Genomic DNA, 57,671 nt, shown 5'->3' on the forward strand with positions numbered 1-57,671 from the left:
CCAAACCAAGAGGCTTGCCTCTTGGGGTTGTAGGACACTCTATACGGAGTTACAAAGAAATAGGATAGGCGAAGCGATCTGGAAAGGTCCGCGACACAAGGTAACAGCCCTGTAGTCGAAATTCTATTTCCTCCTGAGTGGATCCTGAGTACGGCGGGACACGTGAAACCCCGTCGGAATCCGGGAGGACCATCTCCCAAGGCTAAATACTCCCTAGTGACCGATAGTGAACCAGTACCGTGAGGGAAAGGTGAAAAGCACCCCGGAAGGGGAGTGAAACAGATCCTGAAACCGTGTGCCTACAACTAGTTGGAGCCCGTTAATGGGTGACAGCGTGCCTTTTGTAGAATGAACCGGCGAGTTACGATGTCGTGCAAGGTTAAGCTGATAAGGCGGAGCCGTAGCGAAAGCGAGTCTGAATAGGGCGAATGAGTACGCCGTCGTAGACCCGAAACCGTGTGATCTACCCATGTCCAGGGTGAAGTTCAGGTAACACTGAATGGAGGCCCGAACCCACGCATGTTGAAAAATGCGGGGATGAGGTGTGGGTAGGGGTGAAATGCCAATCGAACTCGGAAATAGCTGGTTCTCCCCGAAATAGCTTTAGGGCTAGCCTCGAGGTTGAGAGTTTTGGAGGTAGAGCACTGATTGGACTAGGGGTCCCCACAGGATTACCGAATTCAGTCAAACTCCGAATGCCAAAAACTTTTACTCGGGAGTCAGACTGCGAGTGCTAAGATCCGTAGTCAAGAGGGAAACAGCCCAGACCATCAGCTAAGGTCCCAAAGTATACGTTAAGTGGAAAAGGATGTGGAGTTGCCCAGACAACCAGGATGTTGGCTTAGAAGCAGCCACCATTTAAAGAGTGCGTAATAGCTCACTGGTCGAGTGACTCTGCGCCGAAAATGTACCGGGGCTAAACGTATCACCGAAGCTATGGATTGACACCTTAGGTGTCAGTGGTAGGGGAGCGTTCTAAGTGCAGCGAAGTCAGATCGTGAGGACTGGTGGAGCGCTTAGAAGTGAGAATGCCGGTATGAGTAGCGAAAAGAGGGGTGAGAATCCCCTCCGTCGAAAGCCCAAGGTTTCCTGAGGAAGGCTCGTCCGCTCAGGGTAAGTCGGGACCTAAGCCGAGGCTGAAAAGCGTAGGCGATGGACAACAGGTTGAAATTCCTGTACCACCTCCTCACCGTTTGAGTAATGGGGGGACGCAGTAAGGTAGGGTAAGCGCACTGATGGATATGTGCGTCCAAGCAATTAGGCTGAGAAGTAGGCAAATCCGCTTCTCGTGAAGGCTGAGTTGTGATGGCGAGGGAAATTTAGTACCGAAGTTCCTGATCCTCCACTGCCAAGAAAAGCCTCTAGCGAGGTGAGAGGTGCCCGTACCGCAAACCGACACAGGTAGGCGAGAAGAGAATTCTAAGACGCTCGGGAGAACTCTCGTTAAGGAACTCGGCAAAATGACCCCGTAACTTCGGGAGAAGGGGTGCTCTGGTAGGGTGTATGCCCGAGAGAGCCGCAGTGAAAAGATCCAAGCGACTGTTTAGCAAAAACACAGGTCTCTGCGAAGCCGCAAGGCGAAGTATAGGGGCTGACACCTGCCCGGTGCTGGAAGGTTAAGAGGAGGGGTTATCCCTTACGGGAGAAGCTCTGAATTGAAGCCCCAGTAAACGGCGGCCGTAACTATAACGGTCCTAAGGTAGCGAAATTCCTTGTCGGGTAAGTTCCGACCCGCACGAATGGTGTAACGACTTGGATACTGTCTCAACGAGAGACCCGGTGAAATTATAGTACCTGTGAAGATGCAGGTTACCCGCGACAGGACGGAAAGACCCCATGGAGCTTTACTGTAGCTTGATATTGGATGTTGGTACAGTTTGTACAGGATAGGTAGGAGCCTTGGAAGTCGGAGCGCCAGCTTCGATGGAGGCGTCGGTGGGATACTACCCTGACTGTGCTGACATTCTAACCTCGAGCCGTGATCCGGTTCAGGGACAGTGTCAGGTGGGCAGTTTGACTGGGGCGGTCGCCTCCTAAACAGTAACGGAGGCGCCCAAAGGTTCCCTCAGAATGGTTGGAAATCATTCGTAGAGTGCAAAGGCAAAAGGGAGCTTGACTGCGAGACCTACAAGTCGAGCAGGGACGAAAGTCGGGCTTAGTGATCCGGTGGTTCCGCATGGAAGGGCCATCGCTCAACGGATAAAAGCTACCCTGGGGATAACAGGCTTATCTCCCCCAAGAGTCCACATCGACGGGGAGGTTTGGCACCTCGATGTCGGCTCATCGCATCCTGGGGCTGAAGTAGGTCCCAAGGGTTGGGCTGTTCGCCCATTAAAGCGGTACGCGAGCTGGGTTCAGAACGTCGTGAGACAGTTCGGTCCCTATCCGTCGCGGGCGTAGGAAATTTGAGAGGAGCTGTCCTTAGTACGAGAGGACCGGGATGGACACACCGCTGGTGTACCAGTTGTTCCGCCAGGAGCATCGCTGGGTAGCTACGTGTGGACGGGATAAGTGCTGAAAGCATCTAAGCATGAAGCCCCCCTCAAGATGAGATTTCCCATGGAGTTAATCCAGTAAGACCCCTTAGAGATGATGAGGTTGATAGGTCTGGTGTGGAAGCATGGCGACATGTGGAGCTGACAGATACTAATCGGTCGAGGACTTATCCAAATTATTCTTGACATATGTTTACACATTATCTAGTTTTGAGAGAACCATCTCAAACATTCACTGTAAAGTGAATCATAGTCTGGTGGCGATAGCAAAGAGGTCACACCCGTTCCCATGCCGAACACGGTCGTTAAGCTCTTTTGCGCCGATGGTAGTTGGGGGCTTCCCCCTGTGAGAGTAGGACGTTGCCAGGCGATAAAGCACAATCCAATCGGGTTGTGCTTTTTTTCTATTAATATAATGATTTAAGTTTGACCATGGAACTGGAGCAATAATGAATAAAGTAGATACAATGGTTGCACACAATGACGCATTTCCCTCCTGAACTGACGCAATCAGTTGACATTGGTGCAATTGGCGTCTCGAGTGACGCGATCATGAAAGGAATAGACGCAATTAAGGAGTCTATCAACGCAATAGTCCCTCGAACTGACGCAATTAGTGTCCGCTGGTGGATTTTAGAGATGGTTATATCGAAGTAAAAACATAGATAAAGTACCTAGCTGCTATGAAACTTGTAAAAATGAAAAGAATTTCTATGAAAAGTGTTGACGATTGTCAAAATAGCTGGTAAAGTAGTCTCTGTTGCCAACGAAAGACAAGCGGCATCGAAAAACAATTTAAAAAAGTTATTGACTTTCAATTCTTGATTTGATAAGATAATAAAGTCGCTAACAACGACAAACAAAAAAGTTCTTTGAAAACTGAACAAAAGCCAAGCGAAATAGAGATACATGATATCTCGTCAATTATTAACACAAGATGATTTTTCATCTGTGTAAGTGAGCTTAATCAAACACTTTTATGGAGAGTTTGATCCTGGCTCAGGACGAACGCTGGCGGCGTGCCTAATACATGCAAGTCGAGCGGACTGATGGGAGCTTGCTCCCTGATGTTAGCGGCGGACGGGTGAGTAACACGTGGGCAACCTGCCTGTAAGACTGGGATAACTCCGGGAAACCGGGGCTAATACCGGATAATCCGTTCCACCTCATGGTGGAACGGTAAAAGATGGCCTCTGGCTATCACTTACAGATGGGCCCGCGGCGCATTAGCTAGTTGGTAAGGTAACGGCTTACCAAGGCGACGATGCGTAGCCGACCTGAGAGGGTGATCGGCCACACTGGGACTGAGACACGGCCCAGACTCCTACGGGAGGCAGCAGTAGGGAATCTTCCGCAATGGACGAAAGTCTGACGGAGCAACGCCGCGTGAGTGATGAAGGTTTTCGGATCGTAAAGCTCTGTTGTTAGGGAAGAACAAGTGCCGTTTGAATAAGGCGGCACCTTGACGGTACCTAACCAGAAAGCCACGGCTAACTACGTGCCAGCAGCCGCGGTAATACGTAGGTGGCAAGCGTTGTCCGGAATTATTGGGCGTAAAGCGCGCGCAGGCGGTCTCTTAAGTCTGATGTGAAAGCCCACGGCTCAACCGTGGAGGGTCATTGGAAACTGGGAGACTTGAGTACAGAAGAGGAGAGTGGAATTCCACGTGTAGCGGTGAAATGCGTAGATATGTGGAGGAACACCAGTGGCGAAGGCGACTCTCTGGTCTGTAACTGACGCTGAGGCGCGAAAGCGTGGGGAGCAAACAGGATTAGATACCCTGGTAGTCCACGCCGTAAACGATGAGTGCTAGGTGTTAGGGGTTTCGATGCCCTTAGTGCCGAAGTTAACACATTAAGCACTCCGCCTGGGGAGTACGACCGCAAGGTTGAAACTCAAAGGAATTGACGGGGGCCCGCACAAGCAGTGGAGCATGTGGTTTAATTCGAAGCAACGCGAAGAACCTTACCAGGTCTTGACATCCTTTGACCACTCTAGAGATAGAGCTTTCCCCTTCGGGGGACAAAGTGACAGGTGGTGCATGGTTGTCGTCAGCTCGTGTCGTGAGATGTTGGGTTAAGTCCCGCAACGAGCGCAACCCTTGATCTTAGTTGCCAGCATTCAGTTGGGCACTCTAAGGTGACTGCCGGTGACAAACCGGAGGAAGGTGGGGATGACGTCAAATCATCATGCCCCTTATGACCTGGGCTACACACGTGCTACAATGGATGGTACAAAGGGCTGCAAAACCGCGAGGTTGAGCGAATCCCATAAAGCCATTCTCAGTTCGGATTGTAGGCTGCAACTCGCCTACATGAAGCCGGAATTGCTAGTAATCGCGGATCAGCATGCCGCGGTGAATACGTTCCCGGGCCTTGTACACACCGCCCGTCACACCACGAGAGTTTGTAACACCCGAAGTCGGTGAGGTAACCTTTTGGAGCCAGCCGCCTAAGGTGGGACAGATGATTGGGGTGAAGTCGTAACAAGGTAGCCGTATCGGAAGGTGCGGCTGGATCACCTCCTTTCTATGGAGTATTTAACTCTAGTCGATGTATGATCTTACGATCATATACGCTTTGGATCTTTTGTTCAGTTTTGAGAGGACTTACTCTCTATTCTCTATCTAATAAGATAGGGGCCTGTAGCTCAGCTGGTTAGAGCGCACGCCTGATAAGCGTGAGGTCGGTGGTTCGAGTCCACTCAGGCCCACCATATATATCTTATAAGTGGGGCCTTAGCTCAGCTGGGAGAGCGCCTGCCTTGCACGCAGGAGGTCAGCGGTTCGATCCCGCTAGGCTCCACCAATGGTTCTTTGAAAACTAGATAATGAAAACGGACAAAGAGAAACAAGAAGATCGAGGATACGATCAAGCGAGTGCTCGGAGCGTATATCAGTACGTGAGAACGCGAGTTGTGAAGTAGACGAAGATATTCGAAGTTTATCTGAAGTCCATGTAAACATATTTGTTCATCGGTATCTTTTAATAGAGAAGATTGAACGAGCATGTCAAGAATTCAACAACCTTTTTTAAATTTTGGTTAAGTTAGAAAGGGCGCACGGTGAATGCCTTGGCACTAGGAGCCGAAGAAGGACGCGACGAACGGCGAAACGCCTCGGGGAGCTGTAAGTGAGCTTTGATCCGAGGATATCCGAATGGGGGAACCCACTATTCGTAATGGAATAGTACCCATACCTGAATACATAGGGTATGAGGAGGCAGACCTGGGGAACTGAAACATCTAAGTACCCAGAGGAAGAGAAAGCAAATGCGATTACCTGAGTAGCGGCGAGCGAAACGGTATCAGCCCAAACCAAGAGGCTTGCCTCTTGGGGTTGTAGGACACTCTATACGGAGTTACAAAGAAATAGGATAGGCGAAGCGATCTGGAAAGGTCCGCGACACAAGGTAACAGCCCTGTAGTCGAAATTCTATTTCCTCCTGAGTGGATCCTGAGTACGGCGGGACACGTGAAACCCCGTCGGAATCCGGGAGGACCATCTCCCAAGGCTAAATACTCCCTAGTGACCGATAGTGAACCAGTACCGTGAGGGAAAGGTGAAAAGCACCCCGGAAGGGGAGTGAAACAGATCCTGAAACCGTGTGCCTACAACTAGTTGGAGCCCGTTAATGGGTGACAGCGTGCCTTTTGTAGAATGAACCGGCGAGTTACGATGTCGTGCAAGGTTAAGCTGATAAGGCGGAGCCGTAGCGAAAGCGAGTCTGAATAGGGCGAATGAGTACGCCGTCGTAGACCCGAAACCGTGTGATCTACCCATGTCCAGGGTGAAGTTCAGGTAACACTGAATGGAGGCCCGAACCCACGCATGTTGAAAAATGCGGGGATGAGGTGTGGGTAGGGGTGAAATGCCAATCGAACTCGGAAATAGCTGGTTCTCCCCGAAATAGCTTTAGGGCTAGCCTCGAGGTTGAGAGTTTTGGAGGTAGAGCACTGATTGGACTAGGGGTCCCCACAGGATTACCGAATTCAGTCAAACTCCGAATGCCAAAAACTTTTACTCGGGAGTCAGACTGCGAGTGCTAAGATCCGTAGTCAAGAGGGAAACAGCCCAGACCATCAGCTAAGGTCCCAAAGTATACGTTAAGTGGAAAAGGATGTGGAGTTGCCCAGACAACCAGGATGTTGGCTTAGAAGCAGCCACCATTTAAAGAGTGCGTAATAGCTCACTGGTCGAGTGACTCTGCGCCGAAAATGTACCGGGGCTAAACGTATCACCGAAGCTATGGATTGACACCTTAGGTGTCAGTGGTAGGGGAGCGTTCTAAGTGCAGCGAAGTCAGATCGTGAGGACTGGTGGAGCGCTTAGAAGTGAGAATGCCGGTATGAGTAGCGAAAAGAGGGGTGAGAATCCCCTCCGTCGAAAGCCCAAGGTTTCCTGAGGAAGGCTCGTCCGCTCAGGGTAAGTCGGGACCTAAGCCGAGGCTGAAAAGCGTAGGCGATGGACAACAGGTTGAAATTCCTGTACCACCTCCTCACCGTTTGAGTAATGGGGGGACGCAGTAAGGTAGGGTAAGCGCACTGATGGATATGTGCGTCCAAGCAATTAGGCTGAGAAGTAGGCAAATCCGCTTCTCGTGAAGGCTGAGTTGTGATGGCGAGGGAAATTTAGTACCGAAGTTCCTGATCCTCCACTGCCAAGAAAAGCCTCTAGCGAGGTGAGAGGTGCCCGTACCGCAAACCGACACAGGTAGGCGAGAAGAGAATTCTAAGACGCTCGGGAGAACTCTCGTTAAGGAACTCGGCAAAATGACCCCGTAACTTCGGGAGAAGGGGTGCTCTGGTAGGGTGTATGCCCGAGAGAGCCGCAGTGAAAAGATCCAAGCGACTGTTTAGCAAAAACACAGGTCTCTGCGAAGCCGCAAGGCGAAGTATAGGGGCTGACACCTGCCCGGTGCTGGAAGGTTAAGAGGAGGGGTTATCCCTTACGGGAGAAGCTCTGAATTGAAGCCCCAGTAAACGGCGGCCGTAACTATAACGGTCCTAAGGTAGCGAAATTCCTTGTCGGGTAAGTTCCGACCCGCACGAATGGTGTAACGACTTGGATACTGTCTCAACGAGAGACCCGGTGAAATTATAGTACCTGTGAAGATGCAGGTTACCCGCGACAGGACGGAAAGACCCCATGGAGCTTTACTGTAGCTTGATATTGGATGTTGGTACAGTTTGTACAGGATAGGTAGGAGCCTTGGAAGTCGGAGCGCCAGCTTCGATGGAGGCGTCGGTGGGATACTACCCTGACTGTGCTGACATTCTAACCTCGAGCCGTGATCCGGTTCAGGGACAGTGTCAGGTGGGCAGTTTGACTGGGGCGGTCGCCTCCTAAACAGTAACGGAGGCGCCCAAAGGTTCCCTCAGAATGGTTGGAAATCATTCGTAGAGTGCAAAGGCAAAAGGGAGCTTGACTGCGAGACCTACAAGTCGAGCAGGGACGAAAGTCGGGCTTAGTGATCCGGTGGTTCCGCATGGAAGGGCCATCGCTCAACGGATAAAAGCTACCCTGGGGATAACAGGCTTATCTCCCCCAAGAGTCCACATCGACGGGGAGGTTTGGCACCTCGATGTCGGCTCATCGCATCCTGGGGCTGAAGTAGGTCCCAAGGGTTGGGCTGTTCGCCCATTAAAGCGGTACGCGAGCTGGGTTCAGAACGTCGTGAGACAGTTCGGTCCCTATCCGTCGCGGGCGTAGGAAATTTGAGAGGAGCTGTCCTTAGTACGAGAGGACCGGGATGGACACACCGCTGGTGTACCAGTTGTTCCGCCAGGAGCATCGCTGGGTAGCTACGTGTGGACGGGATAAGTGCTGAAAGCATCTAAGCATGAAGCCCCCCTCAAGATGAGATTTCCCATGGAGTTAATCCAGTAAGACCCCTTAGAGATGATGAGGTTGATAGGTCTGGTGTGGAAGCATGGCGACATGTGGAGCTGACAGATACTAATCGGTCGAGGACTTATCCAAATTATTCTTGACATATGTTTACACATTATCTAGTTTTGAGAGAACCATCTCAAACATTCACTGTAAAGTGAATCATAGTCTGGTGGCGATAGCAAAGAGGTCACACCCGTTCCCATGCCGAACACGGTCGTTAAGCTCTTTTGCGCCGATGGTAGTTGGGGGCTTCCCCCTGTGAGAGTAGGACGTTGCCAGGCGATAAAGCACAATCCAATCGGGTTGTGCTTTTTACTTTCATATTAGATTAATGATTGAGCTTGACCATTGAAACGGAGCAATCATTAATAAAGTAGATGCGATAGGTCCACAATAACGCATATCGCTCTTAAATGAACACAATTAGCCTGCATTGACGTAATTAGTATGCGCATTCGTTACGTCTTCATATTTCCAAACACGTACTTAACCCCCTACGCACCTTGCCATTAGTTTCTATGACCTCTCACCGATAATTAATTCAGAGTTATGCCTGTCCCAATACATTGGAGTTCGTTCTGGGTAATCAAAAAGATATTTAAAGTACCATGTATACAGTAAGTTATGTTGCTTTTCTAGTGTGCTGACTTCATGTGTATATTGACGTAATTCGCTCGTTACGGAATCTCCTGCTTCATGCTTCTCTATAATTTCTCCTTTAAGCATTTCTACTCTTTCCGTCTTTATTTCAATCATTTGATAGCCTAAATAGGTCATAACACTAAAACAAACGACTAAAAAGAGAGTGAAGAAGATAAAGATTGGTTTAAGTTCATTAAGCATTATCATTTCCTCCTTTCAAATAGTTACTTTTAAAACCCGTCGTTCATTGCCCGTCCGAATAATATGCAGAAGAACGAAACTGCAGGTCTTGCCATATACTATGTAACTCAGAGTTGCGGTGTCCCAAAATTAAGGTAGATTGTAAGAGAACATGATTCATTTAGTTTGTTGAGTAGATAAACTGACAGAGCAATAGTGTAGCCAAGCTGTAATACGTTAAGATCTTAATAAGGAAAATAATAGAAGGAAGGGTTGATATATGTGCTTACACATTATTTAGAAGATCATTTTGGGATTTATAAGGAAGATGAGATTATTTCACCTAAGACAAATAAGAAAGTTCCTGTGCACCGAATCATTCATATGCTAGAGGAAAAAGGGATGCTTCAGCAGGTCTCACATACGATAAAAGCTATTCAGTCTTTAGGGAGAAAAGGGGTAATCACCTATCTGTCTAAATTAATTGATCAAGAATAAGGACGGAGGCAAAAGATCTCCTTTATAATAGAAAGAAAAAGAAAGCCTCTAGAGATATAGAGGTTTTTTGTTTGATGGGAGAGTGTGGGTATGATTGACTTAAGAAGTGATACAGTGACTAAACCAACTGCTGCGATGCGAGAGGCGATGTACCGGGCAGAAGTGGGCGATGATGTGTACAAGGAAGACCCTACGGTAAGAAGACTAGAAGAGCTTGCTAGCCAAATGTTAGGCAAAGAGGATGCTTTGTTTGTGACGAGTGGTACTCAAGGAAATCAAATTGCTGTATTAACCCACTGTCGAAGCGGAAATGAAGTTTTGCTCGAGCAAGATTCTCATATTTTTTATTATGAGGGAGGGGCAATTTCTGCTTTTGCTGGTGTACAAACAAGAACAATCCCCGGTAATCAAGGGGAAATGGACCATCGTCAAATTGAGCTTGCCATTCGAGGAAATGATATTCACGAACCAGAAACAGGATTGATTTGTGTAGAGAACACTCATAATCGCGCTGGGGGTGCTATTGTCTCCGCAGAAAATATGAAAGCTATTTTCAAGGTGGCAACAGCTCATGCTGTGCCTGTTCACTTAGACGGGGCAAGACTATTTAATGCGGCTGTAGCAAGTAATTGCTCATTGAAAGAGTTCACCCAATATACGGATACGGTTCAAGTGTGTTTATCTAAAGGACTAGGGGCACCGATTGGTTCGATCATTGCTGGACCGAAGGAGTTTATAACGAGCGCAAGAAAGTGGAGAAAGAGGCTCGGGGGCGGATTAAGGCAGGTTGGAACGATCGCTGCTCCAGGGCTTATTGCGTTAAGTGAAATGGTTGACCGTTTAAGTGAAGATCACCATCATGCTAAGCTTCTAGCGGAGGGGATTGGATCAGTGGATGGTTTGGAGGTAGTGAATACCGTAGATACTAATATTGTTTTAGTAGATGTGTCTGGTAAAAAGCTGACTTCAAATGAGTTTATTGAAAAACTGTCTGATGCAGGTGTAAAAGCTGTATCGTTTGGTCCTACTGTAGTACGGTTTACGACACATTATGACGTGTCCAAACAGGAAATAGATGACGCATTAACATTCATTAACTCTATATAAGCATATATTTGAGAGGGGGGAGTCAGATGTCAACAACCATTCATGCGATACATATTGGCCAGCCTAGGGAAGTGGCTCATGGAAAGCAGCTGATAAAGACAAGTATTTTTAAGGAACCTACTGATCAAAGAGTTGAAATCCATTCGTTAGGAATCAAGGGTGATACGCAATCAGACTTGGTTAACCACGGGGGCGTAGATAAAGCACTATGTGCATATTCCTACGATCGCTACCCTTTTTGGGAAGAAAGGCTAGGTCAGCCGGTCGGACATTCGGCATTTGGTGAGAATATCACTTTATATGGATGGTTAGAAGAAGAGGTACAAATAGGCGATGTATTTGAGCTTGGAACGGCTATTGTGCAAATTAGCCAGCCGAGACATCCATGCTATAAACTCGCTATTAAGCACCAGCAGCCTAAAATGCCGTTATGGGTGAAGGAAACGGGGTACAGCGGGTTTTATTTTAGAGTGTTAAAAGAAGGGCATGCTTCAGTGGAGGATGATCTTAAACGTATTGAATCGTATTCTCATAATCCAACCGTGATGGAAGTGAATAGGTGCAGAAATAATCCTGCTGCAACCAAAGAAGACCTGACGAAAATGCTGGAAATTAAGGAGTTAGCTTCTGAATGGGGTGAGGCATTTACAAAAAAACGAAATGAGATCTAGAGAATTCTTTCCTATGAAAGAGTTCTTTTTTTATTTTACATAAGAGTAAATGAATGGAAATAATTGTTCGGGGCAAAATAAACCCACAACAATAGGGTAGGTGGTTATCATGCCTTCAATTATGTCAATTAGTACGTATACTCCGCCCAACACATTAAATCAAAATACAACAACAGAGTTTGCAAGAGAGCTGTTTGGTGAGAGCTTTCAAGATATCGAAAGGCTTCTGACTGTATTTTCAAACGGGCAGATTGATGAAAGACAGTTTGCTGTGCCGATGGATTGGTTCAAGGAAGATCATTCTCTTAAGGAGAAGAATGATCTCTATATTGAACTGGCGACTAAATACGGGGCAGAAGGGATTAAGAAATGTTTAAGTAATCGGCTGTTTCTAAAAGAAGATGTGGATGTAGAAGACATTGAAGCAATTATTCTTGTGTCTAGTTCTGGTATGGCCACACCAAGTATTGATGCAAGGATTATGAATGTACTTCCTTTTTCTGCTCATACGAAGAGAATCCCTATTTGGGGATTAGGTTGTGCCGGCGGAGCGGCTGGAATCAGCCGTGCGTATGAATACTGCAGGGCCTATCCAGAATCCAATGTACTTGTTGTTTGTATAGAACTGTGCAGTTTAACGTTTCAACGTAATGACCGCTCTAAAAGCAACCTTGTCGGAACATCGTTATTTGCAGATGGCATTGCCTGTGCCTTAGTTTCGGGTGATCATTCTTCTATGGTAAATAAATGTGCAAAATCTGTGCGGCCGGTTATACGGGAAACCATGAGTACGCTTATGCCTGATTCTGAAGAAGTAATGGGCTGGGATGTGAGAGATACGGGGCTGCATGTGATCTTCTCACGCGATATTCCATCTATTATTAAAAAATGGCTTAAGCCTAATGTGGATGAATTTCTATCGCAAAATAAATTAGAATCCGGACAAGTTGATGCGTTTGTGGCTCACCCTGGGGGCAAAAAAGTATTAGAAGCGTATGAAGAAACCCTTTCTATTCCAGAGTCCATGACGGCTGTTTCAAGAGAAGTATTAAAGAAGCATGGGAATATGTCTTCTCCTACGGTCTTATATGTGCTTGAGGAATTTATGAAAAAAGAAATGGCACCAGGGTCTTACGGATTGATGGCGGCCCTTGGTCCTGGCTTTTGTTCAGAGTTAGTTTTACTTCAATGGGAGGGTGTTCATTAGTGGGATTGGTATATATTTTTATTGGATTTGTCATCATTCAGCGCTTGATTGAAGTTGTCATTGCGAATCAAAATGCAAAATGGATGAAAAACCAAGGCGGTTATGAGGCTGGCGGGGAACATTATAAATATATTGTTGCCTTGCATGCGTTCTTTTTTGTCGCACTGCTTATAGAAGTGTCTTCCGTGCAAGCGGGAGGAGTAAAGTGGTCACTCATCCCTCTCGTTGTATTTTTGATTGCGCAAATAGGGCGTGTATGGGCATTGTCCTCTCTTGGACGCTTTTGGAATACACGTATCATGATCTTACCAGGCGCAAAAGTAGTTGCAAAAGGACCGTATCGTTTTATGCGGCACCCTAATTATGTCATTGTCACACTAGAACTCCTTGCTCTGCCTCTTATCTTTCAAGCATACTGGACCGCAATTGTATTCTCACTTTTAAATGCAGTCATTTTAAGAGTGAGAATTAAAGAAGAGGAACGAGCGTTAAAAGAAGCGACTGATTACGAGAAAGTGTTTAAAGAAAAAGGACGATTTATCCCAAGTTATGATGAGTAAAGGCCGGCTGAGCTGGCCTTTTTTTGATTCGAGGAAATAGAGATAAAAGAAACGATGATTCCACCAAATCACCTATATCATTCAGTAGAATTGACGTGGTACGATTACACCTAATATGAACTAAAGGGTGAGGAGGGGTAGGAAATGGCTGCATTTCTGATGGAACATGCGCTTATTATGGTCTTGACCATCTTAATTATTAATGTGGTGTATGTTACGTTATTTACAGTTAGGATGATATTCACTTTAAAAGGACAGAGGTATTTAGCTGCAGGTGTCAGCGTAATCGAAATTCTGGTCTACGTTATTGGACTTAGCTTAGTGCTTGATAATCTTGATCAGCCTCAAAATTTGATTGCCTATGCTTTAGGCTATGGGATAGGTGTTATAATTGGTATGAAGGTAGAAGAGAAGCTGGCACTCGGATATATCACTGTAAATGTAATCACAAAAGAATATGAACCAGACATCCCCAATGCTCTAAGAGATAAAGGGTATGGTGTGACAAATTGGGTCGCTTACGGACGAGAAGGAGAGCGTTTGATGATGGAGATACTAACCTCTAGACGGTCAGAGCAAAATCTCTATCAAACGGTGAAAGAGCTCGACCCGAAGGCTTTTATTATTTCACACGAACCAAAAGCATTTTTTGGAGGATTCTGGGTTAAAGGAATACGGAGGTAGCAATAGTGGCTAAAAAGAAAAAAATGAAGTTTGAAGTCGGCGAAAATGAATCAATCGGAGACTGCTTAGAACGTATGCAAAAAGAAGGCTATCAACCCGTTCGCCGGATGGAAGAACCTGTATTTGAAGAGAAGAAGAAGGGGCGGCAGGTTGAATATATTCCTGTTAGACAGAAGATCGTATTTGAAGGGAAATTGGTAGAAGGCGAACAATAATAGTCTGACTTTTTATCATCGTTCGACTTTTTGTTGACAGATCGTGTATCTGCTTGTAAGATGAAGATGAATAAACGAGAAAACAGAATATCACCTCATATAATCACGGGAATAAGGCCCGAAAGTCTCTACCCAATGACCGTAAATCGTTGGACTATGAGGGAAAGTGTCACTTCATTGGATAGGTTTATTGAAGTGTCATGAAAGCGTGGAATTAGCTTCCTTTCTCTCAGTAGACAAAGATAGCTAATTCTGCGCTTTTTTTATGAGTAAAGTGCTATAGAAAACGCAACAAAGGGGAGAACATGATGAAGCCAGTTGTGGGAGTTATTATGGGGAGCACATCGGATTGGGAAACGATGAAACATGCATGTGAGATCTTAGATGAGCTTAAGGTTCCATACGAGAAAAAAGTTGTTTCTGCCCATCGTACACCTGACTTAATGTTTGAATATGCTGAGTCGGCAATCGAGCGAGGGCTGGAAGTCATTATTGCAGGGGCAGGAGGAGCAGCGCATCTGCCTGGCATGGTAGCCGCTAAAACGGTACTGCCGGTGATAGGAGTGCCTGTTGAATCAAAATCTCTTAAAGGGATGGATTCTCTCCTCTCAATTGTACAAATGCCTGGCGGAGTTCCTGTTGCCACTGTAGCCATCGGGGCTGCCGGTGCGAAAAATGCCGGTCTTCTTGCAGCACAAATTATAGGTTCAACTGATAGAGAGGTTCAATCTAAATTAATAGATAAACGGGAAGCAACAAAACAAGCAGTCTTAGAAAGCAGTGAGACGCTATGAGCAAAGTGATTCGACCAGGTTCAACGATAGGAATTATTGGCGGCGGCCAGCTCGGCAGAATGCTTTGTATAGCAGCGAAACAAATGGGCTACAAAACAGCGGTGCTCGAGCCTACATCATCCTCACCATGTGAAGGGTTAGCCGATGTACTTATTCAAGAAAGATATGACGATAAAGAAGCTGCGAGAGAACTTGCGGCCGTCTCAGATGTAATCACCTATGAATTTGAAAATATTGATGCCGAAACAGCGGCTCTTTTGACAGAAGAAGCGTATTTCCCGCAAGGATTTAAACTGCTTCAAACAACACAGCATCGGATTCGTGAGAAAGATTCGGTTTCCTCACTTGGTATAGAGGTCGCCCCGTATCAGTCGATAAAGAATCTAAATGACTGCCAAGCTGCAGCTGAAGATATTGGTTTTCCAGCCGTGCTGAAGACGTGTCGTGGCGGCTATGACGGAAAAGGGCAGGCTGTTGTGCATGATGAAGCTGAATTACTCAAGGAAGCGAAGCGACTGTTAGAATCAGGAGAGCTAGTGCTAGAAGGGTTTATCCCTTTTAAATGTGAGATTTCAATTATTGTCACGCGCTCAACTCTAGGGGAAGTGAAGACATTCCCTGTAAGTGAGAACATTCATGTCAACAGTATTCTTCACCAATCAATCGTGCCAGCAAGAGTAGAAACGGAGTGGCTGAAGAAAGCCCGAGAGATTGCAGAGACGATTGCAGACGGACTCGGTTTAACGGGCATACTAGCTATTGAGATGTTTGTGACCAATGAGGGTGAAGTGATTGTAAATGAACTGGCACCAAGGCCTCATAATTCAGGACATTACACGATAGAAGGTTGTTTCACTTCTCAATTTGAGCAGCATATTAGAGCGATTTGCGGACTGCCGCTTGGGTCAACGCATCTTTTAGGAGCGACAGTGATGGAGAACATCCTAGGTCAGCATCTAGAGGAAGTGATAAGCGAACTTGATTATTTAAGTGAGGCGAAACTTCATCTATACGGCAAAAAAGAAGCAAAAGAAAACCGGAAAATGGGCCATATCACGGCGATGGGTGACACGGTGGAGGATGCACTTGAAAAGCTCAAGCGAAGAGTGAAGCGAATGTGCTAGAATGAGTAAGGTATTTTACTTATAAAGTTGGAGGATGGTTAGATGATCGAACGTTATACACGTCCTGAAATGGGTGCCATTTGGACAGAAGAAAATCGTTACAAAGCATGGTTAGAAGTAGAGATCGTAGCATGTGAAGCATGGGCAGAGCTTGGCGAAATTCCTAAAGAAGATGTGGCTAAAATTCGTGAGAACGCAAGCTTTGACGTAGCGCGTATCCACGAAATCGAAGCAGAAACAAGACATGATGTAGTTGCCTTCACTCGTGCCGTTTCAGAAACATTGGGAGAAGAGCGCAAGTGGGTGCATTACGGACTAACGTCTACAGATGTGGTTGATACGGCTTTATCTTATCTGCTTAAACAAGCAAATGAGATCTTACTGGCTGACTTAGAGCGTTTCTTAGACATCATTAAAGATAAAGCGATTGAACATAAGTACACTGTAATGATGGGACGTACGCACGGTGTTCACGCTGAGCCAACGACATTTGGCTTGAAGCTTGGCCTTTGGTATGAGGAAATGAAACGCAACATCGAGCGCTTTAAGCATGCAGCAGAAGGAGTTCGTTTCGGTAAACTTTCAGGTGCTGTTGGAACCTATGCTAATATCGACCCTCGTGTAGAGGAGCTTGTTTGTGAGAATCTTGGACTTAATGCAGCCCCAATTTCTACGCAAACATTGCAACGTGATCGTCATGCAGAATACATGGCATCGATTGCTCTTATCGCTACATCGGTTGAGAAGTTCGCTGTAGAGATCCGCGGTCTGCAAAAGAGTGAAACGCGTGAAGTGGAAGAGTTCTTTGCTAAAGGACAAAAAGGATCATCGGCTATGCCGCATAAGCGTAACCCAATCGGCTCTGAGAATATGACAGGACTTGCACGTGTGATTCGTGGTCATATGCTGACAGCTTACGAGAATGTTCCATTATGGCATGAGCGTGATATTTCTCACTCTTCAGCTGAGCGTATCATTCTTCCAGATGCAACAATTGCGCTTAACTACATGTTAAATCGTTTCGGAAATATCGTGAAAAACTTAACGGTGTTCCCTGAAAATATGAAGCGTAACATGACTCGTACGTACGGCTTAATTTACTCACAGCGTGTATTATTATCACTGATTGATAAAGGAATGGCTCGTGAGGAAGCATACGATCTTGTTCAGCCGAAGACGATGGAGGCATGGGAAAAAGGGATTCAATTCCGTGAACTAGTGGAAGCTGAAGAAGCAATTACTGCCGTACTTTCAAAAGAAGAGATTGATGATTGCTTCGATTACAACTATCACTTGCAGCATGTAGATACAATCTTCAAGCGTCTAGGACTAGAAGCAAATTAAATAAAATAGAGGAGTGAACAGCGCTCCTCTTCCACAAACAATATTGCCAATATTCTGAATGTGAGGGTGGAGTATGGAAAAACGTGAACTGTTATACGAGGGAAAAGCAAAGAAAATATATCGTACAGATAACGAGAGTATTTTGTGGGTTTCTTATAAAGATGACGCGACTGCCTTCAATGGAGAAAAGAAAGCTCAGCTTGAGGGTAAAGCAAGGCTGAATAATGAAATCACATCTCTCATCTTTAAGCATTTAGAGGCAGAGGGGCTTGAAACTCATTTTGTTGAAAGACTTTCAGAAACGGATCAGTTAGTGAGAAAAGTAGATATTGTTCCACTTGAAGTGGTTGTGAGAAATCAAGTAGCTGGAAGTATGGCTAAACGCTTAGGGCTAGAAGAAGGATTGAAACTCGCGCGTCCTGTTGTGGAATTCTATTATAAAGACGACGCATTAGGCGACCCTCTTATTACAGAAGATCATATTGCGATACTCAGAGCTGCAACACCTGAAGAGGTAGACCAGTTAAGATCAATGGCGCGTAAAGTAAACGAGCACCTGCAAAAGCTTTTTGCCGCAATTGATATTAAATTAATTGATTTCAAACTTGAATTTGGCCGGACCGAGAGCGGTGAACTTCTTTTAGCAGATGAAATTTCACCGGATACATGCCGTCTTTGGGATATGGAAACAAACGAGCGTTTTGATAAAGATTTATTCAGACGTAATCTAGGAAATTTGCAAGCTGGTTATCAAGAAATTTTAACTCGACTAGGAGGCCCAACATGTACAAAGTAAAAGTGTATGTAACGTTAAGAGAAAGTGTACTAGACCCTCAAGGAGTAGCAGTGAAAAGTGCTCTGCACACAATGGATTACAAAGAAGTAGAAGATGTACGTATTGGTAAATACTTAGAGCTTGCTGTAAATGAGACCGGAAATATTGAAGCTAGAATCGAAGAGATGTGTGAGAAACTGCTTGCTAACACAGTGATCGAAGACTACCGCTATGAAATCGAGGAGGTTGTCCCGTCATGAAATTTGCAGTAATCGTTTTTCCTGGCTCAAACTGTGATGCTGATATGTATCATGCAATCTCTGGTGCTCTAGGAGCTGAAGTAGAGTACGTATGGCATCATGAAACCTCTCTTCAGGGGTTTGACGGCATCTTGCTTCCGGGAGGGTTCTCGCACGGCGACTATTTACGCTCAGGTGCGATTGCACGATTTGCTCCTATTATGAAAGCTGTCATTGAGGCTGCTAAAGAAGGAAAACCAGTGCTAGGTGTATGCAACGGATTTCAAATTTTACTAGAAGCAGGTCTTCTTCCTGGAGCGATGAAGCGTAACGAGGGATTAAAGTTCATTTGCAGACCAGCTGTCTTAACGGTTGAAAATGAAAAAACGATGTTTACAGCAGGCTATGAAAAGGGTCAGGAAATTACGATCCCAGTCGCGCATGGCGAAGGAAACTATGAATGTGATGATGCAACATTTAACGAACTTGAAAAGAACGGACAGATTATTTTCCGTTACAAAGACAATATCAACGGTTCACGTCAGCAGATTGCTGGAATTATGAACGAAGCAGGAAATGTTTTAGGGATGATGCCGCACCCTGAGCGTGCAGTGGAAGCATTGCTTGGAAGTGACGATGGATTAGCATTATTTCAATCAATTGTACGAAATTGGAGGGAAACTCATGTCGCTACTACTTGAGCCTACAGCAGAACGTGTAAAAGAAGAGAAACTCTACTTGGAAATGGGTCTGACAGATGCGGAATTTGAGCTGGCAGAATCCATTTTAGGACGCACACCAAATTATACGGAGACAGGCTTATTTTCAGTCATGTGGTCTGAACACTGTAGCTACAAAAATTCAAAAGTGCTGCTTCGCAAATTCCCGACTGAGGGAGAGAAGGTTCTTCAAGGTCCTGGAGAAGGAGCGGGGATTATTGATATTGGTGACTCACAAGCTGTCGTATTTAAAATCGAGAGCCATAATCATCCTTCAGCGATTGAGCCTTATCAAGGAGCAGCTACAGGTGTAGGCGGTATTCTCCGTGATGTATTTTCAATGGGAGCTCGTCCAATTTCGTTATTAAATTCACTGCGTTTTGGTGAGTTGACATCACCAAAAGTTCGTTACTTATTTGAAGAAGTTGTAGCTGGGATTGCTGGCTATGGTAACTGTATTGGTGTACCGACTGTTGGCGGCGAAGTTCAATTTGATCCTTGCTATGAAGGAAATCCGCTAGTAAACGCCATGTGTGTCGGTTTAATTGACCATAAGGATATTCAAAAGGGTCAGGCAAAAGGTGTAGGCAATACGGTGATGTATGTTGGAGCAAGCACGGGGCGTGATGGGATTCACGGGGCAACATTTGCCTCTGAAGAGCTTAGTGAGGATTCGGATGAAAAACGTCCAGCCGTTCAAGTTGGCGACCCATTTATGGAGAAGTTATTGCTTGAAGCATGCCTTGAGCTGATCCAATCAGACGCCCTTGTAGGGATTCAAGATATGGGTGCAGCTGGATTAACGTCATCTTCAGCAGAGATGGCAAGTAAAGCGGGCTCAGGTATTGAGATGAACTTAGACCTCATCCCTCAGCGTGAAAAAGGGATGACGCCATATGAGATGATGCTCTCAGAATCGCAGGAGCGTATGCTGATCGTTGTCAAAAAAGGCCGCGAACAAGAGATTAAAGAAATCGTCGACCGTTGGGGCTTACTATCAGCTGAAGTTGGAGTTGTAACTGATGATAAACGTCTTCGCCTTCTTCACAACGGAGATATTGTAGCAGATGTTCCTGTTGATGCGCTGGCAGAAGAAGCACCGGTTTATCACAAGCCATCGAAGGTACCTGCTTACTATGAGGAGTTCCAAAAACAAGAGGCATGGACACCGGAAATTGACGATCCTAAAGAAACATTGATCCAATTGCTAGCGCAGCCAACGATCGCAAGTAAAGAGTGGGTGTATGACCAATACGATCACATGGTTCAGACAAACACGGTTGTCACACCGGGTTCTGATGCGGCAGTTGTTCGTATCCGTGGAACACGCAAGGCACTTGCGATGACAACTGATTGTAATTCACGTTACTTATATTTAGACCCAGAAGTAGGCGGTCAAATCGCGATTGCTGAAGCTGCTCGTAATATCGTTTGTTCTGGTGCGACACCGCTTGGCTTAACAGACGGTTTAAATTACGGAAGTCCTGATAAACCAGAGATCTTCTGGCAGTTAGAGAAATCAACTGACGGCATGAGCGAGGCTTGTCGTATTCTTGAAACACCTGTTATCGGCGGAAATGTCTCGCTTTACAATGAAACGAACGGCGTTGCTGTTTACCCAACACCGGTAATCGGCATGGTGGGACTTATTGAAGATGTAGATCATATCACGACTCAAACATTTAAAGAAGCAGGAGACTTCATCTATCTCATTGGTGATACAAAGGCTGAATTTGGAGGCAGTGAGCTTCAAAAAATGCTGAACGGCTCGATCTCAGGCAAGGCGCCTACACTTGATCTTGAAGTGGAGAAAGCTTATCAAAACATGTTATTAACAGCAATCAAATCAGGGCTTGTTGCCTCTGCTCATGATGTAGCAGAAGGCGGCGTAGGAGTAGCACTTGCAGAGAGCTTAATTGGAACAGAACTTGGGGCAGATGCAGCATTAAATGGGGAGATTATCTCACAACTGTTTGCTGAATCTCAATCTAGATTTATCGTTTCAGTGAAGCCGGAGCACCAAGCTCAATTTGAACAAGTAGTAAAAGCGACCTTAATTGGTCAAGTCACAAATGATCCATCGCTTGTTGTAAAATCAGCTGATGAGAAGACGGTACTGAATGTATCAGTAGATGAAATGACTAAGGCTTGGAAGGGAGCCATTCCATGTTTGCTGAAATCAAAGGCTTAAATGAAGAATGTGGTGTATTCGCTGTCTGGGGTCATAAGGATGCTGCTCAAATTACGTATTATGGGCTGCACAGCTTACAGCATAGAGGACAAGAAGGAGCTGGCATCGTCGTCACAGACGGTGAACAGCTCTCCGTTCATAAAGGAATGGGACTTGTAAATGAAGTATTCAGACCAGAGGATTTAACGTTGCTGCACGGAAAAGGAGCGATTGGCCACGTTCGTTACGCTACAGCAGGCGGAGGCGGCTTTGCCAATGTGCAGCCGCTCCTGTTCCGCTCTCAGCGCGGGGGTTTAGCGCTTGCTCATAACGGTAATCTAGTGAACGCCAACAATCTGAAGCATCAGCTAGAAGGGCAAGGCAGTATCTTTCAATCGACTTCTGATACAGAAGTGTTAGCTCACTTAATTAAACGCAGCGGGTACTACACACTAGAGGATCAACTGAAAAATGCTCTAAGTATGTTAAAAGGAGCCTATGCGTTTGCGGTCATGAATGAGACTCAACTAATGGTCGCTCTTGACCCGAATGGCTTGCGTCCACTTTCTATTGGACGCCTTGGAGATGCTTATGTGGTAGCAAGTGAGACTTGTGCATTTGATATTATTGGGGCTGAGTACGAGCGGGATGTTCAGCCGGGTGAGCTTGTTATTATTGATGATAATGGCTTACGTTCTGAGCGTTTTGTCAGCTCGCAGCCAAGAGCAATCTGCAGTATGGAATATGTTTATTTTGCTCGGCCTGACAGTAATGTCGATGGGGTGAATGTTCATACCGCAAGAAAGAATCTCGGCAAGCAGCTGGCATATGAAGCACCAGTGGAAGCAGATGTTGTGACAGGAGTGCCGGATTCTAGTATTTCAGCAGCGATTGGCTATGCAGAGCAGACCGGCATCCCGTATGAGCTTGGATTAATTAAGAACCGTTATGTCGGAAGGACGTTTATCCAGCCTTCACAAGAGCTTCGTGAGCAAGGAGTGAAAATGAAGCTGTCAGCCGTGCGCGGTGTAGTAGAAGGGAAGCGCGTGGTAATGATTGATGATTCGATTGTACGCGGAACAACGAGCAGACGAATAGTACGGATGCTTCGTGAAGCGGGGGCAAAAGAAGTTCATGTACGTATCAGTTCACCGCCTATAAAGAACCCGTGCTTTTACGGAATCGATACATCGACTACAGAAGAGCTGATTGCATCCAATCATTCCATTGAAGAAATGAGAGACATGATGGGTGCAGATACATTAGCTTTCTTATCAACAGAAGGACTTATGGAGGGCATTGGCCGTGATAGTCTAGAACCTAATTGTGGGCAGTGTTTAGCATGCTTTACAGGACAGTACCCAACAGAGATCTATGCGGATACACTTCATCCACATGCAAAAGTATAACAATCGATTTATTGGAATAAAGGGGAGGAACCAAGGATGTCAGAAGCATATAAGCAAGCCGGAGTAGACATTGAAGCAGGGTATGAAGCCGTTCGTCGTATGGGCCAGCATGTTAATCGTACAAATCGCCCAGGAGTCATGGGGGGATTAGGCGGTTTTGGAGGCATGTTCGACCTTTCAAGCTTAAAAATGAAAGAGCCCGTATTAGTATCAGGAACAGACGGGGTAGGAACGAAGCTGATGCTTGCCTTTATGATGGATAAGCACGATACGATCGGTGTTGATGCGGTTGCGATGTGTGTGAATGATATCGTAGTTCAAGGGGCTGAGCCATTGTATTTCCTTGATTATTTAGCGGTAGGAAAGGCTGATCCCGTTCGGATTGAGTCGATTGTTAAAGGTGTGGCTGATGGCTGTGAGCAAGCAGGCTGTGCCTTAATTGGCGGAGAAACAGCTGAAATGCCGGGCATGTATAGTGCAGATGAATATGATATAGCCGGTTTTTCAGTCGGGGCGGTTGAGAAGAGCGATTTGCTTACTGGGGAAGAAATTACTCCAGGCGATATTGTGATTGGGCTTTCATCAAACGGTCTCCACAGCAATGGCTTTTCTTTAGTACGAAAAGTATTTCTAGAGGACAACAAGCTTTCGTTACATGACACTCTTCCTGGACTTGATGGCACGTTAGGAGAAGAATTGCTTACACCAACGAGAATTTACGTGAAGCCTTTATTAGAAGTGCTTCGTACTTACTCTGTTCACGGTCTGGCCCATGTAACCGGAGGCGGTTTTTACGAAAATATTCCGCGTATGCTTCCTGATGGCTGCGGTGTTGAAATTGATTTTGGTTCTTGGCCGATCCACCCTGTTTTCTCACTGCTTGAAGAGTACGGCAGTCTATCAAAAAAGGATATGTTTAGTGCGTTTAATATGGGAATTGGCATGATTGCGGTCGTTCCTGAAAAAGACCATACCAATGTGATTCGTACCCTTGAAGCACAAGGCGAGAAAGCATTTATTATCGGCAGAGTGACAAGCGGTGCAGGAGTGACGATTGGAGGCATTGATTGATGAGGCGGATAGCTGTTTTTGCTTCTGGAAACGGGACAAATGCACAAGCGATTATTGATCAAGCAAAAAGCGGCGTGCTCGAATGTGAAGTGGTGCTTGTTGTGAGTGATAAGCCGGATGCATTTGCATTAACACGAGCAAAAAATGCAGGGATCGACACGTTTAGTTTCAAGCCATCTGATTTCAAAAATAAAAAAAGCTACGAGTCCGAGTTGGTCAAGAAGTTAAAAGAGAAAAACGTACAGTTTATCGCGCTAGCTGGGTATATGCGCCTGATAGGGCCAACGCTGCTTAAGGCATTCGAAGGAAGAATAGTGAATATCCATCCATCTTTATTGCCGCAATTCCCTGGTCTTGATGCGATCGGCCAAGCGATGAATGCTGGTGTAATGGAGACTGGTGTGACGATCCACCTTGTAGATTCAGGGATGGATACCGGTCCGATTATTGCTCAAGAAACAGTACAGGTTGATCAAGATGATACAATGGAAACATTAACAAAAAAGATACAAGCAGTGGAACATCGGCTTTATCCTGCGACAATAAAGGATTGGGTAAAGTCTTTAGAGCTGGAAGGAGTAATGAGCAAATGAAGAGAAGAGCATTAGTCAGTGTATCAAACAAAGAAGGCATTATCCCTTTTGTAGAAGGTTTAGTGAAAGAAGGATTTGAAGTTGTTTCTACAGGCGGAACGAAAAAAGCAATTCAAGAGGCAGGCATTCCTGTAACAGGGATTCAAGATGTGACAGGATTTCCTGAAATCTTAGAAGGCCGTGTTAAAACCCTTCACCCAAATATCCATGGTGGATTGCTTGCGATGCGTGATAAAGATGATCACGCATCGCAGCTTGAAGAACACAATATTACACCGATTGATGTGGTTGTTGTGAATCTTTATCCTTTTCAACAAACGATCGCAAAACCAGGTTCAACATTTGAAGATGCTATTGAAAATATTGATATCGGCGGCCCGAGCATGCTTCGTGCGGCAGCTAAAAACCATAAGTATGTGACGGTTGTTGTAGATCCACAAGATTATGACACAGTACTAGCTGAACTTAAAGATGGTGTGACTGCTGAAACACGCCGCCGCCTAGCTGCAAAAGTATTCCGTCATACAGCTTCTTATGATGCAGTCATCGCTGAATATTTAACGGAAGCAACAGGCGAAGAAAGTCCGGAAACTCTAACAGTTACATATGAGAAAAAACAAAGCTTGCGCTATGGTGAAAATCCTCATCAAAAAGCGACATTTTATAAAAAGCCGCTTGCAAAAGATGGATCAATTGCTACAGCTGTTCAGTTACACGGAAAAGAACTCTCTTACAACAATATTAATGATGCAGACGCGGCTCTTGCGATTGTCAAAGAATTTACAGAGCCTGCTTGTGTAGCTGTTAAACATATGAACCCGTGTGGTGTGGGTACTGGTGAGACAATTGAACAAGCGTATGATAAGGCATATGAAGCAGATCCAGTTTCCATTTTTGGCGGGATTATTGCTCTTAATAAAGAGGTAGATAAACAGACTGCGCTTAAAATGAAAGAAATCTTCTTAGAGATTATTATTGCGCCTGCATTTACTGAAGAAGCACTTGAAGTATTAAAAGAAAAGAAAAATCTTCGCCTTTTAACAGTCGATACAACAAAATCCCAAGGAAAAGAAGCAAGCTTGACATCGATTCACGGTGGACTTCTTGTTCAAGATGAGGATACCTTCAGCTTTGATGCAGCGGATGTCTCTGTACCAACAAAGCGTGAGCCTTCTGAAGAAGAATGGAGTGCTTTGAAACTTGCTTGGAAAGTCGTGAAGCACGTGAAGTCAAACGCGATTGTTCTAGCAAATGATCAAATGACTGTTGGTGTTGGAGCTGGTCAAATGAATCGCGTCGGGGCAGCTGCGATTGCTCTTGAGCAAGCAAGCGAGCGTATGGAAGGCGCGGTTATGGGTTCAGATGCTTTCTTCCCAATGGGTGATACAGTTGAAGCAGCAGCAAAAGCTGGCGTACGAGCAATTATTCAGCCAGGCGGATCAATCCGTGATCAGGAATCAATTGATATGGCGGATCGTTATGATATTGCGATGGTATTTACAGGGGTACGTCATTTCAAACATTAAGAGGAGGCGTCTTGGATGAATGTGCTTGTTATCGGAAGCGGTGGACGTGAACATACAATTGCTTGGAAATTAAATCAGAGTAAGCAAGTCGATCAAGTATTCGTGGCACCTGGCAATGATGGGATGAAAGATGTGGCAGTAACTGTTCCAATCAGTGAGGCCGATCACGCAGGGCTTATCCAATTTGCCAAAGAAAATGAAGTCGAGTTGACTGTTGTTGGATCAGAGGTGCCTCTATTGGCAGGTGTGGTGGATGCTTTTTTTGCTGCTGGCTTAAAAGCATTTGGCCCCACAAAAGCAGCGGCGCGTCTTGAGGGAAGTAAATCGTTTGCAAAAGAGATTATGCAGAAATACACTATTCCAACAGGAGCGTATGACACATTTACAGACTACAATTCGGCTGTGCAATACGTAAAAGAAAAGGGAGCTCCTATTGTTATTAAAGCTGACGGATTGGCTGCGGGTAAGGGTGTAATTGTAGCGATGACTGAAGAGGAAGCAACCGCTGCCCTTCATTCTATGCTTAATGATGATGCCTTTGGTGAAGCTGGTGCATCAGTTGTCATTGAAGAATACTTAGAGGGTGAAGAGCTTTCGTTAATGGCATTCGTGAACGGAGACATCGTTGTACCAATGGTTGCTGCTCAAGATCATAAGCGCGCATTTGACAATGACGAGGGACCGAATACTGGCGGCATGGGAGCTTATTCACCTGTACCTCAGTTTGGTGAAGAGCAAATCAAAGAAGCGGTCGAGACAATCTTAAAACCGACTGCAGCTGCGATGATTAAGGAAGGCCATCCGTTTACAGGTATCTTATATGCGGGCTTAATGATGACGACAACAGGTCCTAAAGTAATTGAATTTAACGCGCGCTTTGGCGATCCAGAAACACAAGTGGTGCTGCCGCGGTTAGAATCTGATTTAGAGCAGGTCATGCTAACGCTGTTAAACGGGGAAAAGCCAGAACTTAGCTGGTCAGATGATGCAGTCATTGGAGTGGTGATGGCGAGTAAAGGCTATCCGGCGTCTTATGAGAAGGGCTCGGTCATCAACGGACTCGACACATTAAAAGACGACAAAGCATTTGTTTTTCACGCCGGAACAAAGCGTGTAGATGATAACTGGGTAACAAACGGCGGCCGCGTCTTATTAGTCGCTTCAAAAGCGAAAACACTAAGCACGGCTAAAGAAACGGTTTATGAGGCCATTGAGCATATCCAGAGTGATGGGCTGTTTTATCGAACTGATATAGGCCATAAAGCTATTTCACGCGTTTCTTCTTCATAAACACATATAAAAATGCAACAATACTTCCTATCAGTAAAATATAAATAAAAAGAGAATCTGTTGCATATTCTTGAATATTGAACATGTTGTCACCTCCAGTGATGATAAACCGTATAAGTTCTAGACTTATACGGTTTTTGTTTTCCTTAGACGAAGCGCCAGTGAAGTCGCCTCCGCCCTTCGTGTCTAGCTTCAGGGCATTGTCCTTCGAGAAACTTTTGTGAATCAAACGAAGTCAAAAAGCGACTTCTTTTTGCTTCCCCTAAGTTTTCGAATGCCAGAACATGCCCTTCCGCCTTTCGGTTCTAGCTTCGGCTCCTTGTCCTGCGGGAAATAACGGTGCCTCGAATGAAGACAAAAAGCGTCTTCATATCGCTGCCCCTAATATTTCCACATGCCAATGCAGTCGCCTAAGCTTTTCGGTTCTATGACGGGTTCATTACTCTGCCGTCTTGGTGGTGTTCGTCGTCGTGGCTTTGGTGGTGGTTGTGGTCCATGAGTTCGCTTTTGGCTAAATAGACAAGCGGGCAGAAGCGGGTAATTCCTTCTGCGATTTTCATGCCGCCTAACATTGCAGCTAGGAGAGAGCGATTACGGTTTGGTTTTCGTACCATTTTTGCGATTGAGTAAGCAAGGACAGTAAAGCCTGCTGTAATTCGGATTAATGCATCAATTCGTCCAATATTTGGTTTCATTGTTTCATCATCTGCCTTTCTTGTGAACGTGTTCACGAATTTGTTAATAAAACATGTAAAAAGATTTGACAACTTTAGTGAGTTAATGAGTGATTGTATGGTACGATAGGAGCAACAGAATAATTTACAAAAAACAGGAACTTGGAAACGGGTGATTTCACATGACGGAGCGAATTTATCGCTGGACAAAAAAACGTTTACGCCAACAACTCGAAGTTGTTAGAGGAGAGCAGGCGCCTTCGCTCGTCCTAAAAAATGCAACCTATTTAAACCATGCGAGAAAGAAATGGTTACAAGCAAATATATGGATTGCACAGGATCGTATTGTTTATGTTGGAGACGATCTGCCTAACAAATTAGACGGAACGGAAATTGTGGACTGTTCAGATCAATATATAGTCCCTGGATATATCGAGCATCATGCTCATCCATTTCAACTTTATAATCCCCACAGCTTTGCAAAATATGCAGCTTCACGTGGAACGACAACCTTGATTAATGACAACATGATGTTCTTTTTAAATCTCGAAAAAAAGAAAGCGCTTTCTTTGATAGAGGCACTGGATGAGCTTCCAACCTCTATGTATTGGTGGTGCCGATATGATGCTCAGACAGAATTAAAAAGTGAGGAAGCGTTCTCAAATTCCAAAATGAAAGCATGGCTTGAGCATCATTTGGTCATCCAAGGCGGGGAGCTGACTTCTTGGCCGAAGGTATTGACTGGAGATGATGCTACTCTTCATTGGATGCAGGAGACCACAAGACTTAGAAAACCGATTGAAGGGCATTTGCCTGGAGCTTCAGAGAAGACATTATCTCAAATGGCCTTGCTTGGTGTGACGTGTGATCATGAAGCGATGACAGGAGAAGAGGTCGTAAGAAGATTGAATTTAGGATATACAACGTCTCTAAGACACTCATCTATCCGCCCGGATCTGCCGAAGCTGCTTAAAGAAATGCAAGAGCTTGGGGTAGATGTGTTTGATCGTTGCATTATGACTACAGATGGTTCTACACCAACGTTTTATGAAGATGGGGTCATGGATCATTTGATTAAAATAGCCCTAGATGCAGGGATTGAACCAATTGATGCCTATGCGATGGCAACATATAATGTCGCGAAATATTATAACTTGGATCATAAGTTAGGGATGATTGCTCCTGGTCGAGTGGCTCACCTGAACTTTTTAAATGATATAAATGATCCTAAGCCAACCTCAGTCATTGCAAAAGGTCAATGGGTTGTAAGAGATGGTCGTCAATGCGAAGGATATGAGTCTTTTCCATGGGAGGATTATGGAATTGAGCCTCTGAAAATTGATTGGGAATTAAAAGAAGATGATCTTCACTTTTCAATGCCAATGGGAATTGAAATGGTGAATGCCGTTATTTTAAAGCCTTATCAAATTCCGATTGAATGCACAGATCGCACATTAAGCCAAGATCACGACGAAAGCTTCTTTGTGATGTTAGATAAGAATGGCAAATGGCTGATCACTTCTATGCTAAAAGGATTTGCCAATCGTATCTCAGGCTTTGCAAGTTCGTTTTCAAACACGGGCGACATTGTCTTAATTGGTAAAAACATTTCGGATATGGTTAGAGCTTTTAATGCATTAAAAGAACAAGGCGGAGGAATGGCGCTTGTTGAAGATGGAGAAGTTATTGGTTCAATCCCTTTAAATTTATTCGGTATGCTGTCTAATAAAAATATGAATGAAGTCATCAAAGAAGAAAAAGAGTTTGTAGGCATGCTTCGGGAGCGCGGATATAAACATGAAGATCCTATTTACAGCTTGCTCTTCTTCTCATCCACTCATCTTCCGTATATACGTGTCACACAGAGCGGGATTTATGATGTTCATAAGAAAACGGTACTCTTTCCTTCGATTATGCGTTAAACTATAAAAGAGTTTATTGTTTATATTATTTAGTAAAGGGCGTAGACATTAAATGAAATGGTGGATGATTTTAGCGGTTGCAGCTACAATCTTTACAGTCACAGGATGCAGCAATGATTCAACAGAAGATAGTGAACCAACAAATACAGAACAAGATACAGAAACAATGGAGCAAGAGACAGAAGAGAATGCCGCAGAATTACCTTTTACTCATCCGCTGACAGGAATGAAAAGCGAATTTGAAGCAAAGAACCGCCCGGTCGCAGTCATGATTAATAATCACCCATCAGCGAGACCTCAAACCGGCCTCGTTGATGCGGATGTCGTGTATGAGGTGTTAGCTGAGGGGGAAATGACACGTTTTGTGGCTATTTTCCACAGCAAACTGCCAGAAGAAGTTGGGCCGGTCAGAAGTGCAAGAGAATATCATATTGAACTCGTTAATGGGTATGACGCAGCTTTTGTAACACACGGTTGGAGTCCGGGAGCCGAGCAGCAGCTTCGGGCTGGCAGAACCGATTATTTAAGCGGGCTTCAATATGATGGCACCTTGTTTCAGCGCTCTAGTGACCGCCGCGCACCGCATAATTCCTATATCACATTTGAAAACATAAAAACTGGTATTGAGCAACAAGGATACGAGTGGGAAGCTGAAGTAACTCCGCTTACTTTTTATACAAATGATGATATACAGGTAGTAGGAAATGCGGCTTCTGAAGTTGTGATTAATTATTTAAATCGTAATGAGGTCACATACTCTTATGATGAGACAACAGGAATGTATCACCGCTTTAACGGAGAGATGCAGACTGTTGATTACAAAACGGACGAGCTTCTAGAAGCAGCAAATCTGTTTATCGTGGAAACAGGTCACCGGGTAGTCGACGATGCAGGCCGCAGGGAAATTAATTTGACCGAAGGCGGACGAGGTCTTCTTATACAAAGCGGCATTGCGAATGAAGTGATGTGGAAAAACATTGACGGTAAGATACTTCCTGTTGACGAGAATGAAAATGAAATGCCGCTTAAGCCAGGCTTAACTTGGATTAATATTGTTCCCTCCTCACCAGGTATGGATGAGAGTGTAACCTATAATTAGTGAAAGGTGTGTGGATCTATGCAGATTGATAAATTGAGAGGCAGAGAATTAGATCAATTGTTCAATGCGATCTTGTCGCTTAAAGACCTTGATGAATGTTATGAGTTTTTTGATGATCTATGTACTATCAATGAAATTCAGTCACTTGCACAGCGTCTTGAAGTAGCACGTATGCTTAGAAATGGGTATACATATCACAAGATTGAGACGGAAACAGGTGCAAGTACGGCAACAATTTCGAGGGTGAAACGCTGTTTGAATTATGGAAATGACGGCTATAAAATGACCCTTGAGAGAATTAAAGAAGAAGAGCCGGTTGAAGAAAAATAAGCAGTTAAGGCACGAGGTTTATCTACAAACCTCGTGCCTTTTTACATTCTCAAGATGTTTACTTTTCCTTAATTACGTGTATTACCTTATTAACAGATTGATTATGTAAAGACTAAATAGGAAACCAATTTGGAGGTATATACGATGTTAACGAATGAGCAGCTACAAACATTAGAAAATAAACTGCTTCAGATGAAAAAGGAAATAGAAGACCGAGTATCAGATGACGCGAGCGAGGCAGACTTAGAAAACCAGGGGGAGGATACGGGAGAATTATCGAACTACGACAACCATCCTGGTGATCTTGCAACCGAGCTTCATGATCGTGAATTAGAAGCAGCTCTTGATCAGCATTCCAAAGATGAACTAGAGGAAATTAATCAAGCCCTTGCTGCAATAGAAGATGGGACGTACGGTATTTGTGAAGTGTGCGGAGAGCCGATTCCTTTTGAACGGCTAGAAGCCCTTCCGACAGCTAGACGCCGGATCGAGCATGCGGATGTGAATATAGAGGATGAACCGAGAAGGCCGGTAGAGGAAGAAGTCATGAATCCAACGATCGCAGCTCGTGAAGAGGAAGAAAATGAAATGATTTATGATCGTGAGGATACCTGGAGAGATATTAGCGAGCATGGGACGAGTGAATCGCCATCTGATCTAACAAATCCTGAAGAAGGCTATAACCCAGAGCCGGCAGAAGAGGAGCCAATGACGGAGCTGGACCAACAAAAAGTAGCTGATATTAAAGGAAATGACTCTGGCCGCACGTCAGATCGGAAAGAGCATAGATAAGCTGGATACGAGTAGAGACACATGAAGTCATCATGTGTCTTTTTCTGTTGAAGCAAACTCCCTGTCTATTTTCCTCCCAAACCCCGTGCATCTCCCGTCATTTCATACTACAATAGTAAAAATGTCTGAAGGAGTGACGAGATTGGAGAAGGAGCAATTGCAACGAAGAATAGCAGCAGCATCTAAACGAGAAAAAGCCGAATTGGTATTAAAGAATGCCACAGTGATGGATGTATTTAATGTAACCACATATAAAGCAGATGTTGCGATAAGTGACGGAATGATTGTTGGTTGCGGGGATTATGAAGGCGAGATTGAGATTGATATGAGTGGAAAGTTCATTTCTCCATCCTTCATTGATGGTCATGTTCATATTGAATCGGCGATGGTACCTCCAGAAGAATTCGCTAAGGTCGTTCTTCCTCACGGGGTAACGACGGTTATCGCTGACCCGCATGAAATCGCCAACGTAGGCGGACTTGAAGCTGTTTTATATATGATTGAAGCGTCGAAACACCTTCCGCTTGAGGTAAAGATCATGGCACCTTCTTCTGTTCCTGCCACTCCATTTGAACATAACGGAGCTTCTTTATCAGCAGAAGAAGTAGGGAGTCTTATGAAGGAAAAAGATGCGTATGGATTAGCTGAGGTGATGGATTATCCTGCGGTGTTAAATGGAGACGAAGAGATGGTCACGAAGCTGCTTGCTGCACATCAAGAAAACAGAATTATTGATGGTCATGCAGCTGGACTTGATGAAACAGCACTGAACACCTATTTAACGGCAGGGATTAGAAATGACCATGAAGCAGTGCGTGCGAGTGAAGCGACAATGAGAACAGCTCGCGGGATGTATGTGTTGATGCGGGAAGGAACAGCGGCCAAAGATATGGAAGCATTAATTGGAACCGTCACACCTTATAATGCTAGAAGGTACGTGTTTGCTACAGATGACAAGCATTTAGATGAATTAATAGAAGAAGGAAGTATTGATGCCAGTGTGCGTAAAGCAATCAAGTTAGGGATGGATCCTGTACAAGCGGTTCAACTTGCGAGTTTAAATGCGGCTGAATGCTTTGGGTTGAAAGATAAGGGCGCAATTGCACCAGGCTATCAAGCTGATTTTCTTGTGTTAAATGATTTAGAGAAGGTGGAAGTTGAAGCTGTATACGTTGCGGGTGAGAAGGTCGTTGAAGACAACAAATTTGTCGCTGAGCTGAGAGGCGAAGTTGAGCCGCCTTCTTATTTATTAGACAGCGTTCGTATGAAAGATTGGGGTGTGGCTTCCTTTAAGCTTCCGCTTTCATCAAATAAAGCGAAAGTCATTGGTGTGAAGTTAGGCTCGATTGTGACAGAAGCATTGGTTGAAGAGGTGAAGGTATCAGGTGGAGAATTCATACCGTCTGTTGAACAGAACCAATTAAAACTTGTCGTTGCGGAACGTCATCACGAGCTTGGCCATGTTGGGGTCGGAATTGTAAAGGGGATTCCTTTGAAAAAAGGAGCCATTGCTACGACTGTTTCGCATGATTCTCACAATATTATTGCTTTGGGTACAGATGATGAGAGTATTGCTGCGGCAATTAAGGAGCTAGAGCGTATTAAGGGAGGGATGGTTGTAGCAGATCATCAAGACATTCTCGCAAGCTTACCCCTGAAAATTGGCGGCTTAATGTCATCTGAGCCTTATAAGGTGGTGAACCGTCAGATTAAAGAAATTGATGAAGCATTGAAGAAGTTAGGTTATGAACAGGATAAGAACCCGTTTCTGACTCTATCCTTTCTAGCGCTCCCAGTTATTCCTGCACTTAAGCTGACAGATACAGGATTATTTGATGTCTCGCAATTTGCTCATGTCAATATAGAAGCTGAATAAGAAAAATCGGCTGCGAGTTCGTACGCAGCCGCTTTTTCTATTGTTCGGGAGATCTTTGCCGATGATCAGCTTTCATAGAAGAAGCAGAATGATTCTCCCTTTGTAATGAGAGAATGTAGTTGTACACTTTAATTATCTGCTCATCGTTTAAGTGATATAACATCATATGAATCTCTTCTTTTGTAAGGGACATAGTCTCACCCTTTCTGATTATATATCACCTCTTACCCCCATCCTTATTTTTCTTTACCCAATGAAGTTAAAAATAATCACTTACGTACTAGGAATTTCCACTGCTCCCTTTTGAAGGTATTGATATAAATTCAACGCCATATGCACATCTAGAAATTGGCGGCTGTCTGAAAAGTCTACTTCCAATATCGCTTCTACACGTTTAAGCCTATAAGCGAGAGTGTTCAAGTGGATATGCATTGTTTCAGCGGTCTTCTTTACATTTTGATTATGGTCTAGGTAGAGAATGAGTGTTTCTAGTAATTCAGTTTTTTTAGATCGTTCATATTGAAGCAGCGGGCCTAGTGTCTCTTCGACAAAATCAGTTAACTCTTCTTTGGTATTTTGCAAGAGCAGCCTCTGAACGCCTAAGTCATGATATCTTAACTCATCTATTTGCAAATCGTAGCTGCGCAAAAATTGGATGCATTTCGATGCTTCATGGAATGACTTTTTCAGTTGAGTTAAATGCGTGTAGCTTCTGCCGATCCCACATCGAATGTCAGTCTTCCATTCTTTCAGCTGTATCTGTTGTTTTATGTAGGATAATAGTTCGTTTAATTGATATTCCCTCGTCTCTCTAGCAGATGGATGTTCAAAAGAGATCAAGACAAGGATTTGCTCATTTTTAGCGACGGCTACCCCGCTGTGCAGATTCTCATCAATATATTTTTGAATAAGGACAACCATCTGTCTTTGCAGGTGATTGTCGTATTGATTGGTCACATCAAACTCTCTAAAACGAAGCATAAATGAAGTGAAATGCCCTTTCTCAGAAAGGTTAAGATGCTTCGCCCTCTCAAAGAAAGCGCGGTCCACATTTCCGGAGAGTAATTCTTCGATAAATTCCCCTTTTAGCGTTTGTTCTGTATCAAAGGCAGCTTGGTTCTTAAGGATCTCTAAAGATATAACAGCGCATGCGTGACCTAGAGCTGCCAAAATCATCTCGCTGATCTCACCATCGGCAAGCAGCGCAAGTACTCCTAAATTCCCTTCTGCCGATCCAATAGGAAGTAACACTACAGAGACGTCGCCTAATTGTTTACAAGTGATCTTGATAGGGCTAATAGGATTCGTTTCATTTGCAGCTTCTTCTAATGAGTTTAGGAGCATTTGCGTTTCGACCCGTGTAAATGGCGAATCTATAGTACTTGCTATCACATGGCCAAGCTCACTTATTAAAATGGCGTGATAACCAATGTTTTGATAGATATAATGCATGATTGAGCTGAGCCCTTCACCATGTAACACAAGGTCGGTTAAATTGGAGTGGATATCAATAGACCGTTTTAATAGAGCGTTTTGTTCTACCATCTTCTCATTTAAGTGCTGCATCTCATTCAGGTGTTCTTCTTTTACTTTGTAGAGATTTGCTTTTTCTAATGCAACGGCTGCTTGGTGGGCGATTGCTTCGACAAGGTTAATGTCTTCCTGTGTAAATTCTTTATTAGAGTAAAAACAGTCAAGGGTAATTACACCGATAGACTTACCATCTCGGATAATGGGAGCGCATATGGCAGCAGACGGGTAGTGAGGGATCGCTTTTTCAAGTTCTACGAAACTGGTTTTATTCATCGAGGAGGTTGTTTTTTTTATTAATTCCTGGGTTGGAAAGACTAAGCAGTTCTTAGCCAAAAAAGCGAGGCCTGTCATAGACTCTCCAGGTGCAAGACGGACGTTGTCAATATTATGCAAGCGAAACCCTTGTGATGATTTGGGCAGAAGAACATTCTCTTTTTCATCATATAAAAAGAGAACGCCGCCGTCAGCCGCATCAATCGCATTAATGGTTTCTCTCATTATCGAATCTATTGTGTGATCGATATCAACAGATGAATTCAGGACGTTTGATACATCCATTAAAAGCTTAAGCTGTTTTCGATTTAATGTGTCTTCCATTGCTCGTTCACCTCTAGTTGTCTAATCTTCAGTCTTTTATTAATTTACAGAATCATTATACTATTCATTGTACTATGTATTTGAAGGTAAAGGTATGTGTCAGTTAATAAAAAATGAATTCATATATTATGAATTTAAACAAAAAATGAAATGGATCGCTTCTCTTTCTTGCAGTGATGCGATGAATTAGATAAATATGTTGTGATATCCCTAAATAAATAGCATTGATTTTGTTACATTAACAGACTAAATCTATGTATAATCGTAACTATCAAAATTATCTGATAATAAAAAGGGGGAGAAAATGATGCAGCCGAATACACAACAAGATATCACAACAGAAAAGAGATCTGGATTGTTTACGATGTTCCTCAATATGATTGAAAAAGTAGGGAACAAGCTTCCGGATCCCGTTACGCTTTTCATTATTTTTGCTGTGCTTGTCATTATCGCTTCGCACTTTGCTGCCATGGCAGGAGTGAGCGTGATTAACCCGGCAACTGATGAAACGGTTGAAGCGATCAGTCTTCTCACGCGTGATGGAATTCAAATGATTATGACACAGATGGTCACAAACTTTGCTCAATTCCCGCCTCTTGGCCTTGTGCTCGTAACAATGATCGGCGTTGGCGTAGCTGAAGGAGTAGGACTTATATCTGCTTTATTAAAGAAAGTCGTACTAGGTTCACCTAAAGTATTGATTACCGTATCAATTGTATTTGCTGGTATTCTAGCAAATATGGCTGGAGACGCAGGCTTTATCGTCCTGCCGCCGATCGCAGCGCTTGTCTTTATGAGTGTAGGACGCCATCCAATTGCAGGGATGGTTGCGGCATATGCTGCGGTTGCAGGGGGCTTTAGTGCTAACCTTATTGTAAATATGCTTGATGCTCTTCTTGCTGGATTTACGCAAGAGGCAGGACAGATTATTGATTCTGAATTCATTGCCAATCCAGCAATGAACTATTATTTCTTAGCAGGTTCGGCATTTATTATTGTTCCTCTCGCTGTTTGGATCACAGATAAGATCGTTGAACCGCGTTTAGGTACATACACAGGACCTCAGATGAAGCTAGAGAAGCTCACAGCACTTGAGAATAAAGGATTAAAGTGGGCAGGAGTGACAACACTAGCGTACCTTGCTGTCATTGCTTTGATGATTGTTCCTGAGAGCGGCGTTCTTCGTGCAGATGATGGAGGAATTGTTATTTCGCCGTTCATGAGCTCGCTAGTACCAATTATTATGGGACTATTTCTATTCCCTGCGTTGACGTATGGCTTTATCACAAAAACTGTGCGTTCTGACAAAGATGTTGCTGATACGATGGCGAAGTCCATGGGGACGATGGGGATGTACATTATCCTGGCATTCTTCGCGGCTCAATTTATCTCGTATTTTAACTGGAGTAATTTAGGGATTATCTTAGCGATTTCAGGAGCCGATCTCTTGAAAAGCTTGAATTTTACAGGTCTGCCATTGTTAATCGGCTTCATCATCATTAGCGCTGGATTGAATTTATTTATTGGAAGCTCTTCGGCAAAATGGGCGATTTTAGGACCGGTATTTGTTCCGATGTTTATGCTGCTTGGCTATGACCCGGCATTCACACAGCTTGCATATCGAATTGGCGATTCGATTACAAACCCGATTACACCAATGTTTGCATACTTTGCAATCTTGCTCGCATTAGCTCGCCGTTATGATAAGAATCTTGGCCTTGGATCGTTAATTGCGGTTATGCTCCCATACAGTATTTTCTTTGGGATCGCATGGATTGTTTTCTTTATCATTTGGTATTTCATTGGACTGCCGCTTGGCCCAGGAAGTAATATTTTCTTATAAGATAGGAGTGTACGTGTTATGCAAACGATTTTTACAGATGAGCGCTTACTTGAAGGGGTCAATAAATGTGCAGAATATGCGCATATTGACCCTGCGACACTTGCTAACCGAATCTTAGAGCTTGCTGCATTTGGCAAGACGGCTGACGGCGGTGTAACACGTTTCGTTTATACGGAAGAAGAGACACAGGCTAAGGAGTTATTTATCAGCTGGATTAAGGAAGCTGGGTTTGATGTAAGAGAAGATAGTTTTGGGAATCTATTTGCAAAATATACAGGGACGGACCCTGATCTGCCGGTAGTGATGACGGGATCTCACTTAGACAGTGTTCCTAACGGTGGTTATTTTGATGGGCCGCTCGGCTGCATCAGCTCTTTTATGGCCATAGAGGCTCTTATGAAAGAAGGAAAGCGCCCTAAACGTTCGATTGAATTCGTGATTTTTGTCAATGAAGAAGGATCGAGATTTAATAACGGGATCTTTGGCAGCCAGGCGTTGATGGGCGAGATCACAAAAGAAGAGCTTAACACTTACCGTGATAAAGAAGGCGTGAGTATTGCTGAAGCAATGAAGGAACAAGGGTATGATCCTGAGATTGCCTTAGCTCGTAAATGTGAGAAGAGTGACATCCATGCGTTTTTAGAGCTGCATATTGAACAAGGAAAGCAGCTTGAATTAAATGAGGAAAAGATTGGAATTGTCAGTGGGATCGCAGGACCGACTTGGCAATCGTTTACGTTCCTTGGAGAAACAGATCATGCGGGGAATACCCCGATGCATCTGCGAAAGGATACGTTATGTGCGGCAGCTGAATTTATGCTAGAAGTAGAGAAACTTCCAAGACAAATAAACGAAACGGCTGTTGCGACTGTAGGAAAGATTGATGTCTCGCCAAACGGAGCAAACGTTATTTCTGGTAAAACGAATGTAATTGTAGATGTGCGAGATATTGATAAGGAAAGTTTAGTTGAGCTGAATAAGAGAATTGTCTCGAGTGCGAGTGAAATAGCAGAGCGTAGAGGCATTCAAGCAGAGCATGAGGAATTAACGAAAATTGATCCAGTTGTTGTTCCTGATTCCATTCAAGAATCAATTAAAGCATCTTGTGAGCGTCATCAGCTGCCTTATCGTTCACTTGTCAGCGGAGCAGGACATGATGCGATGATTATGGGCAAATATGTTCCATCAGCCATGGTATTTGTACCAAGTGTAAATGGAAAAAGCCATTCTCCTGAAGAGTTTACGCATTTAGCTGATTGTGTAGACGGTGTAGCAGTGATGAAAGATGTATTATGGGATTTAGCAAACGAGTAAAGAGATAGAATTAATTAAAAAAGAAGTGGGTAAGAGCGGAACGAAACGGGTTAGGCTTTGAGAGGGGAAGTATGAACAGCATAGAATGAGCGTACAAATTAACAGGGATTTGTACGCTTATTTTTTATGGATGATCAAAATTTAAATCGATTTTATTTCTCTGCTATTTTAAGGAACAAGATTACAAAATAATCGGTCTGAAAAAGCCAACATATGGGTAGAGGGGAGAAAGGAGGTTGTTTGTAATGGAACGTAGAGATTCTCAACAAGGTATGGATAAATTATTAAGACAACTGGAAAGTGACTATATAAAAGCCGTTAAAGACAATGAAAACACAACCGTAGAAGGCTTCATTGAGCAGTTTTTGTATGATTCTTGGGACTATAATGATAAGAATCTAGAAGACATCAAGAGTGTTTTGGGCCGTTATTCAGATGGTGAAATTTATCAAGGGACTTTCAGCAAATCATTCACTGAGATGCTCAAGCATCTGAAAATGAAGCTACAACAACTAGATTCGGCCATGGAATATCCTGTTCTTCACACTAACAATGGAGCATCACTGTTAGTCGCTTTTGTCGATGGTTTGGTCATCCAATACTATGTAGGCATTTATAACGTAGAAAAGTTAAGAGAGATGACTTCATACATAAAGAGTGTCATTCTCCATGCTTTAAAAGCAGAAGGTACAGAATCAGCCGAACTAACTTAACCTTTATTGTAGCCGGCTATCAAAATAATATCACAGATGAAAATGATAAGATTAATCGTTTTTTAAAACATATGAAAAAACCACACTGTTTGAAATCAGTGTGGTTTCACGTTAATCAACCAGCCTAGTTCTCTTCGTAATACCTCGGAACACGCTTACTCACCGCGCAAACAATCTCATAATTAATCGTCCCTGTTAATTCAGCCATCTCATCAATTGGAAATTCCACATGATCGCCTAGCTTCGCATCTGGAATATCTGTTACATCGATCATCGTCTGGTCCATGCACACGCGACCTAAGATCGGAGCTTTTTGGCCGTGTAAGGTTACGAACCCTTTATTAGATAAGGCGCGAGAAAGACCGTCGGCATACCCGATCGGCATTGTAGCCACAACTTTTTCAGATGAGAGTTTATGCGTTCTTCCGTAACTAATGGATGAACCTTCAGGCAGTTTTCTAAGCGATACAATACTAGAAAATAACCGCATTGCCTGAGAAAGCTCAATTGGGAATTCTAATGAAAGATCGGGTCTTAACCCGTACAGGCTGATGCCGACACGAACCATATCAAGGTGTTTATCCTGATGAAAGAGAGTTCCGGCACTATTGCAGCAATGTTTAATAGGTACGTTCATATCGTCTTCTTCTATTGCCTCAATAAATGATAGGAATCGTGCGAATTGTTCATCTGTGTACGTGGACTGCAGATTATCAGCTTCAGCAAAATGAGTGAAGATGCCTTCTACTTCAATGTTGTTATGTTGATAGAGTGGAGTCATGACGTCGAGCAGCTCTTCTTTGGTCTGCACACCTACTCGTCCCATGCCTGTTTCAGTTTTAATATGAACCTTTATTGGCGATTCGGCCTCAGAAGCCACCTCGAGCAATACATCCCGAACATCAGTAGAAAACACAGTGAGCGTAATATTGCGAGAAATCGCTTCTCGTAACGCATGCGGAGAGGTATAGCCTAACACTAAAATAGGTGCTTCAATTCCTGCATCACGAAGCTCAATCGCTTCATCAAGAATGGCTACTCCTAAATAGTCTGCTCCGCCGCTTAAGGCTGACCTAGCTGCAGCAACGGCCCCGTGTCCGTACCCGTCTCCTTTTACAACTGCCATTAATCTGCATGCAGGAGATTGTAGGGAAGCTTTAAAAGAAGCTGCATTTTCTTTTAGGGCTTGTAATGAGATTTGTGCATAGGTGTTTCTAAAACTGCTCGTCTTCATCTGGCAAACTCCTTTTACATATAAGCGTATCTTTTAATAGACCCCCTCAGTCTAAGGTGACCGAGGGGGTTCGTGTAAGTCTATATTATAGTAGATTCTTATGCTTGAACAGGTGTTTTCTTTAATGCATCTTCTACAGATACTAACTCATATCCAAGGTCACGTGCTACAGCGTTGTATGTTACATCACCGTTTGCAACGTTTACACCAAGAGCAAGTGCAGGGTTTTCAGCAACAGCTTTTTCTACGCCTTTGTTAGCAATCTGCATAGCGTAAGGAATTGTTACGTTTGTTAAGCCGATTGTTGATGTACGCGGAACAGCTCCAGGCATGTTAGCAACTGCATAGTGAACAACACCGTGTTTTGTATACGTTGGGTTATCATGTGTTGTAATTTGATCAACTGTTTCAATGATACCGCCTTGGTCAATCGCTACGTCAACAACAACCGATCCAGGAGTCATAGATTTGATCATTTCCTCTGTTACAAGCTTAGGAGCTTTTGCACCAGGAATTAATACAGCACCGATTACTAAGTCAGATTCTTTTACTGCCTCAGCAATGTTAAGCGGGTTAGACATAAGTGTTTGAATATCGTTTCCAAATTGATCATCAAGCTGGCGAAGACGATCTGCACTTAAGTCGATAAGTGTTACATCAGCACCAAGGCCAACAGCAATTTTAGCTGCGTTTGTACCAACAACACCGCCGCCGATGATAGTTACTTTACCACGTTTTACTCCAGGAACACCTGATAATAGAATTCCTTTTCCGCCTTTAGACTTCTCTAGGAATTGAGCACCAATTTGTGATGCCATGCGTCCAGCTACTTCACTCATAGGAGTTAAAAGAGGAAGAGTACGGTTTACTTCAACTGTTTCATAAGCGATCGCAATAACGCCGCTGTCTACTAGTGCTTTTGCAAGTTCAGGCTCAGCAGCTAGGTGAAGGTATGTGAATAGGATTAATCCTTTGCGGAAGTAGCCGTACTCAGAGCTTAATGGTTCTTTAACTTTCATTACTATTTCAGCTTTAGCCCATACATCTTTCGCTTCTGGAATAATTGTTGCTCCAGCAGCTGTGTAATCTACATCTTCAAATCCGCTGCCAATTCCAGCGCCTTGTTCGATTAGAATTTCGTGACCTGCTTTTGTTAAAGCGACAACTCCTGCTGGTGTAATAGCTACGCGATTTTCATTATTTTTAATTTCCTTTGGAATACCGATAATCATGTTTTTCGTCCCCCTAAGTCGGATGTTTGTTATATCGTTAGTATAAATCCACAAAAGGAGGAACGCATTGTGCGTAAAATTAAAAATGTAAACGTTTTTTTGTTGTTTTTAACAAATGGTCCAAATCATTGACTAGCGTTTTAAATAGACCTTCATATCTAAATAGAGACCAATTTTCTGAACGGGGTCTTTTAATTGAATGTTTGCAATCTCTTGAATTCGTTTAAGACGGTAATTTAACGTATTCACATGACAATGAAGCTCTTTTGCTGCTTCATTCATGTTGCCGTCTTTGTCTAGGATGATGCCTAATGTCTCAAGCAGGTTAGTCCGATGCTCCAAATCATACTTTTCAAGCTTGCGGATAGCAGGATTAACCGTCATTTCTTGTTCTTTAATTGTTTGACGAATCAGATCAATGTAGCGAAATACCCCAAGCTCATGATAAAAAGCGGCTGATTGAAGCTCTTTAGTAAAGGTTTGTTTTAAAGAGATTACCTTTGTTGCTTCATCATAGCTCCTCTTAATCCACTCGTAATTGTCGTACGCATACCCGCAGCCCGCCGTAACTTCCATTATCCCAAAACGTTCCCTTACTTGCGCTTTAAAAGTTTCCACAAACTCTTTTGTATCTTTTACAAAATCATTTGAAGCAGGGGAGGACACGAGAAAGACGACTTGGTTCTCATCCAAGGTCTGAATTAAAATCGTTACTTTTTGAGTCGTTTTTGCAACATAAACAAGCTTTTTATACAAGTCATCGGACATTACTTCAAAGTTGAATAAAATCACAGCCAGCGGTTTAGTTGGGTTAACCCCTATTTTCGAAAGCTGATCAGCGATATGCTTGTGGTCTCTAGCATCTCCTGTAATCAGCTGCCAAAGCAGTTCCTGATGATTCTTTTCTTTCTTTTTCTTTTGCATGTTTAATTGAAGCAGTTGGTTTTTGGCTTTGCTTGCAGCGAACTTCAAGTCGGCTAGATCTTCATCCGTAAGCTTTCGACCAACTTCAAGCACCCAAATGTAGCCCAGCACTTCATTGTTTTTTCGGATAGAAACGGCCACACGATTGCCAAGCCCGATATCGTTGATTTGCGGAATAATAAGCGGTTCATCACTTTGATTAAGGGTTGGAATCACCCCTTCTTTCCAAAAGCGATTAATGACTTTCTCTGGCACGCGTCTGCCGATAATAGTTGAAATCCTGGCGGCATCCGTTCCGTCATCATGAGAACTATAGGCAAGCAGGTGGTGATTTGAATCTTCAATAGTTACAGGACATTGAAGACGTTCGCTAATTGTATCAACAAATTCTTCTAATGAATCAAACTGCCGATTGAAAGATTCGCGTTTGTTATCGCTCATGGGAAAACTCCTTACTCTATAAAATAAGACATAAGTCGTCAGTCTTTTTGTTTAAAATCACAAGTGAAGCGTTTTCAGTTTGTGTGCTCTCACAAACAAAAGCTTGCATCGTCATGTTAGAATAACATATACAATCTTATTATAATATATGAAAGCGTTATCTGTGGGGAGTGAATGTGATGGACATCTTAGACATACTAGGAAAGATTAATAATGTATTATGGGGTCCGCCAAGTTTAATCTTATTATTTGGGACAGGCTTATTTTTAACCCTTGTTTTAAAAGGGTTGCAATTCCGCCGTCTTATCTATGCATTTAAGATTGGTTTTGGTAAAGAAGATAGTAAAGATGCTGCAGCTGAAGGTGATGTAAGTCATTTTAAAGCATTGATGACAGCGCTTGCGGCAACAATTGGAAACGGTAATATTGCCGGGGTAGCTACAGCTATTACGCTTGGTGGTCCTGGGGCAATTTTCTGGATGTGGATTGTTGGTTTACTAGGTATGGCAACTAAATATGCAGAGGCATTACTTGCTGTAAAATACCGTGTGAAGAATGACAAGGGCGAATATTCGAGTGGCCCGATGTATTACATCGAGCGAGGGCTCGGTCGGAAGTTTAAGGCGCTTGCTGTTGCCTTTGCTTTATTTGGTGCCTTTGCGGCTTTAGGTATTGGGAATAGTGTGCAATCAAATACGATTGCTGATGTAACGAGCAACAGCTTTGGTATGGCAAACTGGGTAACTGGTTTAATCTTAGTTGTATTAGTAAGTGTCATTATTTTTGGTGGTATTCAGCGTATTAGTACGGTTGCAAGTTTCTTTGTTCCGATTATGGCTTTCCTATATATGGGTGGGGCATTTATCATCTTGATCTTAAATTATGATATGATCATTCCTGCTTTTGAACTAATTTTCTATTATGCCTTTAATCCTGTAGCGGCAGCGGGTGGTTTCTTAGGAATCGTTGTTTCAGAAGCGATTCGTAACGGGGTTGCTCGTGGTATTTTCTCAAATGAAGCTGGTCTTGGTACGGCAGCATTAATTGCTGGTAACGCTCGTGCAGACCACCCGGTAAAACAAGCTCTTGTAGCAATGACGGGTACATTTATTGTAACGATCGTTGTTTGTACGATGACGGGGCTGACATTATTAATAACAGGCTTCTGGGATCCATCAGGCGGCGTCTTATCTGGGGTTGCTCATGATGCAACGCTAGAAGGCGGTGCATTAACAAGTGCGGCGTTTGGCTCGGTCCTTGGAGTAGTTGGTGAATATATCGTTTCATTCTCAGTAATCTTCTTTGGTTTCTCGACGATTGTCGGCTGGTATGTGTACGGCGAGAAGTGTTTTGAATACCTTGCAGGCTCAAAAGGTATCGCAGGCTATCGTTTAGTGTACATCGCAGCTTGTGGAGTCGGTACTGTAGCAAATCTGGCAACAGTATGGGCATTTGCAGATATGGCCAATGCATTGATGATGATTCCAAACTTAATTGCTTTATTATTGCTTTGGAAAGTCATTGTAGCTGAGACAAATGATTATTTTAATAATTTCTATGAAGCAGCTAAAACAAATGCAAAACAAGCAAGTTAATTAGCTTAAAGAGGTTCTGTCATAAAGACAGAGCCTCTTTTTTATGGAGAGAGTAGACATATACTATAAAGTATATTATTATCATTATATAAAATGATAATAATGAGATGGAGGAAATGTTTTGGCTGAAAAGAAAGCAGATATCATGCTTCATCCTATTCGAATGAGAATTATTCAAGAGCTTGTTAAATCTCCCAACCAAACAGTACAGCAGCTAATTGATCATTTAGGCGATGTTCCGCAAGCAACAATGTACCGCCATTTAAAAATTTTATCAGACGCTGAATTGATTCACGTGGTGGAAACAAACAAAGTAAGAGGAACGGTAGAGAAAGTATATGCTGTGCTGGTTGAGAATTTAGCGATCACAGATAAGGAATTAGAAGAAACAGCACCTGAAGAACATCTTCGTTATTTTATGACCTATCAAGCGAATTTAGCAAAAGAATTTGAACGGTATGTCATGAGCCAACAACCGACTTCATATAAAGAAGATGGGCTAGGATATTGGCAGACTACGATTCACCTAAGTGATGAGGAGTTTGAAGAGTTTGCTGAAAAGCTTGGTCATCTCATTAAGGAAGCGGTGGAGAAGAAACCGAATAAAGATAGACGTGCACGGACGTTAGCAACCATTTCAATACCAGAGGTGGAATGATCATGGCAAAGATGGTCTCGATACAGCGTGGTGACCTTACAATTAGCGGAACGCTTGAAGTGCCTGAAAAAAAAGAGCAGTCCTATCCTGCAGTACTCATTATCTCAGGGTCTGGTCCCCTTAATCGTGATGGGAATGGAAAAAGAGGGCAAGTGTTTAATCTTTATAACTTGCTCGCTGCATTTTTTAAAGAAAATGGCTTTGTCACATTGAGATATGATAAACGTGGAGTTGGTGCATCAACAGGGTCATATCTTGAGGCCGGATTATGGGATTTGATTGATGATGCAAAAGCTGTGCTCCGCTTTTTAAAAGAACAGCCGGAAGTCGATCCGCGTCGTGTGTTTGTCATTGGTCATAGTGAAGGGGCAATGATTGCACCAGCTTTAGCTAAAGACGAGGAGCTTGCTGGAGTCATTTTATTAGCAGGTGCTGCTGAGACGATGGCTGAGGCGTTGGCCCATCAAAGAGGGCAGGCTGTTCGCAGTTTAAAAGAAATAAGCGGTATAAAAGGGAAGTTGTTAAAAGTGTTAAAGGTTCCCGAGCGGGCGGAGAAGCAGGGACCTAAATTCGATGAAAAAATGATTCGCTCGGAATCAGCAACCGTACGTGTTCAAGGAATGAAAATGAATGCGAAATGGTTTCGGGAACATTATCAATTCAATGCACGTAGGGTACTTGAGGAAGTTGAGTGTCCAATCTTAGCTGTAACGGGCTCAAAGGACGTGCAAGTCACGCCGGAGCGAGTGTTTGAAGTGGAAAGGTACGCAAGCGGCGAGGTGGAAGCCAAGATTATTCCGAACATGAATCATATGCTAAGAGATCAAGCAGAAGACTATTCGATTCTTCAGCTGAAGAGAGCATATAAACAAACAGGAAGTAAACCATTGTCCAACGAGCTGTTAACAACGATGAAAGAGTGGCTTGTTAAACATGTATAGAAAGTGGAAGGCTTCACTTATTAGTCTTGCTATTCTATTTCAGGTGTTAACGATAATCTTTGCTTTTATTGATATCACGTTGGCTTTGACAACTTTAGCTTTAAACATATTGAGCTTTATCGCGGTACTAATCGTATTTATTATAGAGAGGAAAAAAGAAAAAGAGGAGGAAATAGATTATGATGATAGTGACTACTGATACGATTGCTGGTGCTGAAATTACTGAAGTGATTGGGTATGTAAAAGGAGGCACGATTCAAACGAAACATATCGGCCGTGATATTACGGCTGGATTAAAAGGGATCGTCGGAGGAGAAATTAAAGGGTACAATGAGATGATGGATGAGGCGAGAAAGCTTGCTATTCATCGAATGGTAGAAGATGCGAAGAAAAAAGGGGCCAATGCTATTGTTGGCATGCGTCTGCAGTCATCAACCGTTATGGGTTCGGCTGCAGAGATTATTGCCTATGGAACAGCAGTTAAAATTTTAGAGAAGTAAATTATTGGAGGCACGAATGGTTAAACAGTCACTGTATCGTCTTTTTATAGAGTTATCAAATCATAAAATGAACTCTCTTATATTGAAGAGTTTTGCAGAATCTAAAATGAGCAGAAGAGTGAATCGTTCGTTTACTAAAACGTTTAATCTAAATGAACAAGAAATGCTAGAGCCTGTTCATTCCTATAAGAGTTTGCATGAGTTGTTCATCCGGAGGTTAAAGCCAGAGAGCAGACCGATTAATCAGCTAGAAGATATTCTCGTTAGTCCGGTTGATGGCATTTTGGCTGAGCAGCATATCCTAGCACCTGGTGTCACGTTTCATGTGAAAGGGCAAGATTATACTTTAGAAGAAATGTTAGGGTCTAGTGAAGCGGCAGGGAAATATGATGGCGGCGTAGTAATGGTACTTTATTTAAGCCCTAGTCATTATCACCGCATCCATAGCCCGGCAGATGCTGAAATCACAAAGCAATGGACGTTAGGCGGGCGATCTTACCCTGTGAACAATTGGGGGCTTCTCTACGGAAGAAGGCCGCTTTCAAGAAACTATCGAGTCATAACAGAGCTAAACGTTTCCGGCAAACAGTTAGCTGTTGTAAAAGTAGGAGCGATGAATGTTAACACGATTGAGCTTACTCACAAGAACTCAACCTTATCCCGAGGTGAAGAGATGGGGTACTTTTCCTTTGGCTCAACCGTTGTTTTAGTTGGGGAAAAAGGTTTGATGGAGCTTGCCGACAAGCAGACGCCAGCAGACGTACTAATGGGCCAAAAGCTGACCAATCGAGTTAATTAAACGTTTGTTTAACGGCATTTAGCATGTAATGATCCTCTACTTCAATAGTGGGCATGACAAGCCAGATTTTACAGATACGACAAGTAAGGATATAGGCTAGTCCCTCCTGGCATTATTTGTTTACCTCCGCTGAAGGCGCACGCTTTCCGCGGGCGGCCCGGGAGCTCAGCAGCTCACCGCGGAAAGCGAAGCATATTTCAGCAGCGGCGAGCCCGCTATACGCCATGTTTAAAGCATTTCAAGCTTTGAAGCTATACAATACTCCGATAACATACGCTTATTTTCCAGTTCTATTTATATGTGAATCATTCCCCCAATCTCCTAACCACCTGACCACCCAGCCGCCTAACACCTACAAAAATATAATCCTTGCATTCTACCCCTGATATCGTTTAATCTATCAATATATCGTATTAGTAATCATAACTAACAACTATATATTGTTTTTGTGGAATGTTGGTGCTGCTAGGCAGCTTAATAGGGAATCTGGTGAAAATCCAGAACTGTCCCCGCAACTGTAAGTGTGGATGAAATGAGACAACCACTGTATAAGAGAGCTGAAAGGTGCTTATACGGGAAGGCTCAGAGTAAAGAGAAGCACAAGTCAGGAGACCTGCCATCATTTCTCAGTCAGCTATCTTCGGGGGATGAGAAGTGAGACGGCAGCGGCTAGATTTGTGCGTTTTTGCAAGGTGCATTCTAGCTCGATTAAGGTATGCAAATGACCAAGTCCGTTTTACGCTCTATTTCTCAAACCTGAGAGATAGGGCGTTTTTTATTTGCAAATGAAATGTACATAGCTGAATGAAGGAGTGTGGGACAAATGAAGATAAACGTAAAAGAGAAAAAAGATAACCCGCTAGATGTGCAGGTAGATCTTGATTGGTTAGAGCAAACGTCGCATCTAACATGGGAAAAACGTGCAGCACATGCTTTAAATGAACTATCTGTGGAGGAGCCGCATTGGACTTATGTGGCAGCTGCTTGTTATATCAACCATTTGAGAGAACAAATAGCAGCACAACGAGGGGTAGAACCAAGAGTGCTTAGTGCAAGTTTTCCGGAGTATCTTAAAACGCAGATTGAAAAGGGAATCTATGATGAAAGATTAGGCTCGTATTCAACGGAAGAATTATACGAACTCGCATTAACGCTTGAACCGGCAAGAGATCAAAAGTTTACGTATATAGGCATTAAAACATTAGCAGACCGCTACCTGGCAAAGGCCTTTAATGATCAAATCGTAGAGCTGCCGCAAGAGCGCTGGATGGTTATAGCAATGACTCTAATGTCAGAAGAGAATAGAGGGTCCCGGCTTGAATTGGTAAAGGAAGCCTATTGGGCGCTCTCACATTTATATATGACAGTCGCTACACCGACAATGAGTAATGCCGGCAAAGCGGGAGGCCAGCTCTCAAGCTGCTTTATCGATACGGTGGAAGACGATCTAAGGTCGATTTTCGATAGCTGTACCGATGCGGCAACTGTGAGTAAGAACGGCGGCGGGCTTGGTATGTATTTAGGGAAGATTCGTGCAAGAGGTTCATCGATTCGTGGATTTAAAAATGTTTCCTCAGGCGTTATTCCTTGGATGAAGCAGCTAAATAACGTAGCTGTCAGCGTAGACCAGCTTGGCCAGAGGCAAGGCGCTATAGCGGTATACCTGGATGTTTGGCATAAAGATATCTTTGCTTTTCTCGATGCGAAATTAAATAACGGGGACGAGCGTCAAAGAACTCATGATCTCTTTACAGCTGTATCTTTGCCAGATCTATTTATGGAGGCTGTTGAGAAGAGAGATACTTGGTATTTGTTTGACCCCCATGAAGTTCGGATGAAAATGGGATTCTCTCTTGAAGATTTTTATGATGAGAAAAAAGGAAATGGAGAGTTCCGTAAAAGGTACGAGCAATGTGCAGCGAATGATGAACTGTCGCGTACAGAAATTCCAGCGATCGAAGTTATGAAACGAATTATGCTCTCTCAGCTTGAAACAGGAAGCCCGTTTATGTTCTACAGGGATACAGCAAACAGGCTGAATCCAAACAAGCATAAAGGAATGATTTACGGCTCTAATTTGTGTACTGAAATTATGCAGAATATGAGTGCGACAACCGTTGTGGAAGAAACACTTGAGGACGATACGATTTCGATTAAGAAGCAGCCGGGAGATTATGTGGTCTGTAATTTAAGCTCATTGTCGCTGGCTCAAGTATTTTCAGATGATGTGGTAGAAAGGGTCGTGAAGATTCAAGTAAGGATGCTAGATAATGTGATTGATCAAAATTCAATCGGCGTAAAACAAGCAGAGAAAACGAACAAACTGTACAGAGCGATCGGCCTTGGTACGTACGGATGGCATCATCACTTGGCGAAGCGAGGGATCGCTTGGGAGAGTGAGGAATCTGTTAAGGAAGTGGAGCGTGTATATGAGCGGATTAATCAAGCGGCGATTAAAGCTAGTGCAGAATTAGCGGCTGAAAAAGGTGCCTATCCGCATTATGAAGGGTCTGATTGGCAAACGGGCGAGTTCTTTAGTGAACGTGGATACGAAGGCGCAGAATGGGATGAGATTCGTTCGTTCATTTCAAAGCATGGCATGAGAAACGGGTACGTGATGGCTGTGGCACCAAATGCAACGACTTCTCTTATTGCTGGTTCTACTGCTTCTATTGATCCTTTGTTCCAAAAATATTACGTGGAAGAGAAGAAAAATTATCGTATTCCTGTTGTGGCGCCTGACCTCAACTCTCGGACCACTTGGTATTATAAGCCGGCTCACCTAGTTGACCAAACATGGAGCATCCGTCAAAATGCGGCTCGTCAGCGTCATGTCGACCAAGGAATTTCATTTAATCTATATGTTCCAAACAACGTCAAAGCAAAAGAGCTCCTTGATCTACATTTGCTTGCATGGAAAGAAGGGCTAAAGACAACGTATTACGTTCGCTCAACGTCGCTTTCAGTAGATGACTGTGAAAGCTGTTCAAGTTAAGAGGAGGAAATGAAATGACACTTCAAAAAAGAAAACTTTATAATCCACACGCCCCGAATGCTTCAACAGGAATTATTAATGGGGAAAGTTCAAATGTATTGAATTGGGATGATGTACGGTTCAGCTGGGCTTATCCTCTCTATAAAAACATGCTCGCTAATTTCTGGACGCCTTTTGAAATTAATATGAGCCATGATGCCAAGCAGTTTCAGAATCTAACAGAAACAGAACAAGAGGCCTTTAAAAAGATTATCGGCCTTCTTGCTTTCCTAGATAGTGTACAAACGGATTATTCATTAAAGGTAGCTGATTACTTAACAGATTCATCGCTTGTTGCATTAATGAGTGTGCTGTCATTTCAAGAGGTCGTTCATAACCAGAGCTATTCCTATGTGCTCTCAAGTCTTGTACCAAAAGCGACGCAGGATGAGATTTTCGATTACTGGAAAAATGATCCTGTCCTAAAAGAGAGAAATGAATTTATTGTAGATGGGTACGAGGAATTTGCAGATAACCCTACACCAGATACATTGGCAAGATCGATTGTTTACGATGTGATCTTAGAAGGAGTTAATTTTTATTCAGGCTTTGCCTTCTTCTACAACCTCGCCCGACACCAGAAGATGGTGTCTACTTCAACGATGATTAATTATATTAACCGTGATGAACAGCTTCATGTGTATTTATTTACGAATGTATTTAAAGAATTACTTGAAGAGCATCCTGAATTAAACAATAGAGAGATGGAATCCTTCGTCAAACAGTCGCTAACGACGGCAGTGGAGCTTGAATTGAAATGGTTCAACTATATCATCGGTGAGCAGATTGAAGGCGTAACCTCTGATGAGATGGAGTCCTATTTAAAATTCATTGCAAATAAAAGAGCAAAGCAGCTCGGCTACGATCATATTTTTCCTGAGCATTGTACAAATGTATTTAAATGGATTAAGGCTTACGAGGATGTAAATGCGGCAAAAAGTGATTTCTTTGAACAAAAATCACGACAATATGCGAAAGTTTCAAGTGACAACGGCTTTGATGAACTCTAAAAACAAGACGGTATCTGTAACAGCTGACCGCCCCCTCGTCGGGAAGCTGTTGCAGAAATACCGGTTTCACAATGGGCTAGGGCAATTCAGGCTGCCAAGTGAACAGCAGCTAGCGATGCTGAATGCCTTTCAAACATTGGATGTGAATCTAGCCTTAGCTTATACAGAAGAGTTAATTGTGGGCTATGCGCTGATTTTATCGCCTGAGCCATATGAACGTTGGGTGAAAATGAAAGAGATACGTGTATTAGGTGTGGTTGAGGTGGCGCCTCCGTATAGAAACCAGCAGGCGGCAAGTTCATTATTAACAGCCTTACTCGATCAAGGCGACTATGAGAAGAATATCCTTATATCACTAGAATACCGGTGGCACTGGGATTTGGATTCTCTTAATGGTGATAGTGCTCTATACAAAAAGCTTCTCCAAAAGCTGCTGATGAAAGGAGGTTTTGAAGAGGTGTTGACCAATGAACCTGACATTATGAATTATCATGATAACTTCATGATGGTCCGATTTGGAAGAGATGTATCCAGTGAAATTGTTAAGCGCTTTCTTGAGTTAAGCGGAAATCCAATATCAAATATTGTCAGATAATTTCACCAAATAAGGTTGCATTCACCTTCTTTTAAAGTTAGAATTGTTTAAATATTTGAAAAGGAGGGGTTCGATGCAACCGGTTGGAAAGATCGAAAAAATTGGTTTGTGGATGAGTAAGTATTTTGCTCTTATTATTATTTTATGTAGTTTTATTGCGTTTTCTGCACCGCAGTTATTTACTTGGATCGCCCCTCATATCACGCTTCTCTTAGGTGTGATTATGTTTGGAATGGGTCTTACGATGAGAGCTGTCGACTTTAGTGTTGTCGCTAAGAAGCCGGTACCTGTAGTGATTGGTGTGATTGCTCAATTTTTGATTATGCCATTAGTTGCTTATGCGATTGCTGTATTACTGCAGCTTCCGCCTGAACTTGCAGTAGGATTAATTCTTGTCGGCGCCTGTCCTGGCGGTACCGCCTCTAATGTTATGGTGTACCTAGCTAAAGGGGACCTGCCAGTTTCTGTTGCTATGACGTCTATTTCAACGCTGCTAGCGCCGTTATTAACACCGGCTATTTTATTGCTGTTAGCAGGACAATGGCTTCCTGTAAATGCTGGTGCAATGTTTCAATCTATTATTCAGGTGATCATTATCCCTATTGCTCTTGGCTTGCTTGCAAGACGCTTCTTCCCGAAAGCTGTGGAGAGCAGTGTGAAGACGTTGCCGATTATTTCCATTGCAGCAATCTTAGCAATCGTACTCGCGGTTGTCGGGGTAAACCAAGCGAATATTGCTCAAACAGGTTTACTCGTCTTTTTAGCTGTAATGCTTCATAATAGCTTCGGATTATTCCTTGGATATGTAACAGCTAAATTATGCGGACTCGATGAAGCCAAACGCAGAGCGATCTCCATTGAAGTCGGGATGCAAAACTCTGGGCTCGGGGCATCGCTTGCGGCAGCTCATTTCTCGCCGCTCGCGGCTCTGCCAAGCGCTATTTTCTCTGTTTGGCATAATGTATCTGGACCAGCGCTAGTCTCAATCTGGTCTAGAAAGAAAAATGGAAGTGAGCAAGAAGCAGAAGCGAAACAAGCAGGGTAGTCAATCTCTATAAAATGAAAAAGCTTTCTCCCTTGACTTAGAAAGTATGGGAGGGAGCTTTTTGTTTATTTGGGAGACTGAGTGTTTGGTTTAGGTTCCTATTGCCGGGCGACAAGGGGCTTGGATTTTGATATAATGACGTTCAGAATCACAAGATAAGCATAGCGAACCCTGCTGCATAGAAGAGGGTAGATTATAGGAGTTGAAGATTCATGCTTGAATTTAAGGAATGGAAGCATGTGTTTAAATTAGATCCAAATAAAGAAATAAATGATGAAGAATTAGAAGCCATTTGTGAATCAGGTACAGATGGCTTAATTATTGGCGGGACTGATGGGGTGACATTGGATAACACGTTGCAGCTGTTAGCTCGTGTACGACGTTACTCTGTGTCGGCTGCTCTTGAAATCTCAAATCTTGAAGCAATCACACCTGGATTTGACTATTATTTTATCCCGTCTGTGATGAACAGCCAGAACGTTGACTGGATACAAGGACTGCATCATCAAGCGATCAAAGAGTACGGAGCAATCATGAACTGGGACGAGATTGTGATGGAAGGGTATTGCATTTTAAATCCCGAGGCCAAAGCTGCTAAAGTGACAGAAGCAAATACGGACATTGATGTAGAAGACGTGTTGGCTTATGCAAGAATGGCTGAGAACCTCTACCGTTTTCCCATCTTCTATATTGAATACAGCGGGACATACGGAGATCCTTCTTTGGTGCACCAGGTGAAAAACGTATTAAATGAAACGAAGCTCGTCTACGGCGGTGGCATTAACTCACTAAAAGAGGCACAAGAGATGGCTGAAGCAGCGGATATGATTGTTGTAGGAAATATCATTTATGAAGATTTAAAGGCTGCATTAGAAACAGTTAAAGCAACGAAATCTTAATAGAATGTACATTAAAAGCAGAAGTCGGCTGGACATTCGATTGCATCAACTGGTAAGGCATTGTAGACTATAAACTAAGAACATTTGTTTGGTGGTGGAAGTATGCAAGAAAAGATCATAGAAAAAATGCTCTCAGGCTTAAATCCTGAGCAGAGACAAGCAACAACTCATACGGAAGGTCCGTTATTACTAATGGCTGGCGCGGGAAGTGGAAAGACACGGGTTCTTACCCATCGCATCGCTTATTTGCTGCGTGAAAAAGCAATTGCGCCGTGGAACGTACTAGCGATTACATTTACAAATAAAGCTGCACGAGAAATGAAAGATCGTGTGGCAAAACTTGTTGGACCGGTAGCTGAAGATATTTGGATTTCTACCTTTCACTCGATGTGTGTCCGTATTTTGCGTCGTGATATTGACCGCATCGGCTACAACCGTAATTTCACAATTCTAGATTCCTCAGATCAATTATCTGTTATAAAGCAAATTCTAAAAAACAAGAACATTGATCCTAAGAAATTTGATCCAAGAAGCATCCTTGGAACAATGAGCGGCTGGAAAAATGAATTAAAGAAGCCTGATGACTGCATGAGTCAAGCAACGGGACCATATGATCAAACGGCAGCTGAAGTATATGTGGAGTACCAAAAACAATTAAAGAAAAATCACGCCTTAGATTTTGATGATCTTATCATGAAGACGATCGAGCTGTTCAAGCTTGTACCAGAGGTTTTAGAATTCTATCAACGCAAGTTTCAGTACATCTTGGTAGATGAGTATCAAGATACGAATAAAGCACAGTATATGCTTGTCCGAATGCTTAGTGATAAATATGAAAATATCTGCGTTGTCGGGGATTCCGATCAGTCGATCTATCGCTGGAGGGGGGCGGATATTGCTAATATCTTATCCTTTGAAGAAGATTACCCGGATGCGACCGTAATTTTACTAGAGCAGAATTACCGCTCAACCAAAATGATTTTAAATGCAGCAAATAAAGTAATTGAGAACAACTTTAACCGTAAACCGAAAAATCTATGGACAGAAAATGACGACGGCCCGAAGATTGGTTACTACGGGGCAGATACGGAGCAATCGGAAGCACAGTTTGTAGTCGAGAAGATCCGTGAAGCAACGAGAAGCGGGGAGCACACTAACTCAGATATTGCGATTCTCTACCGAACTAATGCTCAGTCACGTGTAATTGAGGAATATTTTGTGAAGTCTAATATTGAGTACAACATCGTCGGCGGCACTAAGTTCTATGATCGTAAAGAAATTAAAGATGTTCTTGCGTATCTGCGTCTTATTGCCAACCCTGACGATGATATCAGCTTGCAGCGGATTATTAACGTTCCAAAACGAGGCATAGGTGCGACAACTGTTGATAAAATTGGAGCGTATGCTGTTGAACAAGGCCTTTCTCTATTTGCTGCCTTGCAGGAAATTGAGCAGGTAGGCCTGACAGCACGTACGGTCGGCAAATTAAAAGACTTTAGAGATCAACTTTCTCACTGGATTCAAATGCAGGAGTATTTATCTGTGACTGAGTTAGTCGAGGAACTGCTAGAGAAGACAGGCTACCGTGATATGCTCCGCAACGAACAATCGATCGAGGCACAGAGCCGTCTTGAGAATATTGATGAGTTTATAACGGTTACGAATGAATTTGAAAAATCAAATGATGATAAATCATTAGTAGCATTCTTAACAGATCTTGCGCTTGTCGCAGATATTGACAAGCTTGACGATGAAAATGAAGGAAAACCTAAGGATGCGATCACGCTTATGACTCTGCATTCTGCAAAGGGGCTGGAGTTCCCGCTAGTATTCTTGATTGGTATGGAAGAAGGGATCTTCCCGCATAGCCGCTCGCTTTTTGAGGCAGAAGAAATGGAAGAAGAGCGCCGCCTTGCCTATGTAGGGATTACGAGAGCTGAAAAGCAGCTTTATATAACGAATGCAAGGATGCGGACCTTATATGGTAAGACAAATACAAACCCGCCGTCTCGTTTTATTTCAGAGATTCCAGAAGAGTGTCTTGAACAAGTGAACGAGGATAAACCAACACCGGCTTGGATGAAAGCGTCACGCGGTACAGCCTCTGCTCCAGCAGCAAAACCTAAAGTGCGTGCATCTGTATCGACTTCAACGGGCGGTGATCAATTTGCTTGGGCTGTTGGAGATAAAGCAGAGCACAAAAAATGGGGAGTAGGGACCGTTGTCAGCATCAAAGGTGAAGGCGAAGCTGTTGAGCTTGATATTGCTTTCCCTCAGCCTACTGGTGTGAAGCGTTTATTTGCTAAGTTTGCCCCAATTACTAAGCAATAGGGAAGGAAGAAGAGTATGGACCGACAAGAGGCAGAAAAGCGTGTGCAAACGCTGCGAGAGAAATTAGAAGAGTATGGCTATCACTATTATGTTCTTGACCAGCCGCTTGTAACGGATGCCGAATATGATCAGCTAATGCAAGAGTTGATTGCTCTAGAAGGAGAGCATCCAGAATTAGTGAGTGAGGATTCTCCGTCCGTGCGTATAGGCGGGGAACCTCTTCCTTTCTTTGAAAAAGTAGAACATCAAATTCCGATGCTCAGTCTTGGAAATGCCTTCAATGATCAAGACCTGCGTGACTTTGACCGCCGTGTGCGCGAGCGTGTAGGCGATAATGTAACGTATAGCTGCGAACTAAAAATTGATGGACTGGCTGTCTCACTCACGTATGAGAATGGGAAGTTCGTCCGCGGAGCAACTCGCGGAGACGGAACAATCGGTGAAGATATTACGAATAATTTAAAAACGATTCCTGCGATTCCGTTAAAGCTGAAGCAAGAAGCAAGTCTTGAAGTGCGCGGAGAGGCGTACATG

The 57,671-nt window shown here is 43.5% G+C and carries 46 protein-coding genes, 2 tRNA genes, 5 rRNA genes and 2 riboswitches (2 of these 55 cut by a window edge); of the genes, 46 read left to right on the plus strand and 7 right to left on the minus strand.

The window, feature by feature from the left end; translation table 11 throughout:
- The 7 genes from PQ478_RS01885 to rrf (PQ478_RS01915) form a co-directional block, all read left to right on the plus strand.
- A 23S ribosomal RNA gene (locus PQ478_RS01885) occupies nt 1-2,670 on the plus strand; it begins 270 nt to the left of the window's first position.
- Nucleotides 2,671-2,748: 78 nt separating this feature from the next.
- Nucleotides 2,749-2,864: ribosomal RNA gene (gene rrf / locus PQ478_RS01890) — 5S ribosomal RNA — on the plus strand.
- A gap of 607 nt (nt 2,865-3,471) precedes the next feature.
- Nucleotides 3,472-5,023 (plus strand): 16S ribosomal RNA (locus tag PQ478_RS01895).
- Between the two features lie 110 nt (nt 5,024-5,133).
- Nucleotides 5,134-5,210 (plus strand) — tRNA-Ile (locus PQ478_RS01900).
- A 16-nt stretch (nt 5,211-5,226) separates the two neighbouring features.
- Nucleotides 5,227-5,302, plus strand: a tRNA-Ala gene (locus PQ478_RS01905).
- Between the two features lie 233 nt (nt 5,303-5,535).
- A 23S ribosomal RNA gene (locus PQ478_RS01910) occupies nt 5,536-8,475 on the plus strand.
- A gap of 78 nt (nt 8,476-8,553) precedes the next feature.
- Nucleotides 8,554-8,669, plus strand: a 5S ribosomal RNA gene (gene rrf, locus PQ478_RS01915).
- Together the 16S, 23S and 5S rRNA genes with 2 tRNA genes alongside form the textbook arrangement of a ribosomal RNA operon.
- A gap of 235 nt (nt 8,670-8,904) precedes the next feature.
- Here rrf (PQ478_RS01915) and PQ478_RS01920 read toward each other — a convergent pair.
- A complete protein-coding gene (locus PQ478_RS01920; protein WP_012957342.1) occupies nt 8,905-9,231 on the minus strand; it encodes a hypothetical protein in 327 nt (108 codons plus the stop codon).
- 261 nt (nt 9,232-9,492) lie between these two features.
- Here PQ478_RS01920 and PQ478_RS01925 point away from each other — a divergent pair, with 261 nt between their 5' ends.
- The 19 genes from PQ478_RS01925 (at nt 9,493) to purD (ending at nt 27,206) form a co-directional block, all read left to right on the plus strand.
- Nucleotides 9,493-9,708, plus strand: a complete 216-nt coding sequence (locus tag PQ478_RS01925; protein WP_289235642.1) for a hypothetical protein — start codon at nt 9,493-9,495, stop codon at nt 9,706-9,708.
- Between the two features lie 90 nt (nt 9,709-9,798).
- Complete coding sequence (locus PQ478_RS01930; RefSeq protein ID WP_289235643.1) at nt 9,799-10,815, plus strand: threonine aldolase family protein; 1,017 nt, start codon at nt 9,799-9,801, stop codon at nt 10,813-10,815.
- 26 nt (nt 10,816-10,841) lie between these two features.
- Nucleotides 10,842-11,486, plus strand: coding sequence for an MOSC domain-containing protein (locus PQ478_RS01935; protein WP_289235644.1), 645 nt, complete (start codon nt 10,842-10,844; stop codon nt 11,484-11,486).
- Between the two features lie 109 nt (nt 11,487-11,595).
- Nucleotides 11,596-12,693, plus strand: coding sequence for a type III polyketide synthase (locus PQ478_RS01940; RefSeq protein WP_289235645.1), 1,098 nt, complete (start codon nt 11,596-11,598; stop codon nt 12,691-12,693).
- On the plus strand, nt 12,693-13,253 hold the full coding sequence (locus PQ478_RS01945) for an isoprenylcysteine carboxyl methyltransferase family protein (RefSeq protein ID WP_289235646.1): 561 nt from the start codon (nt 12,693-12,695) through the stop codon (nt 13,251-13,253). The genes PQ478_RS01940 and PQ478_RS01945 overlap by 1 nt, the downstream gene beginning before the upstream one ends.
- A gap of 144 nt (nt 13,254-13,397) precedes the next feature.
- Nucleotides 13,398-13,937 (plus strand): DUF2179 domain-containing protein, encoded by a 540-nt coding sequence (locus tag PQ478_RS01950; RefSeq protein ID WP_175585174.1) that lies wholly within the window; start codon nt 13,398-13,400, stop codon nt 13,935-13,937.
- Between the two features lie 23 nt (nt 13,938-13,960).
- Nucleotides 13,961-14,152, plus strand: coding sequence for an NETI motif-containing protein (locus PQ478_RS01955; RefSeq protein WP_075683393.1), 192 nt, complete (start codon nt 13,961-13,963; stop codon nt 14,150-14,152).
- A 75-nt stretch (nt 14,153-14,227) separates the two neighbouring features.
- A riboswitch (purine riboswitch) is annotated at nt 14,228-14,329 on the plus strand.
- Nucleotides 14,330-14,460: 131 nt separating this feature from the next.
- Nucleotides 14,461-14,946, plus strand: coding sequence for a 5-(carboxyamino)imidazole ribonucleotide mutase (gene purE / locus PQ478_RS01960; RefSeq protein ID WP_289236924.1), 486 nt, complete (start codon nt 14,461-14,463; stop codon nt 14,944-14,946).
- Entirely contained in the window at nt 14,943-16,070 is a 1,128-nt protein-coding gene (purK, locus tag PQ478_RS01965; RefSeq protein ID WP_289235647.1) for a 5-(carboxyamino)imidazole ribonucleotide synthase, read from the plus strand. The genes purE and purK overlap by 4 nt, the downstream gene beginning before the upstream one ends.
- A 42-nt stretch (nt 16,071-16,112) precedes the next feature.
- Nucleotides 16,113-17,414 carry an adenylosuccinate lyase gene (purB, locus tag PQ478_RS01970; RefSeq protein WP_289235648.1) on the plus strand — a complete coding sequence of 434 codons (1,302 nt, stop codon included), beginning with the start codon at nt 16,113-16,115 and terminating at the stop codon, nt 17,412-17,414.
- Nucleotides 17,415-17,487: 73 nt separating this feature from the next.
- Complete coding sequence (gene purC, locus PQ478_RS01975) at nt 17,488-18,210, plus strand: phosphoribosylaminoimidazolesuccinocarboxamide synthase (RefSeq protein WP_289235649.1); 723 nt, start codon at nt 17,488-17,490, stop codon at nt 18,208-18,210.
- Nucleotides 18,198-18,449: a phosphoribosylformylglycinamidine synthase subunit PurS gene (gene purS / locus PQ478_RS01980; protein WP_075683238.1), complete on the plus strand. Its 252-nt coding sequence runs from the start codon at nt 18,198-18,200 to the stop codon at nt 18,447-18,449. The genes purC and purS overlap by 13 nt, the downstream gene beginning before the upstream one ends.
- Nucleotides 18,446-19,129: a phosphoribosylformylglycinamidine synthase subunit PurQ gene (gene purQ / locus PQ478_RS01985; RefSeq protein WP_289235650.1), complete on the plus strand. Its 684-nt coding sequence runs from the start codon at nt 18,446-18,448 to the stop codon at nt 19,127-19,129. Before purS ends, purQ begins: the two co-directional genes overlap by 4 nt.
- Nucleotides 19,113-21,338, plus strand: coding sequence for a phosphoribosylformylglycinamidine synthase subunit PurL (gene purL, locus PQ478_RS01990; RefSeq protein ID WP_289235651.1), 2,226 nt, complete (start codon nt 19,113-19,115; stop codon nt 21,336-21,338). The genes purQ and purL overlap by 17 nt, the downstream gene beginning before the upstream one ends.
- Nucleotides 21,314-22,726 (plus strand): amidophosphoribosyltransferase, encoded by a 1,413-nt coding sequence (gene purF / locus PQ478_RS01995; RefSeq protein WP_289235652.1) that lies wholly within the window; start codon nt 21,314-21,316, stop codon nt 22,724-22,726. Before purL ends, purF begins: the two co-directional genes overlap by 25 nt.
- A gap of 36 nt (nt 22,727-22,762) precedes the next feature.
- Nucleotides 22,763-23,797, plus strand: a complete 1,035-nt coding sequence (gene purM / locus PQ478_RS02000; protein WP_075683242.1) for a phosphoribosylformylglycinamidine cyclo-ligase — start codon at nt 22,763-22,765, stop codon at nt 23,795-23,797.
- A complete protein-coding gene (gene purN / locus PQ478_RS02005) occupies nt 23,797-24,390 on the plus strand; it encodes a phosphoribosylglycinamide formyltransferase (RefSeq protein WP_289236925.1) in 594 nt (197 codons plus the stop codon). The genes purM and purN overlap by 1 nt, the downstream gene beginning before the upstream one ends.
- Nucleotides 24,387-25,916, plus strand: coding sequence for a bifunctional phosphoribosylaminoimidazolecarboxamide formyltransferase/IMP cyclohydrolase (purH, locus tag PQ478_RS02010; protein WP_289235653.1), 1,530 nt, complete (start codon nt 24,387-24,389; stop codon nt 25,914-25,916). The genes purN and purH overlap by 4 nt, the downstream gene beginning before the upstream one ends.
- Before the next feature lie 15 nt (nt 25,917-25,931).
- Nucleotides 25,932-27,206, plus strand: coding sequence for a phosphoribosylamine--glycine ligase (gene purD, locus PQ478_RS02015; protein ID WP_289235654.1), 1,275 nt, complete (start codon nt 25,932-25,934; stop codon nt 27,204-27,206).
- Here purD and PQ478_RS21925 read toward each other — a convergent pair.
- Both PQ478_RS21925 and PQ478_RS02020 read right to left on the minus strand, forming a co-directional pair.
- Entirely contained in the window at nt 27,181-27,291 is a 111-nt protein-coding gene (locus PQ478_RS21925) for an EYxxD motif small membrane protein (protein WP_012957362.1), read from the minus strand. The genes purD and PQ478_RS21925 overlap by 26 nt on opposite strands.
- Nucleotides 27,292-27,631: 340 nt before the next feature.
- Nucleotides 27,632-27,901 carry a YgaP family membrane protein gene (locus PQ478_RS02020; protein ID WP_022629666.1) on the minus strand — a complete coding sequence of 90 codons (270 nt, stop codon included), beginning with the start codon at nt 27,899-27,901 and terminating at the stop codon, nt 27,632-27,634.
- 161 nt (nt 27,902-28,062) lie between these two features.
- Here PQ478_RS02020 and PQ478_RS02025 point away from each other — a divergent pair, with 161 nt between their 5' ends.
- From PQ478_RS02025 to ade, 5 genes are all read left to right on the plus strand, one after another.
- Complete coding sequence (locus tag PQ478_RS02025) at nt 28,063-29,802, plus strand: adenine deaminase C-terminal domain-containing protein (RefSeq protein ID WP_289235655.1); 1,740 nt, start codon at nt 28,063-28,065, stop codon at nt 29,800-29,802.
- A gap of 52 nt (nt 29,803-29,854) precedes the next feature.
- On the plus strand, nt 29,855-30,901 hold the full coding sequence (locus PQ478_RS02030; RefSeq protein WP_289235656.1) for a DUF3048 domain-containing protein: 1,047 nt from the start codon (nt 29,855-29,857) through the stop codon (nt 30,899-30,901).
- 18 nt (nt 30,902-30,919) lie between these two features.
- The gene (locus PQ478_RS02035) at nt 30,920-31,231 is read left to right on the plus strand and encodes a YerC/YecD family TrpR-related protein (protein ID WP_012957366.1); all 312 of its coding nucleotides are present in this window, start codon (nt 30,920-30,922) and stop codon (nt 31,229-31,231) included.
- Between the two features lie 144 nt (nt 31,232-31,375).
- On the plus strand, nt 31,376-32,023 hold the full coding sequence (locus PQ478_RS02040; RefSeq protein WP_289235657.1) for a TraR/DksA C4-type zinc finger protein: 648 nt from the start codon (nt 31,376-31,378) through the stop codon (nt 32,021-32,023).
- Nucleotides 32,024-32,144: 121 nt separating this feature from the next.
- Nucleotides 32,145-33,899 carry an adenine deaminase gene (gene ade / locus PQ478_RS02045; RefSeq protein ID WP_289236926.1) on the plus strand — a complete coding sequence of 585 codons (1,755 nt, stop codon included), beginning with the start codon at nt 32,145-32,147 and terminating at the stop codon, nt 33,897-33,899.
- A gap of 273 nt (nt 33,900-34,172) precedes the next feature.
- Here the strand turns inward: ade and PQ478_RS02050 are convergent, their stop codons facing one another.
- Nucleotides 34,173-36,029: a helix-turn-helix domain-containing protein gene (locus PQ478_RS02050; protein ID WP_289235658.1), complete on the minus strand. Its 1,857-nt coding sequence runs from the start codon at nt 36,027-36,029 to the stop codon at nt 34,173-34,175.
- A 307-nt stretch (nt 36,030-36,336) separates the two neighbouring features.
- Between PQ478_RS02050 and PQ478_RS02055 the strand changes: the two genes are divergently transcribed.
- From PQ478_RS02055 to PQ478_RS02065, 3 genes are all read left to right on the plus strand, one after another.
- Nucleotides 36,337-37,872, plus strand: coding sequence for an AbgT family transporter (locus PQ478_RS02055; RefSeq protein ID WP_012957372.1), 1,536 nt, complete (start codon nt 36,337-36,339; stop codon nt 37,870-37,872).
- An 18-nt stretch (nt 37,873-37,890) separates the two neighbouring features.
- Entirely contained in the window at nt 37,891-39,186 is a 1,296-nt protein-coding gene (locus PQ478_RS02060; RefSeq protein ID WP_289235659.1) for a Zn-dependent hydrolase, read from the plus strand.
- A 245-nt stretch (nt 39,187-39,431) separates the two neighbouring features.
- A complete protein-coding gene (locus tag PQ478_RS02065) occupies nt 39,432-39,899 on the plus strand; it encodes a hypothetical protein (protein WP_289235660.1) in 468 nt (155 codons plus the stop codon).
- A 124-nt stretch (nt 39,900-40,023) separates the two neighbouring features.
- On the opposite strand, the gene alr is transcribed toward PQ478_RS02065, so the two are convergent.
- The 3 genes from alr to PQ478_RS02080 all read right to left on the minus strand — a co-directional run bounded on the left by alr (nt 40,024) and on the right by PQ478_RS02080 (nt 43,730).
- Entirely contained in the window at nt 40,024-41,133 is a 1,110-nt protein-coding gene (gene alr / locus PQ478_RS02070; RefSeq protein WP_289235661.1) for an alanine racemase, read from the minus strand.
- Between the two features lie 98 nt (nt 41,134-41,231).
- A complete protein-coding gene (ald, locus tag PQ478_RS02075) occupies nt 41,232-42,365 on the minus strand; it encodes an alanine dehydrogenase (RefSeq protein WP_289235662.1) in 1,134 nt (377 codons plus the stop codon).
- 132 nt (nt 42,366-42,497) lie between these two features.
- Nucleotides 42,498-43,730, minus strand: coding sequence for a PucR family transcriptional regulator (locus PQ478_RS02080; RefSeq protein ID WP_289235663.1), 1,233 nt, complete (start codon nt 43,728-43,730; stop codon nt 42,498-42,500).
- 179 nt (nt 43,731-43,909) lie between these two features.
- Between PQ478_RS02080 and PQ478_RS02085 the strand changes: the two genes are divergently transcribed.
- The 12 genes from PQ478_RS02085 to ligA form a co-directional block, all read left to right on the plus strand.
- Complete coding sequence (locus PQ478_RS02085) at nt 43,910-45,325, plus strand: alanine/glycine:cation symporter family protein (protein WP_289235664.1); 1,416 nt, start codon at nt 43,910-43,912, stop codon at nt 45,323-45,325.
- Nucleotides 45,326-45,446: 121 nt separating this feature from the next.
- Nucleotides 45,447-45,983: a transcriptional regulator gene (locus PQ478_RS02090; protein ID WP_289235665.1), complete on the plus strand. Its 537-nt coding sequence runs from the start codon at nt 45,447-45,449 to the stop codon at nt 45,981-45,983.
- 2 nt (nt 45,984-45,985) lie between these two features.
- Nucleotides 45,986-46,924 carry an alpha/beta hydrolase family protein gene (locus PQ478_RS02095; protein WP_289235666.1) on the plus strand — a complete coding sequence of 313 codons (939 nt, stop codon included), beginning with the start codon at nt 45,986-45,988 and terminating at the stop codon, nt 46,922-46,924.
- A gap of 179 nt (nt 46,925-47,103) precedes the next feature.
- Nucleotides 47,104-47,424 carry a YbjQ family protein gene (locus PQ478_RS02100; RefSeq protein WP_012957382.1) on the plus strand — a complete coding sequence of 107 codons (321 nt, stop codon included), beginning with the start codon at nt 47,104-47,106 and terminating at the stop codon, nt 47,422-47,424.
- A gap of 16 nt (nt 47,425-47,440) precedes the next feature.
- Entirely contained in the window at nt 47,441-48,223 is a 783-nt protein-coding gene (locus PQ478_RS02105) for a phosphatidylserine decarboxylase (RefSeq protein ID WP_289235667.1), read from the plus strand.
- Between the two features lie 440 nt (nt 48,224-48,663).
- Nucleotides 48,664-48,858: riboswitch (cobalamin riboswitch) on the plus strand.
- Nucleotides 48,859-49,046: 188 nt separating this feature from the next.
- Nucleotides 49,047-51,218, plus strand: coding sequence for a ribonucleoside-diphosphate reductase subunit alpha (locus tag PQ478_RS02110; RefSeq protein ID WP_289235668.1), 2,172 nt, complete (start codon nt 49,047-49,049; stop codon nt 51,216-51,218).
- Between the two features lie 14 nt (nt 51,219-51,232).
- The gene (locus PQ478_RS02115; RefSeq protein WP_289235669.1) at nt 51,233-52,267 is read left to right on the plus strand and encodes a ribonucleotide-diphosphate reductase subunit beta; all 1,035 of its coding nucleotides are present in this window, start codon (nt 51,233-51,235) and stop codon (nt 52,265-52,267) included.
- Nucleotides 52,254-52,862 carry a hypothetical protein gene (locus PQ478_RS02120; protein ID WP_289235670.1) on the plus strand — a complete coding sequence of 203 codons (609 nt, stop codon included), beginning with the start codon at nt 52,254-52,256 and terminating at the stop codon, nt 52,860-52,862. The genes PQ478_RS02115 and PQ478_RS02120 overlap by 14 nt, the downstream gene beginning before the upstream one ends.
- Before the next feature lie 73 nt (nt 52,863-52,935).
- A complete protein-coding gene (locus PQ478_RS02125) occupies nt 52,936-53,907 on the plus strand; it encodes a bile acid:sodium symporter family protein (protein WP_289235671.1) in 972 nt (323 codons plus the stop codon).
- A 212-nt stretch (nt 53,908-54,119) separates the two neighbouring features.
- Nucleotides 54,120-54,806, plus strand: a complete 687-nt coding sequence (gene pcrB / locus PQ478_RS02130; RefSeq protein ID WP_289235672.1) for a heptaprenylglyceryl phosphate synthase — start codon at nt 54,120-54,122, stop codon at nt 54,804-54,806.
- Between the two features lie 102 nt (nt 54,807-54,908).
- Nucleotides 54,909-57,137, plus strand: coding sequence for a DNA helicase PcrA (gene pcrA, locus PQ478_RS02135; RefSeq protein WP_289235673.1), 2,229 nt, complete (start codon nt 54,909-54,911; stop codon nt 57,135-57,137).
- A 15-nt stretch (nt 57,138-57,152) separates the two neighbouring features.
- Nucleotides 57,153-57,671, plus strand: partial view of an NAD-dependent DNA ligase LigA gene (gene ligA, locus PQ478_RS02140; RefSeq protein WP_289235674.1) — the 5' portion only. The gene runs 1,488 nt beyond the window's last position; 519 of the gene's 2,007 nt are visible here — the first part of the coding sequence; it begins with the start codon at nt 57,153-57,155; its stop codon lies beyond the right edge, outside the window.

The organism is Alkalihalophilus pseudofirmus (assembly GCF_029094545.1).
GTDB classification, from domain to species: Bacteria; Bacillota; Bacilli; order Bacillales; family Bacillaceae_D; genus Alkalihalophilus; species Alkalihalophilus pseudofirmus.

Excerpts from the sequence above, each read along its gene's own strand:
- PQ478_RS01920 (WP_012957342.1), bottom strand. The coding sequence starts at position 9,231 with ATGCTTAATGAACTTAAACCAATCTTTATCTTCTTCACTCTCTTTTTA.
- PQ478_RS01930 (WP_289235643.1), top strand. The coding sequence starts at position 9,799 with ATGATTGACTTAAGAAGTGATACAGTGACTAAACCAACTGCTGCGATG.
- PQ478_RS01935 (WP_289235644.1), top strand. The coding sequence starts at position 10,842 with ATGTCAACAACCATTCATGCGATACATATTGGCCAGCCTAGGGAAGTG.
- PQ478_RS01940 (WP_289235645.1), top strand. The coding sequence starts at position 11,596 with ATGCCTTCAATTATGTCAATTAGTACGTATACTCCGCCCAACACATTA.
- PQ478_RS01950 (WP_175585174.1), top strand. The coding sequence starts at position 13,398 with ATGGCTGCATTTCTGATGGAACATGCGCTTATTATGGTCTTGACCATC.
- PQ478_RS01955 (WP_075683393.1), top strand. The coding sequence starts at position 13,961 with ATGAAGTTTGAAGTCGGCGAAAATGAATCAATCGGAGACTGCTTAGAA.
- purE (WP_289236924.1), top strand. The coding sequence starts at position 14,461 with ATGAAGCCAGTTGTGGGAGTTATTATGGGGAGCACATCGGATTGGGAA.
- purK (WP_289235647.1), top strand. The coding sequence starts at position 14,943 with ATGAGCAAAGTGATTCGACCAGGTTCAACGATAGGAATTATTGGCGGC.
- purB (WP_289235648.1), top strand. The coding sequence starts at position 16,113 with ATGATCGAACGTTATACACGTCCTGAAATGGGTGCCATTTGGACAGAA.
- purC (WP_289235649.1), top strand. The coding sequence starts at position 17,488 with ATGGAAAAACGTGAACTGTTATACGAGGGAAAAGCAAAGAAAATATAT.
- purS (WP_075683238.1), top strand. The coding sequence starts at position 18,198 with ATGTACAAAGTAAAAGTGTATGTAACGTTAAGAGAAAGTGTACTAGAC.
- purQ (WP_289235650.1), top strand. The coding sequence starts at position 18,446 with ATGAAATTTGCAGTAATCGTTTTTCCTGGCTCAAACTGTGATGCTGAT.
- purL (WP_289235651.1), top strand. The coding sequence starts at position 19,113 with ATGTCGCTACTACTTGAGCCTACAGCAGAACGTGTAAAAGAAGAGAAA.
- purF (WP_289235652.1), top strand. The coding sequence starts at position 21,314 with ATGTTTGCTGAAATCAAAGGCTTAAATGAAGAATGTGGTGTATTCGCT.
- purM (WP_075683242.1), top strand. The coding sequence starts at position 22,763 with ATGTCAGAAGCATATAAGCAAGCCGGAGTAGACATTGAAGCAGGGTAT.
- purN (WP_289236925.1), top strand. The coding sequence starts at position 23,797 with ATGAGGCGGATAGCTGTTTTTGCTTCTGGAAACGGGACAAATGCACAA.
- purH (WP_289235653.1), top strand. The coding sequence starts at position 24,387 with ATGAAGAGAAGAGCATTAGTCAGTGTATCAAACAAAGAAGGCATTATC.
- purD (WP_289235654.1), top strand. The coding sequence starts at position 25,932 with ATGAATGTGCTTGTTATCGGAAGCGGTGGACGTGAACATACAATTGCT.
- PQ478_RS21925 (WP_012957362.1), bottom strand. The coding sequence starts at position 27,291 with ATGTTCAATATTCAAGAATATGCAACAGATTCTCTTTTTATTTATATT.
- PQ478_RS02020 (WP_022629666.1), bottom strand. The coding sequence starts at position 27,901 with ATGAAACCAAATATTGGACGAATTGATGCATTAATCCGAATTACAGCA.
- PQ478_RS02025 (WP_289235655.1), top strand. The coding sequence starts at position 28,063 with ATGACGGAGCGAATTTATCGCTGGACAAAAAAACGTTTACGCCAACAA.
- PQ478_RS02030 (WP_289235656.1), top strand. The coding sequence starts at position 29,855 with ATGAAATGGTGGATGATTTTAGCGGTTGCAGCTACAATCTTTACAGTC.
- PQ478_RS02035 (WP_012957366.1), top strand. The coding sequence starts at position 30,920 with ATGCAGATTGATAAATTGAGAGGCAGAGAATTAGATCAATTGTTCAAT.
- PQ478_RS02040 (WP_289235657.1), top strand. The coding sequence starts at position 31,376 with ATGTTAACGAATGAGCAGCTACAAACATTAGAAAATAAACTGCTTCAG.
- ade (WP_289236926.1), top strand. The coding sequence starts at position 32,145 with ATGTCTGAAGGAGTGACGAGATTGGAGAAGGAGCAATTGCAACGAAGA.
- PQ478_RS02050 (WP_289235658.1), bottom strand. The coding sequence starts at position 36,029 with ATGGAAGACACATTAAATCGAAAACAGCTTAAGCTTTTAATGGATGTA.
- PQ478_RS02055 (WP_012957372.1), top strand. The coding sequence starts at position 36,337 with ATGCAGCCGAATACACAACAAGATATCACAACAGAAAAGAGATCTGGA.
- PQ478_RS02060 (WP_289235659.1), top strand. The coding sequence starts at position 37,891 with ATGCAAACGATTTTTACAGATGAGCGCTTACTTGAAGGGGTCAATAAA.
- PQ478_RS02065 (WP_289235660.1), top strand. The coding sequence starts at position 39,432 with ATGGAACGTAGAGATTCTCAACAAGGTATGGATAAATTATTAAGACAA.
- alr (WP_289235661.1), bottom strand. The coding sequence starts at position 41,133 with ATGAAGACGAGCAGTTTTAGAAACACCTATGCACAAATCTCATTACAA.
- ald (WP_289235662.1), bottom strand. The coding sequence starts at position 42,365 with ATGATTATCGGTATTCCAAAGGAAATTAAAAATAATGAAAATCGCGTA.
- PQ478_RS02080 (WP_289235663.1), bottom strand. The coding sequence starts at position 43,730 with ATGAGCGATAACAAACGCGAATCTTTCAATCGGCAGTTTGATTCATTA.
- PQ478_RS02085 (WP_289235664.1), top strand. The coding sequence starts at position 43,910 with ATGGACATCTTAGACATACTAGGAAAGATTAATAATGTATTATGGGGT.
- PQ478_RS02095 (WP_289235666.1), top strand. The coding sequence starts at position 45,986 with ATGGCAAAGATGGTCTCGATACAGCGTGGTGACCTTACAATTAGCGGA.
- PQ478_RS02100 (WP_012957382.1), top strand. The coding sequence starts at position 47,104 with ATGATGATAGTGACTACTGATACGATTGCTGGTGCTGAAATTACTGAA.
- PQ478_RS02105 (WP_289235667.1), top strand. The coding sequence starts at position 47,441 with ATGGTTAAACAGTCACTGTATCGTCTTTTTATAGAGTTATCAAATCAT.
- PQ478_RS02110 (WP_289235668.1), top strand. The coding sequence starts at position 49,047 with ATGAAGATAAACGTAAAAGAGAAAAAAGATAACCCGCTAGATGTGCAG.
- PQ478_RS02115 (WP_289235669.1), top strand. The coding sequence starts at position 51,233 with ATGACACTTCAAAAAAGAAAACTTTATAATCCACACGCCCCGAATGCT.
- PQ478_RS02125 (WP_289235671.1), top strand. The coding sequence starts at position 52,936 with ATGCAACCGGTTGGAAAGATCGAAAAAATTGGTTTGTGGATGAGTAAG.
- pcrB (WP_289235672.1), top strand. The coding sequence starts at position 54,120 with ATGCTTGAATTTAAGGAATGGAAGCATGTGTTTAAATTAGATCCAAAT.
- pcrA (WP_289235673.1), top strand. The coding sequence starts at position 54,909 with ATGCAAGAAAAGATCATAGAAAAAATGCTCTCAGGCTTAAATCCTGAG.